The organism is Burkholderia sp. RF4-BP95, assembly GCF_001521985.1.
GTDB classification, from domain to species: Bacteria; Pseudomonadota; Gammaproteobacteria; order Burkholderiales; family Burkholderiaceae; genus Burkholderia; species Burkholderia diffusa.
This window is the reverse complement of record NZ_LOSX01000070.1, coordinates 57672-114391: the sequence shown is the minus strand read 5'-3', so window position 1 is coordinate 114391 and position 56720 is coordinate 57672. Positions and strand designations below refer to the sequence as shown.

The window sequence follows — 56720 nt, the reverse complement described above, 5'->3', positions numbered from 1 at the left end:
CTCGCCGAAGCCGGTCACTATCCGGCGATCGACATCGAGGCGTCGATCAGCCGCGCGATGACCGCGCTGATCGACGAAACGCATCTCGACCGCGTGCGGCAGTTCAAGCAGATGCTGTCGCGCTACCAGCGCAATCGCGACCTGATCGCGGTCGGCGCCTATGCGCCCGGCCGCGACGCGCAGCTCGACCGCGCGATCGCGCTCTACCCGCGCATCGAATCGTTCCTGCAACAGGGCTTTCGCGAATGCGCGCCGTTCGCGTCGAGCGTCGGCGCGCTCGATGCGCTGTTCGACGTACACGGAGGCTGACCCCGATGGCACACGGCTTTCCCCTTCAACTGCTGCTCGACCGCGCGCAGGAAGATCTCGACACGGCCGCGAAGCAGCTCGGCACCGCGCAGCGCGACCGCACCGCGGCCGCCGACCAGCTCGATGCGTTGCTGCGCTATCGCGACGAGTATCACGCGCGCTTCGCGCAGTCCGCGCAACACGGGATGCCGGCCGGCAACTGGCGCAACTTCCAGGCGTTCATCGATACGCTCGACGCGGCGATCATGCAGCAGCGCAACGTGCTGGCCGCGGCCGAAGTCCGTATCGACGAGGCGCGTCCCAACTGGCAACAGAAGAAACGCACCGTCGGTTCATACGAAATCCTGCAGGCGCGCGGCGTCGCGCAGGAAGCCCAGCGTACGGCGAAGCGCGAACAGCGCGACGCCGACGAACACGCCGCGAAGATCCTGCGCATGCGGGCCGATGCGGCCCGTTCGGCGTAACCGCTCACCGCTTTCGAACGAGAGAATCGTCATGCCTCCCCTGCCCCTGCTCGGCGTGCTGCTCGACACCGCCGGCACCGCACTCAAGGCGATCCGCGACGCGGGTTCGTCCGCTTCCGCCAAGTCCGCCGGCAACGATGCCGCAAGCGGCCCGGCCGCCATGCCGTTCGCGCAGACGCTGAAGCAAAGCGTCGTCACGCGGCACGACGCGGCAACCGCCGACCAGCCGGACGCCTCGACGAAACAGGCGTCGTCGACATCCGCCGCCGGCACGAAGTCCGCCGACCGCGACGACGACCCGTCGACCGAAGACGCCAGCGCGACACTCAATCCCGACGCAGCCGCGCTCGCCGCGGCAGCCGCCGTGCAGGCGCAACTGCAGGCGCGCGCGAACGACGCGGCGCCGGCCAATGCCGATACCGCCGCCACCTCCACCGCCACGACAGCGACGGCCGTGTCCGGCCAGCCCGACGCCACGGCCGCGCTGACGAATCACGCGAGCAAGGATGCGGCCGCCGAGCCTGCCGTGCCGGTGTCGGGTCGCGACACGCTGCAGGCGGCACTCCAGAAGCTGACCGGCGGCGCGGGCGCCATCGCGATGCCCGCGTCGGGCACGGCTGCGACGACAGCGGCAGCGCCCGCGGCGACGACGTCCGCATCGGCCACCGCCGCACCGCCGACGCCGAAAATCCCGACCTTCGACCGCACGCTCGCCGACGCGAAAGGCGCGCTCGCGACGCAACAGGCGCCCGCGCAGGCCACCGCGCAGGCGCTGCAGGCCGGCGCAACGGCCCAACCCGCCGCGCAGCATGCGTTCGCGACCGCCGAAGAAACCGCCGGCCCGGCCGTCGACGCGACGGTCGCCGCCGCCGCGACGGCTGCGGCAGCCGCACAGGCGAACCTCCAGGCATCGCCCGCCGCCAGCTCGATCGCCGCGGCCAACGCACACGTGCTGGCGCCGCACGTCGGCACCGCCGACTGGACCGATGCGCTGAGCCAGAAGGTCGTGTTCCTGTCGAACGCGCACCAGCAGAGCGCCGAGTTGACGCTGAACCCGCCGGACCTCGGCCCGCTGCAGGTCGTGCTGCGCGTCGCGGACAACCACGCGCACGCGCTGTTCGTGTCGCAGCACGCGCAGGTGCGCGACGCGGTGGAAGCCGCGCTGCCGAAACTGCGTGAAGCGATGGAAGCGGGCGGGCTCGGCCTGGGCAGCGCGAGCGTCAGCGATGGCGGCTTCGCATCGCAGCAGCAGAATCCGCAGCAAAGCTTCGCCGGCGGCCGGCCGTCGCCGCGCGCGCGCGCCGGATCGTCAGCCGTCGACGCACCGGTCGACGCCGCGCAATCCGCAGCGGCCGGCGCGACCGTGAGCCGCGCGGGCCTCGTCGATACGTTCGCCTGAGCATCGCGTCGGTCGTGTGCCGGTGCGCGCCGCTCAGCGGCCGTGCGCCGCCGCGGCCGCCTCGTTGCGCGGCACGCCGCCGCCCCGGCGCGTCGCGACGATGAAGTCCGCCGCGCGCTCGCCGATCATCACCGACGGCGCATTCGTGTTGCCGCCGATCAGCGTCGGCATCACCGACGCATCCACCACCCGCAGCCCTTCGACGCCCCGCACGCGCAGTTGCGGATCCACGACCGCGCGCGCATCCGAGCCCATCCGGCAGGTGCCGACCGGGTGATAGATCGTGTCGGCATGCGCGACGATCGTCGCGCGCAGCTCGGCTTCGCTCTGATCCGCCCGCGTGTACAGCTCGCGCCCGCCCTGCGACGCGAGCGGCGCCTGCGACAGGATCCGGCGCATCGCCTGCGCGCCGCGCACGAGCAGGTCGAGATCGCGCGAATCGCTGAAGAAGCGCGGATCGATCAGCGGCGCGTCGCGCGCATCGCCGCTCGCGAGCGCGACCGTGCCGCGGCTGAACGGGCGCAGCGCGCACACGTGCAGCGAATAGCCGAAGCCCCAGTGCATCTTGCGGTTGTGGTCGTCGACGAGCGCCGTGCAGAAATGCAGCTGCAGGTCCGGACGTTCGAGCGACGGGTCGCTCTTGATGAAGCCGCCGGCCTCCGCGACGTTGCTCGTCATCATCCCCGTGCGGCTCGAGAAGTAGCGCGCGAGCGCCGGCGTCATCTTCGCGATCCCGCGCAGGCAGACGCCGACCAGCTCCGACGAATTCACGCGCGTGTTGATGATGAAGTCGATATGGTCGATCAGGTTGGTGCCGACGTCCGGCGCGTCCTGCACGACGGCGATCCCGTGCCGGCGCAGCTGTTCCGCCGGACCGATCCCCGAGCACATCAGCAGTTGCGGCGAATTGAACGCGCCGGCCGACAGGATCACTTCCGCGCGTGCACCGAGCGTCTCGACGCGTCCGTCGCGCGACACCGCGACCCCGACCGCGCGCTTGCCGTCGAAGCCCACGCGCAGCACCGTCGCATCGGTGATCACGTGCAGGTTCGGCCGGTCGCGGTCGTAGATGTACGCGCGCGCGACGCTGCAGCGCGCGCCGTCGCGATGCGTGACCTGATAGAAGCCGACGCCTTCCTGCGTCGCGCCGTTGAAGTCGTTGTTGAGCGGATAGCCGGCCGCGTGCGCCGCCTGGATGAATCGTTCGGAGAACGGATTGCGAAAGCGCAGATCGGACACCGTCAGCGGGCCGTCCGCGCCGTGCCATGCATCGGCGCCGCGCGCGTTGCCTTCCGCGCGGCGGAAATACGGCAGCACGTCCCGCCAGCCCCAGCCCGTCGCGCCGAGTTGCGCCCATTCGTCGTAATCGCCCGGGTGGCCGCGCGTGTAGATCATCGCGTTGATCGCGCTCGAGCCGCCCATTCCGCGCCCGCGCGGCTGATAGCCGCGGCGGCCGCCGAGGCCCGGCTGCGGCACCGTCTCGTAACCGTAGTTCGTGCCGAGCTTGAACGGCACGAGCGCCGCGATTCCCACCGGCATGTTGACGAGCAGGTTGCGCTCCGTGTGCGAGCCGGCCTCGATCAACGCGATCGTCGCGTCGGGGCATGCATCGGCGAGGCGGCTGGCGAGGCTCGAGCCGCCCGACCCTCCGCCGACGATGATGTAGTCGTATTGCATGTCACGTCTCCTTCGTGTCATGAACGGCGCCCGGCGCGGCCGGCTCCCGCTTGTAATGTTCGGGCATTGTAGGAATGGCCGTCGCGCGCGCGGCACGCCGATTCAAGAGCGATTCCTCTAAACGCCCGCGTGAACTAAATTTAAGATGTATCGATTGATGCGACGCGATGCATCGGCCGCCAGAAGCCGCGCCGTCGCGAAACTGGGGAGACGACGATGCAGCGCGACGTTCTGCAGGCCGCGTGCCGACCGGGTTGTCCGGACGCACCGCGCGCGGCCCGCATTTCATTTCAAACGGATGCCCGGACGGTGACGTGCAACACCGTGCGCGCGGCCGGTCGAAATCGAACGACGCCACGTATCGCCGACCGTTTGGACGGCTCGTCGCATGCGCCGCACGACCTGCCGATGCGTGCGTCGCCGCGCGCATCGCACTGCCCTGCTTCGATGCGCCGGCAAGTGCCCGCCGCACGCGATCGCACACCGGTTGGACATCGCATCCGGCCGTACGCGCGGGCCGTGCAATCCCGTTTTCGGACACGACCACCGTCGCGCGGATGCGACGCTTGCCGCACGCTGCACCCTGTTTTCGCCCGTGCCTCGCATCCGGCCCCGTGCCGCGCGACGCGCGCCATCCCGACCCGCCCCGCCACGCTCGCCGAGCGGGCACGTGCGGCCTGACTGCTGGCCGACGTGCCACGCCCAACTGGAGGAGACGACATGAAGAACGATTTGCCCGAACTGGCCCCGCAAGCGCTGCCGTCGGTCGATGCCTTGACGTCGCTGCTGCGCGACCAGCGCGCGGCCTACCTGCGCGCGCCGTACCCGGAGTGGGACACCCGCGCGCAGCACCTGCGCGCGCTGCGCATGATGCTGATCGATCACGCGGATGCGCTCGCCGATGCGATCAGCGCCGACTTCGGGCATCGCGCGAAGCAGGAAGTGCTGCTGTCGGAAATCTGGATGGCGAAGGAAGAGATCGACGACGCGCTCAGGCACGGCAAGCGCTGGATGAAGCCGATCCGCAAGCCGATGAACAAGTGGCTGCGGCCGGCGCGCGCGAAGGTGCTGCCGCAGCCGCTCGGCGTGGTCGGCATCGTCGTGCCGTGGAACTATCCGATCCTGCTCGCGGCCGGCCCGCTGATCTGCGCGCTCGCGGCCGGCAACCGCGCGATCGTCAAGATGTCCGAACTGACGCCGCGCACGTCGGCGCTGTTCGAACAGCTGATCGCGAAGACTTTCTCGCGCGATCACGTCGCGGTCGTGAACGGCGATGCGGAGGTCGGCGCCGCGTTCAGCGCGCTGCCGTTCGATCATCTGCTGTTCACCGGCTCGACGCACGTCGGCCGCCACGTGATGCGCGCCGCGGCCGACAATCTCACCCCCGTCACGCTCGAGCTCGGCGGCAAGTCGCCGGCGATCGTCGGCCCGAATGCACGCTTCGACGCGGCCGTCGACGCGATCATCGGCGGCAAGACGCTGAACGCGGGCCAGACCTGCATCGCGCCCGACTACGTGCTGCTGCCGCGCGGAATGGAAGCCGCGTTCATCGAGCGCGCACGCGCGCGCTTCGCGAAGCTGTATCCGGACCTGTCGACCAACGGCGACTACACGACGATCGTGTCGCCGCGCCATTACGCCCGGCTGCAACAGCTCGCGACCGACGCGCAGGCCGCCGGCGCGCAACTGCATCCGCTGTCGGACACGCCGTCCGATCCCGCGTCGCGTCGCTTCGTGCCGTGCGCGGTCACGCACGTGCCGGCCGCGTCGCAGTTGATGCAGGAGGAAATCTTCGGGCCGCTGCTGCCGCTCGTGCCGTACGAGCGGCTCGACGAAGCGATCGCGTACGTGAACGCGCGCCCGCGACCGCTCGCGCTGTATCTGTTCGACGAGGATGGCGGCACGGTCGACCGCGTGATGCGCGAAACGATCTCCGGCGGCGTGACGGTCAACGATGCGTTGCTGCACATCGCGTGCGGCAGTTTGCCGTTCGGCGGCGTCGGCGCGAGCGGGATGGGCGCGTATCACGGCTACGACGGCTTCGTGACGTTCTCGAAGATGAAGCCCGTGCTCACGCAGGCGCGCCTGAATACCCGCGGGCTGATCGCGCCGCCTTACGGCAAGCGCTTCGCCGCGGTGATCAGGATGATGTTGAAGTTCTGAGCGGCGCGGGCCGCGCGCGTTGCGCGTCGGTCCGCCCGAACCTGCCGCGCGGCGACGTTGCCGCGCGCGCCGTCACACGGGCCAGAGCGGCCCTTCCTGCATCGCGCCGATCTGCTCGCGCAGCTCGAGCACGCGTGCTTCCCAATAGCGATGCGTGTTGAACCACGGGAACGCGGCCGGAAACGCCGGATCGTCCCAGCGGCGCGCGAGCCATGCCGCGTAGTGGATCAAGCGCAGCGTGCGCAGCGCTTCGACCAGATGCAGTTCGCGCGGCTCGAATTCGCAGAAGTCCTCATAACCGGCGAGCAGATCCGCGAGCGCGCGCGACGCGCCTTCGCGATCGCCGGGCAGCAGCAGCCACAGATCCTGGACCGCGGGCGCCATCCGGCTGTCGTCGAAGTCGACGAAATGCGGGCCCGCGTCGGTCCACAGCACGTTGCTCGGATGACAGTCGCCATGCGTGCGCAGCAGACGGATCTCGCCCGCCCGCTCGAACGCGGCCTCGACGCCTTCGAGCGCGAGCGTCACCGCCGTCTCGTAGGCGGGCCGTACGTCGTCGGGAAGAAAATCGTGAGCGAGCAGATAGTCGCGCGGCTCGTAGCCGAACGTGTGGATGTCGAGCACGGGACGCGCGACATAGCGCTGCGTCGCGCCGACCGCGTGAATCCGGCCGATGAAGCGGCCGAGCCATTCGAGCGTGTCGCTGCGGTCGAGGTCGGGCGCGCGACCGCCGCGCCGCTCGAAGATCGAGAAGCGGAAGCCGTCGAACGCGTGCAGCGTGCGGCCGTCGATGACGCGCGCGGGCACCGCCGGAATTTCGCGCGCGGCGAGTTCGGCGACGAACGCGTGCTCTTCCAGGATCGCTTCGTCCGACCAGCGCGCGGGCCGGTAGAACTTCGCGACGACGGGCGGACCGTCCTCGATGCCGACCTGGTAGACGCGGTTTTCGTAGCTGTTGAGGGCGAGCAGGCGCCCGTCGGTGCGCAGCCCGGTCGGCATCAGCACGCTGTCGAGCGCGTCGAGCACGCACTCGGGCGTGAGGCCGGCGAACGGCGGGCCGGCGGGAGCTGCGGGGGCGGAAGTGACGTCTTTCATGCCCCGCATTGTGCCGTCAGCCGCGCCGAAACACGAGCGTCCGGTGCGGCACGCGCGCTCAGTGGATCGCGGCGCCGGCCGGCAGCACGGATTCGCCGGTGTCGATCAGGTCCTCGAGAAAGAACGGCTCGGTGTTGAGTTCCTTCGACTCGCCCGGCACGCCCGCGTACCAGGTCACCATGGCCATGTCGCCCAGAACACGCTGAACGATGCCGCGCGCGCCCTTCGGCACCGCGATATGGGTAGTGCAGACAATCGACCCGACATGCATGATGGTTCCCCACTCTTGAAACTTGAAACCCGGCTCGCTGGCGAGCCGGCAAATGCACGATCCGCGCCGCCCTCGTCGGGGTGTTGCGCGTGATCCCATTGTTCACGGTTTATCGAAGCGCGAAAAGAAGAAGAAGCAGGCGAAGTGCCGCGAATTCGTCGAATGTCTCCAATCAACCACTGCGCCGCGCGTGCGCTTGCACGGGCGGATACCCCCATCATACCCTGTCGAATGTGACCGTCCGCCGAATCCGGCCACACGCACGGCACCGACCTCCCGCCGACCGTGGTTGCATCAGGCGGCCGCCCTGCGTTACCTTTGACGTTCATTCGCGTTCAAGCGCATTTCGACACGATGCAACCGCTCACGTCCGCTCTCGCAAATTCCCGGCCGCAGTTCGACTCGCGGCCGCAGGCGTGCGCGCATCCGTCGGTCCTCCCTCCTCCTGTCGCACCGCCGCTCGTCGGCGCCGCGCCGCCCCCGCCGGCGGCACGCGTCGGCTGACCAGCCGGTTTCCGGTTTCCGTTTTCCCTTCGCCCGTTTGCGGCCGTTCGTGCGCCATGGCGCACGGCGCGTGCCCGCGCGCGACGTGGAACGTTTCGATCCGTTCGACAGGTGGATTCACATGGTTTCGTTCAAACGCGCGCTCGCCGCGCATGGCGTGACGTCGCTCTTCGTCTTGCTGTGGAGCAGCGGCGCGATCTTCGCTGAACTCGGTCTGCGTCACGCCTCCGCGTTCGTCTTTCTCACCGCGCGCTTCGCGCTCGCGTCACTCGTGCTGCTCGTGCCGGCCGTCATGCGCGGACGCTGGCTGCCGCCGCGCGGCGAGCGGCGCATGGCCGCGCTGACCGGCCTGCTGATGATGGGCGGCTATTCGATCTTCTATCTGCTCGCGCTCGAGCGCGGGATCGCGCCGGGCGTGCTGGCGACGATCCTCGGCGTGCAGCCGATCCTCACGCTCGCGATCGTCGAGCGGCGCTGGCAACCGATGCGCGTCGCGGGGCTCGGGCTGTCGCTGGCCGGTCTCGCGCTCGTCGTGTGTCGCGGCGTGGGCGGTGCGGGCCTGCCGATCATGGGCGTCGCCTGCGCGCTCACGGCGCTCGTCGCGCTGACCGCCGGCTCGCTGCTGCAAAAGCGCGTGCGCGCGGCGCCCGCCGACGTGTTGCCGCTGCAGAACGCGATCGGCCTCGCGCTGTGCGTGGCGATCCTGCCGTTCCGGCCGATCTCGGTCGAGGTCGGCTGGGCGTTCATCGTCCCGCTGCTGTGGCTCGGCATCGTGATCTCGGTGATCGCGCAGTTGCTGTTCTACCGGTTGATGCAACGCGGCGATCTCGTCAACGTGACGAGCCTGTTCTATCTCGTGCCCGTCGTCACCACGCTGATGGACGCGGTCTGGCTCGGCAACCGGCCCGAACCGCTCGCGCTCGCCGGCATGGGCGCGATCGTCGCGGGGCTCGCGCTCGTGTTCCGCACGCCGGCCGTTCGCGCTCGACCCGATCGCGCGTAGGCGGACGGGCCGCCGCGCCTGCGGGTGCGGCGGCCCGTATCGAACATGTCCGACGATTCAGCGCGAACCGAAAGGAGCGGGAAAGAATGATGCAAGGCATTCGTCCGACTCGCCGGAAAAGTGCGGAATCCCCGGGGTTTTCCGCATACTTTTAATGGTTCGGATAGCGAAAAACGCAGCGCGGTTGCCTATACTCGAACTGCCGGCCCCGTTCGCAATGGGGCCGGCCCAATACGAGAAATGCCCGGCATGGGGGCTGGAAGACGCGCGTGCGCCTGTTCCGGCCGGCTATGGAGACACGCATGACGACCTACTTCACGATCGGCGACTTCATCCTGTTGATTCCGATGGCGCTGGCCGGCGCGCTATTTCTCGGCGCGGTGCCGTGCGCAACCGAATTCCGTCACAACCTCCTGCGCGTGCTCGGCGTCATCCTCGGCGTCGGCGTGGCGGTATTGCTCGTCGAAGGCCTGCCCGCGCTGCTCTAGCGACGCGTTGGCGCGTGCCGGTCACGCCGCCGCATCGCGGCGACGTAACCGCTTGTGTGCGTGCGCGGCGATACGGCATGCAATGATTCGCATCCCGTATCGACTTTCCTTGATGCCGATCAGATTGCCTGATCGGTGGACGGTTTTTCCCACAGATTGATGCCACCCTCGGTCGCGTAGCGATCGATCTCCGCGAGTTCGTCGGCCGAGAATTCGAGATTCTTCAGCGCGCCGACGTTTTCACGCACCTGCTCCGCACGGCTCGCGCCGATCAGCGCGGACGTCACGCGGCCATTGCGCAACACCCATGCGAGCGCCATCTGCGCGAGGCTCTGCCCGCGCCGCTCCGCGATGCCGTTGAGCTTGCGCACATGCTCGAGGTTGTCCGCACTCAGGTGATCCTGCTTCAGCGAGCCGCCGCCCGGCTTGTTCACGCGCGCATCGGCCGGCACGCCGTTCAGGTATTTCGACGTCAGCAGCCCCTGCGCGAGCGGCGTGAACGCGATGCTGCCCGTGCCGATGTCGTCGAGCGTGCCGAGCAGATCCTGCTCGACCCAGCGGTTCAGCAGGTTGTACGACGGCTGGTGGATCAGCAGCGGCACCTTGTATTGCGCGAGCAGTTCGGCCATCTCGCGCGTCTTCGCGGCCGAGTACGACGAAATGCCGATGTACAGCGCCTTGCCCTGCTGCACGGCCGATGCGAGTGCGCCGGCGGTTTCCTCGAGCGGCGTGTGCGCGTCGAAGCGGTGCGAATAGAAGATGTCGACGTAGTCGAGCCCCATCCGCTGCAGGCTCTGGTCGAGGCTCGCGAGCACGTACTTGCGCGACCCGCCGCCGCTGCCGTACGGCCCCGGCCACATGTCCCAGCCGGCCTTCGTCGAGATCAGCAGTTCGTCGCGATACGGCCGGAAATCTTCCTTCAGCAGCCGGCCGAAGTTGGTTTCGGCACTGCCGTACGGCGGCCCGTAGTTGTTCGCGAGGTCGAAGTGATTGATGCCGAGGTCGAACGCGGTGCGCAGGATGTCGCGCTGCGTCGCGATCGGCGTCGAGTCGCCGAAGTTGTGCCACAGGCCGAGCGACAGGGCGGGCAGTTTGAGCCCGGATTTGCCGCAGGTGCGGTATTGCATGTCGGCATAACGTTCGGAAGCTGCTTCGTAGGCCATGAGTCGGTTCCGTGAAGACGTCGGGGATGGGACGCGCGCCGCGCGCGAACATCGCGCGCCGGCGGCGAGGGAAACGTACGACGGTTATGGTATCGAACGTGGCCGAAGCGCGCACGGCCATGGACGCGACCGCGTGCGTCGCCTACACTGCGGCGTCTCGAATCACCGTTACAGCGAGGTTGGTATGTCCCGGGTCATCTCGGTTGCGCTGCTCGTCGGCGGCGTCGTGCTGCTGTATTTCGGCGGCCAGTCGTTCCATTCGATCAACGACAACGTGTCGCGCTTCTTCACCGGCTCGCCCGCCACGAAGACGATCCTGCTGATCGCCGGCGGCGCCGTCGCATCGCTGATCGGCCTGATCGGCCTCGCGATGCCGGGCAGCAAGCGCTGATCGCGCGGCCGCGCGACCCACGCCGGCGGCCGGCATCGCGCGAGCGGGCTGCACGAAACGCAACGGGCGGCCCAGGCCGCCCGTTTGTTCATCCACCCGCGCGGCCGCAGCGCCGCATCGGACAACCGGCGCGGCTGCGTCGCCGCCCGAACCGCCGTTAGAACTGCACTTCCGGCTTCGCCGCCGAACGCGTGCCCGGCATCGGCCGGTTGCTCACGCCGTGGTACGTATAGACGAGCGAGAACTTCACCTGGTCGGAGCGGTTCTGCCCCGCCGAATGCAGCGTGTTGCAATGGAAGAACACGACGTCGCCCGTCTGGAGCGACGGGCAGGTTGCCGCGTCGATCATCTTGCGGTTTTCCGGCAGATCGCTGCGGAAGAACTTCGCGTCGTCGAACGCTTCCGGCCCGAATTCGGCCGTATGCGAACCCGGCACCAGCCAGAGCGCACCGTTTTCATTCGTTTCCGGCCCGAGCGCGAGCCACACCGACACCATGTCCGCGCGTTCGAACGACCAATAGCGGAAGTCGCGATGCCAGCCCGTCAGGCTGCCGTACGCGGGGTGCTTCGTCATCATGCAGTTGTGATGCGCGCGCGACAGCACCGGCTGCTCGCCGAAGTACTCGCGCATCCACGCGCCGATTTCGGGCGCGATCGCGCGCGCGGCGAACGCCGGATCGCGCGTGTAGGCATCCAGCAGCCGACGCACCGTGTGCCCGCCCGGCGCATGCTTCGATTCGGGCGCGCCCGGGTAGCGCAAATCCGCCTCGAACTCGATCGGCTCCGCCGCTTCCTGCAACTGGCGCGCCGCGATTTGCTTGAGCGCCGCGCACTGCGCCTCGTCGACGAGGCCGCGCGCGACGACGAAGCCGCGTTCGCGCAATTCCGCGACTTGCGCGCGGATCGATTCCGACTGCAATGAAGACGACATGGGATGCCAGACGTTTATCGTGTGAATGTGACGATTGTAAATCGGCGCCGGATGCCGCGAACAGCGCCATTGTCGTACGCAGGGGCATGCCAATCGTCGATTTGATCTGGCGCAAGGGAACTGTGCGGCGCGGCGTGAGCCTCAGCGACAGGCGGTATGCAGCCACACGCTTGCGGCACAAGGGTTTATCGCGACTTTTGCACGTCATGAATCCCTTGTAGCCTGTCGCGGCCTGTCAATTCTGGCGGGCGCGGCGCGCAACGACTTTCGATAAGATCCGTTGCGCCTTCCGAGGCCGTTCATACCAGTGCGCTTTTCAAGGGCGCCATTCATACAAGCGAAGCATCGTTCACATGCCATTCCGTCTGACTTCCCGTCTCAACCGCACTGCGAAACGCGTCGCGCCGTCCGCTCCCGCCCGCCCGCTGCGCCATCACCGCGCACGCACGCAGGCGCTCGCCGAGCGCACGCACGCGCACAGCCGGCTGGACGGCATCCGTGCCTGGTTCCACGCGTTCTTCTCGATGATGAGCGCGCAGGCGTTCGCACGCCGCGCCGGCCTGCGCTCGCTGCTGCAGAAACCGTCGTCGCTGCGCGCGCTCGCGCTGCGCCGCACGCTGGGCCCGCAGCGCCGCATCAACCGCCCGCGCCGCCTCGCGGCCAGCAACGGCTGGTTCGGCTTCAGCGCGCGCTGAAGCCGCGCCGGCGGGCAGCGCCCGCCACGATCGCCGCGACGCTGTCATCCCAACGGCGATCGACGCGCATAAAAAAACCCCGGCATGCCGGGGTTTTTCGTTTCGGGCGGACGACGCTTACGCGACGCGTGCCGTCGGCTCGACGCCGGCCGCTTCGGCCAGTGCGAGCGCCTTGTCGGTCGCTTCCCACGAGAATTCCGGCTCTTCGCGGCCGAAGTGGCCGTAAGCTGCCGTCTTCTCGTAGATCGGGCGCAGCAGGTCGAGCATCTTGATGATGCCCTTCGGACGCAGGTCGAAATGCTCGCGCACGAGCTTCGTGATCACCGCATCCGACACGCGGCCCGTGCCGAACGTGTTGACCATCACCGAGGTCGGCTCGGCGACGCCGATCGCGTACGACACCTGGATCAGCGCGCGCGATGCGAGGCCTGCCGCGACGATGTTCTTCGCGACGTAACGGCCGGCATACGCTGCCGAACGGTCGACCTTCGACGGATCCTTGCCCGAGAACGCGCCGCCGCCGTGCGGTGCGGCACCGCCGTAGGTATCGACGATGATCTTGCGGCCCGTCAGGCCGCAATCGCCCTGCGGACCGCCGATCACGAACCGGCCGGTCGGGTTCACCAGGAACTTGATGTCGCCCTTGATCAGGTCGGCCGGCAGCGTCGGCTTGATGATTTCCTCGATCACGGCTTCGCGCAGCGCCGGCAGTTCGATGTCCGGTGCGTGCTGCGTCGACAGCACGACGGTGTCGATCGAATCGGGCTTGCCGTCGACGTAGCGGATCGTCACCTGCGACTTCGCGTCCGGGCGCAGCCACTGCAGGCGGCCGTCGCGGCGCAGGCTCGCCTGGCGCTCGACGAGACGGTGCGACAGGTGGATCGGCAGCGGCATCAGTTCCGGCGTTTCGTCGCACGCGTAACCGAACATCAGGCCCTGGTCGCCCGCGCCTTGATCGAGGTTGTCGTCATGCGCGCGGTCGACGCCCTGCGCGATGTCCGGCGACTGCTTGTCGTACGCGACGAGCACCGCGCAACCCTTGTAGTCGATGCCGTAGTCGGTGTTGTCGTAGCCGATGCGCTTGATGGTGTCGCGCGCGATCTGGATGTAGTCGATGTTGGCCGTCGTGGTGATTTCACCGGCCAGGACGACGAGACCCGTGTTGCACAGCGTTTCGGCTGCAACGCGCGAATATTTGTCCTGCTCGAGGATGGCGTCGAGAATCGCGTCCGAGATTTGGTCCGCGACCTTGTCCGGATGGCCTTCGGAGACGGATTCGGACGTGAAGAGATAATCGTTTGCCACTTTTTCAGGCTCCTGTGTGGTTACGGTTGGTTTCACGTAGCCAGCTTCGTTGGGCCTGAAGCGGCGACGCTTTAGCGGATTACCAGGACCGGGCAGCGCGCTTCGCGCCAGCCGGCTTCGCCCCGCAAGTTGTCAGTTAACTCGGCGAAGCCCGTATTATAGCGGCTTTCGTGAATTGTCACAGAGCGCCACCCGTGCTGCATCGTCCGCTGTCCTACCCCCCTGTTCGCAACGTGCCGGCCAGCCGGCCCCACGGAGATTCCGCATGCTAGGCCGCCTCGGCACGCACCTCGCCATCGGCTTGCTGAAGCTGCTCGCCCTGCTGCCGTACGGCTTGACCGCACGGTTCGGCGACGGCCTCGGCTGGCTGCTGTACCAGATTCCCAGCCGGCGAAAGCGCATCGTACATACCAATCTGAAACTCTGCTTCCCCGACTGGAGCGACGAACGGCGCGAGGAAGTGGCGGGCCAGCACTTCCGCCACGCGATCCGCAGCTACGTCGAGCGCAGCGTCCAGTGGTTCGGCTCCGAGCGCAAGCTCGCGAAGCTGATCCAGGTCGACAGCGCGGTCGATCTCACCGATCCGGATCTGCCCCCGACGCTGTTCCTGGGCCTGCATTTCGTCGGCATCGAAGCCGGCTCGATCTGGCTGAACCGTTCGCTGCAGCGCCGCTGCGGGTCGCTGTACCAGCCGTTCTCGAATGCCGTGCTCGAGGAAGAGGCGAAGCAGGCCCGCGGGCGTTTCGACGCCGAGATGGTCGGCCGCGCGGACAGCGCGCGCGTCGTGCTGCGCTGGCTGCGCGACCGCAAGCCGGTGATGCTCGGCGCCGACATGGACTATGGCCTGCGCAATTCGACGTTCGTACCCTTCTTCGGCGTGCCGGCGTGCACGTTGACGGCCGTCGGCCGGCTCGCGAAGACGGGCCGCGCGCAGGTCGTGCCGTTCATCGGCGAGGTGCTGCCGAACTACAAGGGATACCGGCTGAAGGTGTTCAAGCCGTGGGACAACTATCCGACCGGCGACGACGATCTCGACGCGCGGCGGATGAACGAATTCCTCGAGGAGCAGATTCCGCTGATGCCGGAGCAGTATTACTGGGTGCACAAGCGCTTCAAGACGCGCCCGCCCGGCGAGCCGAGCCTGTACTGAGCCGAACCCGCGGGCGCGCCGTCGGATGCGCGCCCGCACCCGTGCCGCCTTCGGCGCGCCTGCCAGAAAATCGCGGGCCGACTGCTGCGCGAGCCACGGATCCGCCCTCCCGCCGTTTTCCTCGCCCGGCCATCCGAATGACGCCCCGCCCGCGCAGGACGCCCCTGTCGGCTGCATGTATCATTTGCGGTTGAGATCAGCACGACGAACGACGCCGCCCGCCCTGGCGGCACGCCGCGTCCGCCGTGCCGACCGCCCTGTTCGCCATGGAATTCCGGACCCAGTGAAACTCTCGTTCACCAAGATGCACGGCGCGGGCAACGACTTCGTCGTGCTCGACAGCTATTCGCGCGCGCTGCCGCCGCTCACCGAGGCGCAGGTGCGCGCGCTCGCCAACCGACACTTCGGCATCGGCGCCGACCAGCTGCTGCTCGTCGAGAAACCGACCGTCGACGGCGCGGACTTCAAGTACCGGATCTTCAATTGCGACGGCGGCGAAGTCGAACACTGCGGCAACGGCGCGCGCTGCTTCGTGAAGTTCGTCAGCGACCGCGGCCTGACCGACAAGCGCAGCGTGCGCGTGCAGGTGATGAAGGGCCTGATCACGCTGACGATGCAGGACGACGGCGAAGTCGTCGTCGACATGGGCGCGCCCGTGTTCGCGCCGGCGCAGGTGCCGTTCGACGCCTCGGGGCTCGACGGCCGGACCGAAGGCAACGACACGCTGTGGCCGCTCGACGTCGGCGGCCACACGCGCTGGATCTCGACGGTGTCGATGGGCAACCCGCACGCGGTGCAGGTCGTCGACGACGCCGAAGCGTATCCGGTGCTCGACGAGGGCCCGTTGATCGAGCTTCACGCCCGCTTCCCGCAGCGCGTGAATGCCGGCTTCATGCAGATCGTGTCGCGCAACGAAGTGAAGCTGCGCGTGTACGAGCGCGGCGCGGGCGAGACGCTCGCGTGCGGCACCGGCGCGTGCGCGGCGGTGGCGGCCGGCATCCGGCGCGGCCTGCTCGATTCGCCGGTGACCGTGCACACGCACGGCGGCACGCTGACGATCAGCTGGGACGGCGCGCGCGACGAAACCGCCGCGCTGATGATGGCCGGGCCCGCCGCAACCGTGTTCGAAGGCGAGATCGACCTGAACGTCTGACCCTTCAACGTCCTGATAACTGAACGCTCCAGCCACATGAACGATCGCGAAGTCGCCGACTACCTGCTCGCCAATCCCGAATTCTTCGCGCAACACGCGGAACTGCTCGCGACGATCCGTCTCGCGAACCCGCACGGCAAGGCCGCGATCTCGCTGCAGGAGCGGCAGATGGAGATGCTGCGCGACAAGAACAAGCATCTCGAGCGCCGGCTCGCCGAGCTCGTGCGCTACGGCCACGAGAACGACAGCCTGTCCGCGAAGTTCAGCCGCTGGACCGCGCGCGTGATCGCGGAACGCGATCCGTACGCGCTGCCGCGCACGATCGCCGAAGGCATCGCCGACGTGTTCGACGTGCCGCAGACCGCGCTGCGCGTGTGGGACGTCGCCGACACTTACGCGCAAGCCGATTTCGCGCGCCAGGTCGGCGAGGAAGTGCGCCTGTTCACGAACGGGCTGTCGACGCCGTATTGCGGCGCGAACACCGGATTCGAAGCGGCCCAGTGGCTCGCGCCCGCGCTCGCTGCGCCGGCCGTGAATGCGGCGGAAGGCGCCGAAGCCGCGCCGGCCGGCGACGGCGCGGCCACCTCGGTCGCGCTGCTCGCGCTGCGCGCGCCGCTCGGCGGCACCGACGCCCCCGCGTTCGGCCTGCTGGTGCTCGGCTCGCCCGATCCGCGCCGCTTCCACGACGGGATGGCGACCGACTTCCTCGCGCAGATCGCGACGCTCGCGAGCGCCGCGCTCACGCGCCTGCTGCCGCACTGATCCCGCGCCCATGACCGACGATCCGATCGCCGCCTACCTGTCGAACCTGAAGCACGTCAGGCAGTTGTCGGAACACACGCTGCGCGCGTACACGCACGAACTCGACGAACTGAAGAAGCTCGCCGCCGGCCGCCCGCTCGACGCGCTGACGGCCGCCGACATGCGCGGCGCGGTCGCGCGCGCGCATGCGGGCGGGCTGTCCGCGCGCTCGATCGCGCACCGGCTGTCGGCATGGCGTGCGTTCTACCGCTGGCTCGCGCAGCGCATCGAGATGCCCGCGAACCCCGTCGCCGCGGTGCGTGCGCCGAAGCGACCGAAGACCCTGCCGAAGGCGCTGTCGGTCGACGACGCATCGGCATTGATGGACGCGCCGCTCGCCGGCACGACCGAAGGCATCCGCGATCACGCGATCCTCGAGCTGTTCTATTCGTCCGGGCTGCGCCTCGCCGAACTGGTCGGCCTCGACGTCATGTACACGCAGGCGGACGGCTACCGCTCGGCCGGCTGGCTCGATCTCGCCGAAGCCGAAGTCACCGTGCGCGGCAAGGGCAACAAGGAACGCAAGGTGCCGGTCGGCCGCAAGGCGATCGAGGCGCTGAACGCGTGGCTCGCGGTGCGCGGCGAATTCGTGAAACACGATCCGCATCCGCTGTTCGTGTCCGTGCGCGGCAACCGGATGGCGCCGGGCGTCGTGCGCGACCGCGTGAAGCGCGCGGCGCTGGCCGCGGGCATCCCCGCCAACGTCCACCCGCACGTGCTGCGCCATTCGTTCGCGACGCACGTGCTGCAGTCTAGCGGCGACCTGCGCGCGGTGCAGGAACTGCTGGGCCACGCGAGCGTCGCCGCGACGCAGGTCTACACGTCGCTCGACTTCCAGCATCTCGCGAAAATTTACGACAGCGCACATCCGCGCGCGAAGAAGCGCGACTGACGCGCGCCCCCGCCCTCCCCGCCGCGAACGGCGGCCGGCAACGGCCGGCGCCGTCCGCGGCTCCTTTCGATCCGATCATGCAAACCGTCACACTCAGACCGTCCAAGGAAAAATCGCTGCTGCGCCGGCATCCGTGGATCTATGCCAATGCGATCGACCGCGTCGACGGCACGCCCGCGCCCGGCGCGACCGTGATCGTGCGTGCGCACGACGGCCGCTTCCTCGCGCGCGGCGCGTACAGCCCGCAGTCGCAGATCCGCGTGCGCGTGTGGAGCTTCGACGAGAACGAGCCGATCGATCACGCGTTCTTCAAGCGCCGCGTGCAGCGCGCGGTCGCGCACCGCACGACGATGGTGTCGGGCACGGGCGCGGTGCGGCTCGTGTTCGGCGAAGCCGACGGGCTGCCGGGGCTGATCGTCGACTACTACGTCGCGGACACGGCCGAGCCGGGCACCGCGCCGCGCGGCCAGCTCGTGTGCCAGTTCATGGCCGCGGGCGTCGAGGCGTGGAAGGACGCGATCGTCGCGGCGCTCAGCGGCGCGACCGGCTGCCCGAACGTGTACGAACGCTCGGACGTGTCGATCCGCGACAAGGAAGGGCTCGCGCAGACGACCGGCGTGCTCGCCGGCGACGCGCCGCCCGCGACGCTGATCGCGAACGAAAACGGCGTGCGTTATCACGTCGACGTGCCGAACGGCCACAAGACAGGCTTCTACGTCGACCAGCGCGACAACCGCGCGCTCGTCGCGCAATACGCGGCCGGCCGCGACGTGCTCAACTGCTTCTGCTACACGGGCGGCTTCTCGCTCGCGGCGCTCAAGGGCGGCGCGAACCGTGTCGTGTCGATCGACTCGTCGGGCGACGCGCTCGCGCTCGCGCAGCAGAACGTCGTCGCGAACGGCTTCGATGCCGGGCGCGCGACCTGGCTCGACGCGGATGCGTTCAAGACGCTGCGCCGCCTCGTCGACGAAGGCGAGCGCTTCGACCTGATCGTGCTCGATCCGCCGAAGTTCGCGCCGACCCGCGACAGCGTCGACCGCGCCTCACGCGCCTACAAGGACATCAACCTGAGCGGCTTCAGGCTGCTGCGCCCGGGCGGCCTGCTGTTCACGTATTCGTGCTCGGGCGCGATCGACATGGACCTGTTCCAGAAGATCGTCGCGGGCGCGGCCGCCGACGCGAAGGTCGACGCGCGGATCCTGAAGCGGCTCGGCGCGGGCGTCGATCACCCGCTGCTCGCCGCGTTCCCGGAAGGCGAATATCTGAAGGGCCTGCTGTTGCAAATCGTGTGACCGCCCCGATCTACGCGCACACCCGCGTCCGCCGGCCCGCCCCGCTGGCGGCTCCGCGCTCGAGCCTGTCGTCCGGACGACGGGCGAGGGCTTGACAGGTATGTTTCAATGGATGGTTGTGCGCCCCGGCTCGCGAGTCGACGGCGCGACGCACACATCCTGGTTTTGACCCCGATTCACGAACCACAGGCGACCGACATGGCCACTCCCGTCACCATCCTCACCGGCTTCCTCGGCAGCGGCAAGACGACGCTGCTCAAGCGCATCCTGAACGAACAGCACGGCATGAAGATCGCCGTGATCGAGAACGAGTTCGGCGAAGAGAACATCGACAACGAGATCCTCGTCCAGGACACGAACGAGCAGATCATCCAGATGAGCAACGGCTGCATCTGCTGCACGATCCGCGGCGACCTCGCGCGCGCGCTCGGCGATCTGGCCGCGAAGAAGCGCGAAGGCAAGCTCGATTTCGACCGCATCGTGATCGAGACGACCGGCCTCGCGAACCCGGGCCCCGTCGCGCAGACCTTCTTCATCGACAGCGAGATCGCCGACGATTTCCTGCTCGACGCGGTCATCACGCTGGTCGACGCGAAGCATGCGGACGCGCAACTCGACGAACACGAAGTGGTGCAGCGCCAGGTCGGCTTCGCCGATCGCCTGTTCGTCACGAAGTCGGACCTGGTCGACGACCAGACCGTCGCGGCGCTCAAGCACCGCCTGATGCACATGAACCCGAAGGCGACGATCAAGATCGTGAACTTCGGCGATGCCGACATCAAGGAAATCTTCGACCTGCGCGGCTTCAACCTGAACGCGAAGCTCGAGATCGACCCGGACTTCCTCGCCGAGGACGACCACGCGCACCATCACCACGATCACGACCATGATCACGATCACGCGCATTGCGACCACGATCACGGTCAATGCGCGCACGATCACGACCACGGCCATCACCACCACGCGCATCACGACGACAAGATCAAGTCGTTCGTGTATCGCAACGACCGCCCGTTCGACCCGAACAAGCTGGAGGACTTCCTCGGCGGCATCCTGCAGATCTACGGCGAACGGATGCTGCGCTACAAGGGCGTGCTGTACATGAAGGGCGTCGACCGCAAGGTCGTGTTCCAGGGCGTGCACCAGATGATGGGCAGCGACCTCGCCGCGAAGTGGCTGCCGGTCGAGAAGAAGACCAACAAGATGGTGTTCATCGGCGTCGACCTGCCGCAGGACCTGATCACCGACGGCCTCGACGCCTGCCTCGCCTGAGCCTTCGGGCCGGCGTTGCGCGCCTTCCATGCGGCCGCCTTCCGGGGCGGCCGCGGCGCTTGCGCGGTGCCGTTTCCGGGCAGGGTTTCGCCGTCATCGCTTTTTCGCGATTTGCGCGTTATATTTTCTAGATATTGGCGCAGCCGACGGGGATCGACCCGATACGGCGCCCGCTTGCGATTCAGTTACAATACGTGCCCGCTGGAGTACGGCAACAAACAGGCCCGGTTCTTGCTGAACCAGTTTTCCGGGCATCGCAACCGCGCCGGATCGCCAATCCGCCTCTCGGCCGCGGCCGATGCAATGTGCCGCGCAGCACACCGGTTCGCAGCGCGCGCAACTCCGCGCCAGGCCTATCCTGGTATTTGAGAACCGGTTTTCCAGAGGCTTTCGGCCCCGCGGCGGCAAATCGCAAATGATTGCAAGCGCAGTTGCGGGTAATCCCAAAGTGCAGGCACTATCTCCTGATTTGCCGCACATTGAAGAAGCAAGCAGATGACGAAGAAACTCTTGACCGAAGCCGAAATCCTGAAGATGAGCGACAAGGATTACATGAATGAGGATCAGCTCGCCTTCTTCAAAAATCGGCTCGAACAGTTGCAGGCGGACATCCTCAAGAACGCAGGCCAGACGACCGAGAACCTGCGCGAGACGGTGATCGTCCCCGATCCCGCCGACCGCGCGACGATCGAGGAAGAGCACGCGCTCGAGCTGCGCACGCGCGATCGCGAACGCAAGCTCCTCAAGAAGGTTCAGCAGTCGCTCGCCCGCATCGATTCCGGCGATTACGGCTGGTGCGAGGAAACCGGCGAGCCGATCGGCATCCCGCGCCTGCTCGCGCGCCCGACGGCCACGCTGTCGCTCGAGGCGCAAGAGCGCCGCGAGCTCCGCCAGAAGCTGTTCGGCGACTGATCGAGCGGCGTTCCGCTCCGACACGCTGCTTCCCGAAAGCGCGCGGCCTGCCGCGCGCTTTTTGTTTTTCCGGCACCGGTTCCCGGCCCGCCGGCCGATTTGCCTCCCCCTCTTGATATCCCGGCGCCCGCCCTAAAATGAAACGGACGCGCGCCGGGCCGCTCCCCGGCGCACTGCGATTCAAGCGGCGGCGCCCCGCGCCGCCCGACTCTTCCCCGTTTTTCTCAAGGAACGCAGATGGAGCAATTTCACGGCACGACCATCGTTTCGGTCCGGCGCGGCGACAAGGTCGCGCTCGGCGGCGACGGCCAGGTAACCCTCGGCAACATCGTCATGAAGGGTGGCGCGCGGAAAGTGCGGCGGATCTACAACAACCAGGTACTGGTCGGATTCGCGGGCGGCACCGCCGATGCGTTCTCGCTGCTCGATCGCTTCGAGGCGAAGCTCGAGAAGCACCAGGGCAACCTGACCCGCGCGGCCGTCGAGCTCGCGAAGGACTGGCGCACCGACCGGATGCTGCGCCGCCTCGAGGCGATGCTGATCACGGCCGATGCGACCACCACGCTCGTGATCACCGGCAACGGCGACGTGCTCGACCCGGAAGGCGGCATCTGCGCGATCGGCTCGGGCGGCGCCTATGCGCAGGCCGCGGCCCGCGCGCTCGCGGAGAACACCGAGCTGTCCCCGCGCGAGATCGTCGAGAAATCGCTCGAGATCGCCGGCGACATGTGCATCTACACGAACCACAACCGCATCATCGAAACGATCGAGTAAGGACCGCACCATGAGCACCATGACCCCTGCCGAGATCGTCTCGGAACTCGACAAGCACATCATCGGCCAGGACAACGCGAAGAAGGCGGTGGCCGTCGCGCTGCGCAATCGCTGGCGCCGCCAGCAGGTCGCCGACCCGCTGCGCCAGGAAATCACGCCGAAGAACATTTTGATGATCGGGCCGACGGGCGTCGGCAAGACCGAAATCGCGCGCCGCCTCGCGAAGCTCGCCGACGCGCCGTTCATCAAGATCGAAGCGACCAAGTTCACCGAAGTCGGCTACGTCGGCCGCGACGTCGACAGCATCGTGCGCGACCTGATCGAGATCTCGGTCAAGCAGACGCGTGAATCCGAGATGCGCAAGGTGCGCAGCAAGGCGACCGACCAGGCGGAAGACCGCATCCTCGACATCCTGCTGCCGCAACCGCGCGCGGTGGGCTTCGGCGGCAACGCGGATAACGCGAACGACGACAACAACGCCACGCGCCAGACCTTCCGCAAGCGCCTGCGCGAAGGCCAGCTCGACGACAAGGAAGTCGAGCTCGACCTCGAGCAGCCGTCGGCCGGCATGGACATCATGGCGCCGCCGGGGATGGAAGAGATGACCGAGCAGATCCGCTCGATGTTCTCGAACCTCGGCAGCGGCAAGAAGCAGCGCCGCAAGGTGAAGATCAAGGAAGCGCTGAAGCTGCTGACCGACGAGGAAGCGGCGAAGATGCTCAACGACGAGGAAGTGAAGACGAAGGCCGTGCAGAACGTCGAGCAGAACGGCATCGTGTTCCTCGACGAGATCGACAAGATCACGTCGCGCAACAACGAAGGCAGCGGCGGCGAAGTGTCGCGCCAGGGCGTGCAGCGCGACCTGCTGCCGCTCGTCGAGGGCACGACGGTCAACACGAAGTACGGGATGGTGAAGACCGATCACATCCTGTTCATCGCGAGCGGCGCGTTCCATCTCGCGAAGCCGAGCGACCTGATTCCCGAACTGCAGGGCCGCTTTCCGATCCGCGTCGAGCTCGACTCGCTGTCGGTGAAGGATTTCGAGGCGATCCTCGTCGCGACCGACGCGAGCCTCGTCAAGCAGTACCAGGCGCTGCTCGCCACCGAAGACGTGCAGCTCGAGTTCGCCGAAGACGGCATCCGCCGCCTCGCCGAGATCGCGTACGCGGTCAACGAGAAGACCGAGAACATCGGTGCGCGCCGGCTGTACACGGTGATCGAAAAGTTGCTCGAGGAAGTGTCGTTCTCGGCCGGCAACCACGCCGGCGAGCGCGTGACGATCGACGCGAAGTACGTCGATCGCGCGCTCGGCGAAGTGTCGCAGGACGAAGACCTGTCGCGCTACGTGCTGTAACGCGCGCGGCGTCGAATGCGAAACGGGCGGCCCGGCGGGCCGCCCGTTTTCGTTGGTGCGTCCGGCCGATGCCGCCGCGCCCCTTTACTGCCGCACCGGCTTCTTCGCGAGCTTGCGCTGCAGCGTGCGGCGGTGCATGTTCAGCGCGCGCGCGGTCGCCGAGATGTTGTTGTTGTTCTCCGCCAGCACGCGCTGGATGTGCTCCCATTCGAGCCGGTCGACCGACAGCACGACCGGATTCTCGAGCGCCTCGTCGGCCTGCACTTCGCTCGCGTTGGTCTGCAGCGCGGCCAGGATCGACTCGATGTTCGCCGGCTTCGCCAGATAGTTGTCGGCGCCTTCCTTCACCGCCTGCACGGCGGTCGCGATGCTCGCGTAGCCGGTCAGCACGAGAATCCGCGCGTCGGGCTGCAGGTCGCACAGCGGCGCGATCAGGCTCAGGCCCGAATCGTCGCCGAGATGCAGGTCGACGGTGATGAACTGGAACTTGCCGCCGGCCGCCAGCCGCAGCGCCGCCTCCTTGTCGTGCGCCTGCTGGACCGCGTAGCCGCGGCGCTCGAGGCCGCGCGCGAGCGTGCCCGCGAACACCTCGTTGTCGTCGATCACCAGGAAATTGTTCTCGCTCATGTGGTTTCTCCGTCTACGTGTTGGTTGAAGCGGCCGGCACCGCGATACGCGCCACCGGCAGGCGCAGCACCGCGCGCGTGCCGCGGCCGGGGGTGCCGGCCGGGCGGCCGTCCAGCGGGGTCGCCGCTCGTTCGGTCGCGCGCTGGCCCGACGCAGCTGCCGCGTGCCCGTTCGCGCCGCCACCGGCGCGCCCGTTGCCGCCCGTCGCGCGCGGCGTGACATCGGACAGCTCGATCTCGCCGCCGAGACGCACGGCCGCGCTGAACGCAAGGTACAGGCCGACCCCGTGCCCGCCCTGCGTGCTGTCGACCGGCATCGAGCCGAGCGATTCGCGCAACGCGGCCGGAATGCCGGGGCCGTCGTCGCATACCTCGAATTCGATCTGGTCCGCAGCCCGCTCGTGGTGCGCGAGCTTCGCGGCCAGCGTCACGCGGTGCGGGCTCGCCCGCGCGGCGTTGTCGAGCAGGATCGTCAGGATCTGGCCGGCCGCGACGGTGTCGTCGAGCCCGACGCCCGACGGGCGTGCGCCGAGCAGTTCGAACTGCACGTGCGGATGCCGCAGGCGCCAGTGCTCGACGAACGTGTCGAGCCAGTCGTCCACCGGCTGGCGGCTCGCCGGCGCGCTCGCCCGGCTGCGCAGGCGCGCAAGCGCCGACGTGCAGAGCGTCATCTGTTCTTCCAGCACCTTCAGGTCGGCCTCGTAGCGCGCGAGCCCCGGATCGGCGCGGGCCGCGTCGCGCAGTTCCTCCGCGAGCATCGCGATCGTCGACAGCGGCGTACCCATCTCGTGCGCGACGGTGGCGGCCTGCACGCCGAGCGCGACCGCCCGCTCGTCGCGCAGCAGGTGCGCCTGCGCTTCGCCGAGCGCCGCATCGCGCTGGCGCAACGCGTTCGACATGCGCGCGACGAACCATGCGATCAGGCCGACGCTGACCATGAAGTTCGCCCACATCCCCGTGCGGTAGTAGTCGAACAGGTTCGCCGGGTTGTCCATGTTGAGCGGCACCGAATCGAAGCCGAGCGCCGCGTAACACGCGACCGCGAACGCCGCGAGCCAGATCATCAGGTGCCACGGCAGCACGGCCGCCGCGATCGCGAGCGACGGCAGGTACAGCGACACGAACGGGTTGGTCGTGCCGCCCGACAGGAACAGCAGCGCCGACAACGCGCCGAGGTCGACCCACAGCTGGCCGAGCAGTTCGAAATTGGTCTCGGGCCGCGCGCGCAGCACGCGCACCCAGGTCAGCGCGTTGAAAACGATTTCGAGCGCGATGACCATCAGCATCGCCGGCAACGGCAGATGCACGCCGAAATAGGTCTGCACGACGCCGATCGTCACGAGCTGGCCGATGATCGCGAGATTGCGCAGCCAGAACAGGTGACTGAGGTTGACGCGCCCGGTGGTGGTAATTCGTTGCATCCGAGCAGTTTACCCGTTTAGCGCCCGGCACCTCTACCGGGGGCCGGATCAGTGAGGACGGACGGAGCACCGGGCGAGCCGGCGTCGAGCCGGATTGCACGGGCCTGCGCCGTCAGCCGGCCGCGCGTGCCATGCGCTGGGCGATCTCGTCGGCGAGGCACTCCGGGCAGCGGCAGCGCGTACCGGGCGCCGGCGGCGCGCCGCCGGACAGGGTCGGCATCGACGCGCACCAGCAGTCGAACGGCTGCGTGCGGGCGCCGCAGTCGAAGCCGCGCCCGCAGTGCGGGCAGCGCGCACGGCGCGGAGTCGAACGGGCGTCGGCGGCGGTATCGGTCATGGCGGAAACGCGGAAGCGGGCATGAAGTCACCCTACGCGACAAGCATAGCGCGGCGGGCGGATTTTGCACGTCGGCCGATCGGCCGATGCGGGCCGCCAACGCGGGTCGAGTCGCGCTGTCCACGCCGCCGCCGCCGGGCCCCGCGCGGGGTCCGGCACCATGGCCGGCGGGCCGCCGCGCGTGGCGACCGGCCCGTGCGATCGGCCGTCCGGCCAGCCCAAAAACCCGATGCTGCGCTGCGCCACTCCTGTACAATTCGCCCTGTTTCAACCGTTCCCAGCCAGAGCCGCCGCCATGTCCGAGCCCATCGACCTCTCGCAGATCGCCCCCACGCTGAAGGCAGAAATCCTCGCCGAGGCGCTGCCGTACATCCGCCGTTACCACGGCAAGACCGTGGTGATCAAATACGGCGGCAACGCGATGACGGAAGAGCGGCTCAAGCAAGGCTTCGCGCGCGACGTGATCCTGCTGAAACTGGTCGGCATCAATCCGGTGATCGTCCACGGCGGCGGGCCGCAGATCGATCACGCGCTGAAGAAGATCGGCAAGGCCGGCACCTTCATCCAGGGCATGCGCGTGACCGACGAAGAGACGATGGAAGTCGTCGAATGGGTGCTGGGCGGCGAAGTCCAGCAGGACATCGTGATGCTGATCAATCACTTCGGCGGCCATGCGGTGGGCCTGACGGGCAAGGACGGCGGCCTGATCCACGCACGCAAGCTGCTGATGCCGGACCGCGACAACCCGGGCCAGTACATCGACATCGGCCAGGTCGGCGAAGTCGAGGCGATCAACCCGGCGGTCGTGAAGGCGCTGCAGGACGACGCGTTCATCCCGGTGATCTCGCCGATCGGTTTCGGCGAGGACGGCCTGTCGTACAACATCAACGCGGACCTCGTCGCGGGCAAGCTCGCGACGGTGCTGAACGCCGAGAAGCTGCTGATGATGACCAACATCCCCGGCGTGATGGACAAGGACGGCAACCTGCTGACCGATCTGTCGGCGCGCGAGATCGACGCGCTGTTCGCGGACGGCACGATCTCGGGCGGCATGCTGCCGAAGATCTCGTCGGCGCTCGACGCCGCGAAGAGCGGCGTGAAGTCGGTGCACATCGTCGACGGCCGCATCGAGCACTCGGTGCTGCTCGAAATCCTGACCGAGCAGCCGTTCGGCACGATGATCCGCTCGCATTGAGCGCGCGCCGCACAACCACCGGTCCCGACCTGCCGGCGTCGTTGCGACGCCGGCGCATCTCCCGCAGCCGGCCGCGCGCCGGCGCGCCCGTCTGGCTGTTCGATCTCGACAACACGCTCCATCACGCATCGCACGCGATCTTTCCGGAGATCAACCGCGCGATGACGCAGTACATCGTCGACACGCTCCACGTCGGGCGTGCCGAAGCCGACCGGCTGCGCACCGGCTACACGCAGCGCTACGGCGCCGCGCTCCTCGGCCTCGCGCGCCATCACCCGATCGATCCGCACGACTTCCTGCGCGTCGTCCACACGTTTTCCGACCTGCCCGCGATGCTGCGCGCCGAGCGCGGCCTCGCGCGCATCGTCGCCGCGCTGCCGGGCCGCAAGTTCGTGCTGACCAACGCGCCCGAGAACTACGCGCGCGCGGTGCTGCGCGAGTTGCGCATCGAGCGGCTGTTCGAGCGCGTGATCGCGATCGAGCACATGCGCGACCGTCGCACATGGCGCGCGAAGCCCGACCACACGATGCTGCGCCGGATTTTGCGCGCCGCGCACGCGCGGTTCGAAGACGCGATCCTCGTCGAAGATACCCGCAGCCACCTGAAGCGCTACAAGCGCCTCGGCATCGGCACGGTGTGGATCACCGGGCACCTGCCGGGCCATCTGCCGAACATCGGCCGCCCCCAATATGTCGACCAGCGCATTCGTTCGTTAAAATCGCTCCGACTGGGCACACGATCGGGGCGACAGAAATGCAGCCGACTTACCCGCAGGACCAAGCCGTAACGGAAGACCGGGCCACACCGTCCCGCGCGCGCCCGAAACCGGGCGAGCGCCGCGTGATGATCCTGCAGACGCTCGCCGCGATGCTCGAGGCGCCGAAGCCCGAAAAAATCACGACGGCTGCGCTCGCGGCCCGCCTCGACGTGTCGGAAGCCGCGCTGTACCGGCATTTCACCAGCAAGGCGAAGATGTACGAAGGCCTGATCGAGTTCATCGAGCAGGCGCTGTTCGGGCTCGTCAACCAGATCGTCGCAAAGGAGCCGAACGGCGTGCAGCAGGCGCGCACGATCGCGCTGACGATGCTCAATTTCGCCGCGAAGAATCCGGGCATGACGCGCGTGCTGACGGGCGAGGCGCTGGTCGGCGAGGACGAGCGGCTCACCGAGCGCGTGAACCAGCTGCTCGACCGGATCGAGGCGACCGTCAAGCAGTGCCTGCGGGTCGCGCGTACCGAGGCGCAGGCGCCCGATGGCGCCGCGCCGTTCGTGCTGCCGGCCGATTACGATCCCGCCGCGCGCGCGAGCCTGCTCGTCAGCTACGTGATCGGCAAGTGGCACCGGTTCGCGAAAGGCGGGTTCCAGAGGCCGCCCGGCGAACAGGCCGATGCGCATTTGCGGCTGATCCTGCAGTAGCCGGGGCAGCCGGCCCGCGAAATCCGCGCTCCGCGGAATTCCGCTATACTCCTCCGACCTGCCGCCTCCTTGGCGGCAGGTCGGAAGCGCGCCGATTTGCTGACTCGATTGCGGGCGCGCGAACCGACCAGGGCCTTGATGCGTCTTCGTCCCGGCGGTTCACTATAAATGCGGCTAAAGAGGTCGTCAGCCGCGCACCTTCGCCTCCGCGCATCGCCGACACCGTTTAGCCGCCCAGTCATAAGGCGGAACGAATGGAATCGATCGGCATCGTCGCTCCACAGACCATGCACTTCGCCGAACCGCTGCGCTTGCAAAGCGGCAGCGTGATCGGCAACTATCAGCTCGTCGTCGAGACGTACGGCGAGCTCAACGCCGCGCGCTCGAACGCGGTGCTCGTCTGCCACGCGCTCAACGCGTCGCACCACGTCGCCGGCATCTACGCGGACGACCCGCGCAGCACCGGCTGGTGGGACAACATGGTCGGCCCGGGCAAGCCGCTCGACACCAACCGCTTCTTCGTGATCGGCGTGAACAACCTCGGCTCGTGCTTCGGCTCGACCGGCCCGATGAGCATCGATCCGTCGTCCGGCAAGCCGTATGGCGCGCGCTTTCCGGTCGTCACCGTCGAGGACTGGGTGCATGCGCAGGCGCGCGTCGCCGACGCGTTCGGCATCGAGCGCTTCGCCGCCGTGATGGGCGGCAGCCTCGGCGGGATGCAGGCGCTCGCATGGAGCCTGATGTATCCGGACCGCGTCGCCCACTGTATCGACATCGCGTCGACGCCGAAGCTGTCCGCGCAGAACATCGCGTTCAACGAGGTCGCGCGCTCGGCGATCCTGTCCGATCCCGACTTCCACGGCGGCGACTACTACGCGCACGGCGTGAAGCCGAAGCGGGGCCTGCGCGTCGCGCGGATGATCGGCCACATCACGTATCTCTCCGACGACGACATGGCCGAGAAATTCGGCCGTGCGCTGCGCCGCGCGGACGGCGCGCTCGACGCGTACAACTTCAGCTTCGACGTGGAATTCGAGGTCGAGTCGTACCTGCGCTACCAGGGCGACAAGTTCGCCGACTACTTCGACGCGAACACCTACCTGCTGATCACGCGCGCGCTCGACTACTTCGACCCGGCGAAGGCGTTCGACGGCAACCTGACGGCCGCGCTCGCGCACACGCAGGCGAAGTACCTGATCGCGAGCTTCTCGACCGACTGGCGCTTCGCGCCCGCGCGGTCGCGCGAGATCGTGAAGGCGCTGCTCGACAACAAGCGCACGGTCAGCTACGCGGAGATCGACGCGCCGCACGGCCACGACGCGTTCCTGCTCGACGACGCGCGCTATCACAACCTGCTCCGCGCGTATTACGAACGAATCGCCAACGAGGTGGGTGCATGAACCAGCAAGCGCTGAACTCCCTGTCCGCACGCGCGGACTTCCGTGCGATCGCCCGCTGGGTCGAACCGCGCGCGACCGTGCTCGATCTCGGCTGCGGCGACGGCTCGCTGCTGTCGCTGCTGTCCGAGGAACTGGACGTGTCCGGCTACGGGATCGAACTGAACGACGCGGGCGTGCTCGCGAGCGCGAAGAACGGGATCAACGTGATCCAGCAGAACCTCGAGGACGGCCTGCGCCTGTTCGAGGATCACAGCTTCGACTTCGCGATCCTGTCGCAAACGCTGCAGACGATCCACCAGACGGCCGCGATCCTGCGCGAAACCGCGCGTGTCGGACGCGAATGCATCGTGTCGTTCCCGAACTTCGGCTACTGGGCGCACCGGCTGTCGGTGCTGCGCGGCCGGATGCCGGTGTCGAAGTCGCTGCCTTACCAGTGGCACAACACGCCGAACGTCCGGGTGCTGACGATCAAGGATTTCGAGGCGCTCGCGCCCGAAGTCGGCGTCACGATCCTCGACCGCATCGTGCTGCACGAAGGCCAGCCGATTCGATGGGGAGCGAACTGGCGTGGTAGTCTTGCTGTCTACCGCGTCAAGCGCAGCTGAGCCGGGGAGCCGTTGACGGATGATCCGGCCCGCACCCGCGTGCGGCCGCCCCTCCTGCGCCGCCCGCGCCGCCTGCGCTGCCGCCGCAATCAGTCAACGCTACCCGGTTTCCGTCCATGTCCAAAACGCCACACGAGGCGCCCGCACTCACCGCTCACGAGGATCATCCCGGCTGGCGCGCCTATCTGAACACGCACATGCTGATTTGCGTGTTCCTCGGCTTCACGTCGGGGCTGCCCCTGTTCACGCTCGTCTACCTCGTGCAGGCATGGCTGCGCTCCGAAGGCGTGAACCTGAAGGAAATCGGCCTGTTCGCGCTGATCCAGTTCCCGTATACGTGGAAGTTCCTGTGGGCGCCGCTGATGGACCGCTTCATCCCGCGCCTGCCCGGCTGGCGGCCCGGCCGCCGGCGCGGCTGGATGCTGCTCACGCAGGTGCTGGTCGCCGGCGCGATCGCCGCGCTCGGCTTCGTGTCGCCGCGCGACTCGATCTGGACGGTCGCCGCGCTCACGACGCTCGTCGCGTTCTTCGGCGCAAGCTCCGACATCGTGATCGACGCGTATCGCCGCGAACTGCTGCGCGACACCGAGCAGGGCCTCGGCAACGCGGTGCACGTGAACGCGTACAAGCTCGCCGCGCTGATCCCCGGCTCGCTGGCGCTGATCCTGTCCGACCACATGCCGTGGGACGTCGTGTTCGCGATCACCGGCGCATTCATGCTGCCGGGCATCCTGATGACGCTGCTCGTGCGCGAGCCCGAGGTGGTCGGCGCGCCGCCGCGCAACCTGCGCGACGCGATCGTGCTGCCGTTCCGCGAATTCATCCAGCGCGACGGCTGGAGCGGCGCGCTGCTCGTCATCGCGTTCATCTTCCTGTTCAAGATCGGCGACACGATGGCGACCACGCTGTCGACGTCGTTCTTCCTCGACATCGGCTTCTCGCGCACCGAAATCGGCATCGTCGCGAAAACCACCGCGCTCGTCGCGAGCGTCGCCGGCGGCATCATCGGCGGCATCTGGCTCGTGAAGATCGGCATCGGCCGCGGGCTGTGGATCTTCGGCGCGCTGCAGATGGTGTCGACGCTCGGCTTCGCGTGGCTCGCACAGGTCGGCCCCGCCTCGCCGGTGCTCGCGGTGATTTACGACTTCACGGTCGCGGCAAGTCACGCGCTCGCGTCGTTCCTGTCGATCTTCGGCTTCGAGGTCACGCCGCATCTGAGCCCGATGACGGTCGCGCTCGCGCTCGTCTACGCCGCCGAAACGTTCACCACCGGCCTGACGATGGCCGCGTTCGTCGCGTATATCGCGAGCACGACCGACCCGCGCTACACGGCCACGCAGTTCGCGCTGTTCACGAGCCTCGCGTCCGTGCCGCGCACGCTCGCATCGGCCGCGAGCGGCTTCATCGTCGCGAAGATCGGCTGGTTCGACTACTTCATCGTGTGCACCGCGCTCGCGATCCCCGGCATGCTGCTGCTGTTCAAGATCGCGCCGTGGAACGGCACCGCGCGCAACGGCGAGGCCAGCCGTGCGCAATGATCGACTGCATCGCGCGGCACGCGTCGCCGCCGCGCTGAGCGTCGGCATCGCGGCGCTCGGCGCGGCGGCAAGCGCGCAGGCAGCCGACACGAGTGCGGCCGCGCCCGCCACCGCGCCGGCTGCACCGTCCACACCCGCCACGCCCGCCGCTGCCGGTGCGCAATCCGCCGCCGAAGCCGCGCAGCCGACCGGCGCCGCCGTGCCCGCGAAGGCCTATGCCCCGACGTCGCAGCAGGTGCGCTACGGCAACGCGATCGCGTTCCGCACGCTGATCCCGTCGCCGCTGCTCGAACAACTCACTGCGAGCGAATACGCGCAGATCGTGCAGGCTGCCGCCGACAGCGACCGCCTGCTGCCCGCGAACCAGCCGCGCGTGAAGCGGCTGCGCGCGATCGTCACGAAGCTCGCGCCGTATTCGGTGAAGTGGAACGATCGCGTGAAGACCTGGGCATGGGACGTCAACGCGATCCGCTCGCGCGACATCCGCGTCACGTGCCTGCCGGGCGGCAAGGTGCTCGTGTACGGCGGACTGCTCGATCGCGTCCGCCTGAACGACGACGAGTTCGGCGTGCTGCTCGCGCACGGCATCGCGCATGCGCTGCGCGAACACGCACGCAGCAATTTCAGCACGACGTCGCAAACGTCGCTGCGCGCGGCCTCGCTGCCGCCGCTGTTCGGCGTCGGCGATCCGCTGCCGCAGGCGCTGAATCTCGGCGCGCGTCTGCAGACGCTGCGCTACGACCCGACCGACGAAACCGAAGCCGACGTGATCGGCGGCGACATTGCCGCCCGCGCGGGCTTCGATCCGCGCGCGGCGATCACGCTGTGGGACAAGCTCGCGGCGGCGACGCGCGCGAACAGGACGTCGGGCTTCATCTACACGCACCCGTACAGCGCCACGCGGCGGCAGGATCTGCTGAACCGCCTGCCGGACCTGATGCCGCTGTATGCGAAGGCCGTCGGCAAGCGGGTCGACACGCTGCCCGACTACGCGGGCATCAGCGCGCAGCGGCGCAAGATCGTGCGGCGCTGAGCGCGGCATCCGGCAGTTTCCCCGCCGCGCATCGCCGGCACATGAGGCCGGGCGCTACGCGCCGACTTCCGACTCGACGGGCCTGGTGCCGCTTTCGCGCATCCAGCGCACGTCGTCTCCGGGGCTGCGGCCGAACAGCCGCTTGAACTCGCGGCTGAACTGCGACGCGCTCGCATAGCCGACCCGCGCCGCGGCGGCACCGGCCCCGAGGCCGTCCTGCACCATCATCAACCGCGCCTGGTGCAGGCGCGCGGCCTTCACGTACTGCATCGGCGACGTCGCCGTCACGTGCTTGAACTGCGCGTGGAACACCGCGAGGCTCATCCCGGCCTCGCGCGCGAGCGTCTCGACGTCGAGATCGGCCTTCAGGTCCGCATGAATGCGCCGCAGCGCCTTCGCGATGCGGCCGAAATGATGTTGCTGGACGAGCGCCGCGCGAATCGCGTCGCCCTGCGCGCCCGTCAGCACGCGGTACGCGATCTCGCGCATGATCGCCGGCCCGAGCACGCACGTGTCGTGCGGCGACGCGAGCGCTTCGAGCAGCCGCACCACCGCGTCGGCGAGCGGCGCATCGAGCGGCGTCGAATAGACGCCGTGCGGCTCGCTGACCGCCGCACCGAGCGTCTCGTCGAGCAGGATCGCGAGCTCGGCGATCACCGCGAGATCGACGCGGATCGAGATCGCGAGAAACGGCTCGTCGATGCTCGCGAAGGTCTCGCATTCGAACGGCAGCGGCACCGACAGCACGAGATACTGCTGCGCGTCGTAGACGAACGAGCGGTCGCCGAGATAACCAAGCTTGCGGCCCTGGCACACGACGATGATGCTCGGCTCGTACAGCACCGGCATGCGCGGCACGGGGCGGCTCACGCGGAAGAAACGCACGCCGTCGAGCGCCGCCTGCGTATCGCCGTCGTTCGGCGCGAGGCGCGCATGCAGCTCAATCATGCGGCGCCGCACACGGTCGCCCGCGTCGTCGAAAAGGGGCTGGAAGCTCATCGGCGTCGTCCTGTCCGGCAAGAGAATCAGGCTTGCAATGTAGCACCTTGAAAGCATTTTGACGGCCGTTCGCGCGCAATTCGAGAGGAATAGGCAAATCTTCGAGACCTTCGTGTATTTCGCCGACGCGGCTCGCTCCTTACGATGGGCACCTGTCTCGCCGCGTCGCCACATGATGCGGCGGCAGTCTGATTCGCCGGACGTTTTCCCGGACAAGGAGCCTCTGCATGAGCACAACCTACGCTTACGCGGCGACCGACGCGCAGTCGCCGCTCGCCCCGTTCGAATTCCAGCGCCGCGCGCTGCGCGACCTCGACGTCCAGATCGAGGTGCTCTACTGCGGCGTCTGCCACTCGGACCTGCATCAGGCCCGCAACGAATGGCGCAACACGATCTACCCGGTCGTGCCGGGCCATGAAATCGTCGGCCGCGTGACCGCGACCGGCCCGCAGGTGTCGCGGTTCAAGGTCGGCGAGCTGGTCGGCGTCGGCTGTCTCGTCGATTCGTGCCGCACCTGCCCGAGCTGCGCGGAAGGCCTCGAGCAGTATTGCGAGAACGGCTTCGTCGGCACGTACAACGGCCAGGACCGCGTGACCGGCGACGTCACGTACGGCGGCTATTCGACGCAGCTCGTCGTCGACGAGGCATTCGTGCTGCGCGTGCCCGAGACGCTCGACCCGGCCGGCGCCGCGCCGCTGCTGTGCGCGGGGATCACGACCTATTCGCCGCTGCGCCAGTGGAACGTCGGCCCCGGCAAGAAGGTCGGGATCGTCGGCCTCGGCGGGCTTGGCCACATGGGCGTGAAGCTCGCGCGCGCGATGGGCGCGCACGTCGTGCTGTTCACGACGTCGCCGTCGAAGGTCGAGGACGGCAAGCGCGTCGGCGCGCATGAAGTGGTGATCTCGAAGGACGACGCGCAGATGAACGCGCACCTGAACAGCTTCGACTTCATCCTGAACACGGTCGCCGCGCAGCACGACCTGAACCCGTTCCTGCACCTGCTGAAGCGCGACGGCACGATGACGCTCGTCGGCGCGCCGGAGCACGACCATCCGTCGCCGCAGGTGTTCAACCTGATCTTCAAGCGCCGCCGCCTCGCGGGTTCGCTGATCGGCGGGATCGCGGAGACGCAGGAAATGCTCGACTTCTGCGCGGAGCACGGCATCACGTCGGATATCGAAACGATTCCGATGCAGCAGATCAACGCCGCTTACGAGCGGATGCTGAAGAGCGACGTGAAGTACCGGTTCGTGATCGACATGGCGTCGATCAAGCAGTAAGCGACGCGCCAGACGAAACGGGCCGCATGTTCGACATGCGGCCCGTTTTGCATCCGGCGACCGGACGGCTCGACGGCGACGCGCGCGGCGTCGCGTCGCGCCGACGCTCACTTCTTGTAATCGTAATCCACCGTCAGCGGCGCGTGATCGCTGAACTTGATGTCCTTGAAGATCGACGTGCGCTTCGCGGTGCCGGCCACGCCCGGCGTCGCGATCTGGTAATCGATCCGCCACCCGACGTTCTTCGCGTACGCCTGGCCGCGGTTGCTCCACCACGTGTACTGCTCGGGGCGCGGGTCGAGCGTGCGGAACACGTCGACGTAGCCGACATCGTCGAACAGCTGCGTGAGCCACGCCCGCTCTTCCGGCAGGCAGCCCGAGTTCTTCTGGTTGCTCTTCCAGTTCTTGATGTCGATTTCCTTGTGCACGATGTTCACGTCGCCGCACAGGATCACCTCGCGCTTCTTCTTCAGCTCGGCGAGGTGCGGCATGAACTCGTCCATGAAGCGGTACTTCGCCTGCTGCCGCTCTTCGCCGCTCGAGCCGGACGGCACGTACACCGACACGACCGACAGCTTGCCGTAGCGCGCCTCGACGTAGCGCCCCTCGGCGTCGAATTCGCTGCTGCCGAAGCCGATGATCACGTCATCGGGCTCGTGGCGGCTGTACACGCCCGCGCCGCTGTAGCCCTTTTTCTCGGCGTGGTGGAAGTAGCTCCTGAAGCCGTGCGGCTCGACGAATTCGGCCGGCAGGTCGTCGGCCGATACCTTGATTTCCTGCACGCACACGCAATCGGCGTTCTGTTCGCCGAGCCATTCGAAGAAGCCCTTCTTCGCGGCGGAGCGGATGCCGTTCAGGTTGGCGGTAATCACTCGCATCATGTCGGGTTCCGTTGTTCAGTTCAGTTCGATGTTGTTACAGGATCGCAGCCTAGCGGATCTTCACGCCCTCGAGTTCCGGCTTCGGCGGCGGGAATTCGAGCTTCATGTCGGTCATCGTACGCAGCAGCAGCTCGGCGATCATCACGTTGCGATGCGTCTTCGAGTTCGCCGGGATCACGTACCACGGCGCATGCTCGGCCGACGTCGCGGCGAGCGCGTCGCGGTATGCCGACTGGTACGCGTCCCAGTGCTTGCGCGCGTCGAGATCGGCGATGTCGAACTTCCAGTGCTTGGTCGGATCGTCGATGCGCGCCTGCAGCCGCTCGCGCTGCTCGTCCTTCGAGATGTGCAGGAAGCACTTGATGATCGTCGTGCCGTTCTCGAACAGCATCGTCTCGAAATCGCGAATCTGCCGGTAGCGGCGCTCGCATTCCTTGCTGTCGATCGCGTCGAGCACGCGCGGCACGAGCACGTCTTCGTAGTGGCTGCGGTTGAAGATCGCGAGTTCGCCCGCGGCCGGCGCCTGCAGATGCACGCGCCACAGGAAGTCGTGCACGGCCTCGATCGGCGTCGGCGCCTTGAACGACACGACGCGCAGGCCGAGCGGGTCGACCTCGCGGAACACCGCGCGCACGGTGCCGTCCTTGCCGCTGGTATCCATCCCCTGCAGCACGAGCAGCACACGCTTCTTTTGCTGCGTGTGCAGGCGCTCCTGCTGTACGTCGAGCTCGGTCGACACGGCCGACAGCCGTTCGCGGTCGGCATCCTTCGACCCCGACGAGAACGGCTTCGCGGCCGGATCGAACGCATCGAGCGTGAATGCGGCGGCTTCCTTCTCGCGCGTGCTGTACGGCACGCGGAAATCGTCGAGCGACGGTTGTTTCGCCATTCGTTCCTCCGTTGGACGGTGCGACGCACACGCGCACACGATACCGCATGCACCAAAACGACGGGCCGCCCCGAACAGGTTCGGCGGCGGCCCGTCGTCAGGCGCGGTTCAGGCGCGCGGCCATGCTCAGCCGAGCTTCTTCTTCAGCAACTCGTTGACCTGCTGCGGATTGGCCTTGCCCTTGGTCGCCTTCATCGCCTGGCCGATCAGCGCGTTGAACGCCTTTTCCTTGCCGGCGCGGAACTCCTCGACCGACTTCGCGTTCGCCGCCAGCACCTCGTCGATGATCGCTTCCAGCGCGCCGGTGTCGGAGATCTGCTTCAGGCCCTTCGCGTCGATGATGCGGTCGGCCGCGCCTTCGTCGGTCGCCTTCTCGTCCCAGATCGTCGCGAAGATTTCCTTCGCGATCTTGTTCGAGATCGTGCCGTCGGCGATGCGCTGCAGCACCAGCGCGAGTTGCGCGGCCGAGACGGGAATCGCGTCGATCTCGATGCCGTCGCGGTTCAGCTGCGACGACACGTCGCCCATCAGCCAGTTCGCGGCGATCTTCGCGTTCGCCGCGCCGGCCTTCGCGACCACGGCCTCGAAGTACGCGGCCATCGCCTTGCTCGACGTCAGCACGCCCGCGTCGTACGCGGACACGCCGTACTGCTCGACGAAACGCTGCTGCATCGCGGCCGGCAGCTCGGGCATCCCGGCCTGCACGCGCTCGACCCAGTCGCGGCCGATCACGAGCGGCATCAGGTCGGGGTCGGGGAAGTAGCGGTAGTCGTGCGCGTCTTCCTTGCTGCGCATCGAACGCGTCTCGCGCTTGTCCGGATCGTAGAGGCGCGTTTCCTGCACGACCTCGCCGCCGTCCTCGATCAGCTCGATCTGGCGGCGCACTTCGTAGTTGATCGCTTCCTCGAGGAACCGGAACGAGTTCAGGTTCTTGATCTCGGCGCGCGTGCCGAACTTCTCCTGGCCGAGCGGCCGCACCGACACGTTCGCGTCGCAGCGGAACGAGCCTTCCTGCATGTTGCCGTCGCAGATGCCGAGCCACACGACGAGCGCGTGCAGCGCCTTCGCGTAGGCCACGGCCTCGGCTGCGCTGCGCATTTCCGGCTCGGTGACGATCTCGAGCAGCGGCGTGCCCGCGCGGTTCAGGTCGATCCCCGTCATCCCGGCGAAGTCTTCATGCAGCGACTTGCCCGCGTCTTCCTCGAGGTGCGCGCGGGTCAGGTTGACCGTCTTCTCGTACGCTTCCTTGCCGGCCTTTTCGTTGGCGGGCACCTGGATCGTGATCTGGCCGCCCTGCACGACCGGAATCTCGTACTGGCTGATCTGATAGCCCTTCGGCAGATCGGGGTAGAAATAATTCTTGCGCGCGAAGATGCTGCGCGGCGCGATGGTCGAACCGATCGCGAGGCCGAAGCGGATCGCGCGTTCGACCGCGCCGCGGTTCAGCACCGGCAGCACGCCCGGCAGCGCCAGGTCGACCGGGCAGGCCTGCGTGTTCGGCTCGGCGCCGAACTGCGTCGACGCGCCGGAGAAAATCTTCGAGACGGTCGACAGTTGCGCGTGCGTCTCGAGACCGATGACGACTTCCCATTGAGTCATATGCTTACACCCCCGCCGGAACTTGCTTGTGCCAGTCGGTCGCGCGCTGGAACGCGTCGGCGACCTGCAGCATCCGGGCTTCGTTGAAATAGTTGCCGATGATCTGCAGACCGACCGGGCGCTTCGCGTTCGCGCCGGCGCCGAAGCCGCACGGCACGCTCATGCCGGGGAGGCCTGCGAGGCTCACCGACAGCGTATAGATATCCGCGAGATACATCTGCACCGGATCGTCGCCCTTCGCGCCGAGATCCCATGCGACCGTCGGCGACGCCGGGCCCATGATCACGTCGCAGGACTTGAACGCTTCCTGGAAATCGTTCGCGATGATGCGGCGGATCTTCTGCGCCTGCAGGTAGTACGCGTCGTAGTAGCCGTGCGACAGCACGTAGGTGCCGACGAGAATACGGCGCTTCACCTCGGGGCCGAAGCCTTCGGCGCGCGACTTCTTGTACATGTCGAGCAGATCGCCGTACTGCGCGGCGCGGTGGCCGAAGCGCACGCCGTCGAAACGCGACAGGTTCGACGACGCCTCGGCCGGCGCGATCACGTAATACACGGGGATCGACAGTTCCGTCTTCGGCAGCGACACCGGCACGAGCGTCGCGCCAAGCGCCTCGTATTGCTTGAGCGCCGCGTCGATCGACGCGCGCACGTCGTCGGCGAGGCCGTCGCCGAAATATTCGTTCGGCAGGCCGATGCGCAGGCCCGCGAGCGGCTTGCCCGCATCGTTGCCCGGCGCCCACGGCTGGCCGATGTGGCGCGTGAAGTCTTCGTCGTCGCGCTCGAGGCTCGTCGAGTCGCGCTCGTCGAAGCCGGCCATCGCGTTCAGCAGCAGCGCGCAGTCGGACGCGCTTTGCGCCATCGGGCCGCCCTGGTCGAGCGACGACGCGAACGCGATCATCCCGTAGCGCGACACGCGGCCGTAGGTCGGCTTGATGCCCGTCACGCCCGCGAACGACGCGGGCTGGCGGATCGAGCCGCCGGTGTCGGTGCCGGTCGCGGCCGGCGCGAGACGCGCGGCAACGGCCGCCGAGCTGCCGCCCGAGCTGCCGCCCGGCACGGCGTTCGTGTCCCACGGGTTCTTCACGGCGCCGAACGCCGAATTCTCGTTGGACGAGCCCATCGCGAACTCGTCCATGTTGGTCTTGCCGAGCGTGACCATGCCGGCGGCCTGCAGGCGGGCGACGACGGTCGCGTCGAACGGGCTCTCGTAGTTCGCGAGCATCTTCGAGCCGGCGGTCGAGCGCCAGCCGCGCGTGACGAACACGTCCTTGTGCGCGATCGGCAGGCCGGTCAGCGCGCCGCCCGCGCCGCGGGCGAGTTCGGCGTCGGCGGCCTTCGCCTGCGCGAGGGTGAGGTCGGCGTCGACATGGACGAACGCGTTCAGGTCGCGTGCCGCGTCGATCCGTTTCAGGTAGAGCTGCGCGAGCTCGACGGCCGAGCATTCCTTGGCGGCGAGCGCGGCGCGCAGTTCGGTCAGGCTTTTTGCGTGCATTGAGTGGTTTTCCTGGGAATTCTGGGTGGCGCGCGGCGCGAAGGCGGCGCGCTTGTCATCGAATGCTTACTCGATCACCTTCGGCACGAGATAGAGGCCGTCCTGGACGGCCGGCGCCGGACGCTGGTTGTCGTCGCGATTGACGACTTCCGTCACGGCGTCGTCGCGCAGGCGCTGCGCGACTTCCTGGATCTGTTCGATCGGGTGGGCGAGCGGCGCGATGCCGGCGGTGTCGACCGCCTGCATCTGCTCGACGAGGCCGAAGAATTCATTGAGCTGGCCGAGCGTATGCTCGGCGTCGGCGTCGGCCATTTCGAGTCGCGCCAGGTGCGCGATGCGTTTCACATCGGTCAGGGTCAGGGCCATGCGATCACCGGAAAAACAAGGCTGCGCAGCGCATCGAGAATCGCGCTGCGGCGGGGGGTTGGAGGGTGCGATCCCACCCTCAAAAATCGGGGCCGAAGCGGCAAAAATACCGTCCGTTTCGATTCAAATACCGTGAAATTATAAGGTATCATTACGCGTTCGACCCAAACCCGGCAGCCTTTTCCCGCACCGTTTCGCCCCGCTTCGGCAAGCCGTGCGTGCTTCGTGCGATCCCCGGTAGACATCACTCGCAGCTTCGTGCGCCGCGGCGGCCGCTTCCGCCACGCTTCCCGAGGCTGTTATTTTTTCCGCTGCCGCCCTCAGCGTTCGCTATGCAGGGCCGGCCCAGAGCGAAACAGGATTCTGAATGTTCGGTTTTTTGCGCAGCTACTTCTCCAACGATCTGGCGATCGACCTCGGCACCGCAAACACCCTGATCTACATGCGCGGCAAGGGCATCGTGCTCGATGAGCCGTCCGTCGTGTCGATTCGTCAGGAAGGCGGCCCCAACGGCAAGAAGACGATCCAGGCGGTCGGCAAGGAAGCCAAGCAGATGCTCGGCAAGGTGCCGGGCAACATCGAGGCGATCCGCCCGATGAAGGACGGCGTGATCGCCGACTTCACCGTCACCGAGCAGATGATCAAGCAGTTCATCAAGACGGCGCACGAGTCGCGCATGTTCTCGCCGTCGCCGCGCATCATCATCTGCGTGCCGTGCGGCTCGACCCAGGTCGAGCGTCGCGCGATCAAGGAAGCGGCGCATGGCGCCGGCGCGTCGCAGGTCTACCTGATCGAGGAGCCGATGGCGGCCGCGATCGGCGCAGGCCTGCCGGTGTCGGAAGCCACGGGCTCGATGGTCGTCGACATCGGCGGCGGCACGACGGAAGTCGGCGTGATCTCGCTCGGCGGCATCGTCTATAAAGGCTCGGTGCGCGTCGGCGGCGACAAGTTCGACGAGGCGATCGTCAACTACATCCGCCGCAACTACGGGATGCTGATCGGCGAACAGACCGCCGAGGCGATCAAGAAGGAAATCGGCTCCGCGTTCCCGGGCTCCGAAGTCAAGGAAATGGAAGTGAAGGGCCGCAACCTGTCGGAAGGCATTCCGCGCAGCTTCACGATCTCCAGCAACGAAATCCTCGAAGCGCTGACCGATCCGCTGAACCAGATCGTGTCGTCGGTGAAGATCGCCCTCGAGCAGACGCCGCCGGAACTCGGCGCCGACATCGCCGAGCGCGGGATGATGCTGACGGGCGGCGGCGCGCTGCTGCGCGACCTCGATCGCCTGCTCGCGGAAGAAACCGGCCTGCCGGTGCTCGTCGCCGAAGATCCGCTCACCTGCGTCGTACGCGGTTCGGGCATGGCGCTCGAGCGCATGGACAAGCTGGGCAGCATCTTCTCGTACGAGTGATCGCCTAAGCAGTCCCGCTTGATATGACGCACCCGCGGCGTGGCCGGATCGCTCGTTCAGAACGAACCGCCGCGCCGTTTGCGCGTCTGAGCATTATTTAACCGATCACACGCGCCCGGCGCCGACCATGGAATACAGTCCGCCGCCCCTCTTCAAGCAAGGTCCGCCCGCGCTCGCGCGGCTCATCTTCTTCGTCGCCCTCGCCATCGCGCTCCTCGTGTCGGACGCGCGCTTCAGCACGCTCGAAATCGTCCGCGGCGTGCTCGGCACCGTGCTGTACCCGCTGCAGCGCGCGGCGCTCGTGCCGCGTGACCTGTTCATGGGCGCGGCCGACATCGCCGTCACGGGTTCATCGCTGCGCCACGAGAACGACGCGCTGCGCAAGCGCAACCTGCAATTGTCCACGCAGGCCAACCAGGCCGCGGTGCTCACGCAGGAAAACATGCACCTGCGCGCGGTGCTCGAGCTGCGGCAGCACATCGCGACGCAATCGACGCCCGTCGAAATCCAGTACGACACCAGCGACCCGTTCACGCAGAAGATCGTGATCGGACAAGGTTCGCAGCAGGGCATCCAGAACGGCGCGCCGGTCGTCAGCGAGGACGGCGTGATCGGCCAGATCACGCGCGTGTTCCCGCTGCAGGCCGAAGTCACGCTGATCACCGACCGCGATCTCGCGATTCCCGTGCAGGTGCTGCGCACCGGCCTGCGCAGCGTGATCTACGGCACGCCGAAGGGCGACTCGCTCGACCTGCGCTTCGTGCCGACGAGCTCGGACCTCGTCGCCGGCGACGAACTCGTCACGAGCGGCCTCGACGGCGTGTACCCGCCGGGCCTGCCGGTCGCGAAGGTCGTGCGCGTCGACAAGCTCGCCGATACCGCGTTCGCGCGCGTGACCTGCGCGCCGGTCGCCGCCGTGCGCGGCGCGCGCCAGATGCTGGTGCTGCACTACCAGAACGACGTCCCGCCGCGCCCGGCCGAGCCCGATCCGGCCACCGAGAAGAACGCGAAGGGCAAGAAGGGCGCCAAGGCCGCCGCGAAGGGCGACAAGGCCGAAAAGGCCGACGCGAACGCGAAGGCGGCCGCCGCGGCCGCGCCCGGCGCGAAACCCGCGCCGTCGGCACCCGTCGCTCCGGCCAAGCCCGCCGTTGCGCCCGCGAAGCCCGCGGCCGGGCAATCAGGAGCCCAGCGATGAACCGCCCGCAATACATCCTGCAGCCGGTCAACCCGTACTTCATCGTCTTCAGCCTCGCCGCCGCGTTCCTGCTGAACCTGATGCCGTGGGGCCGCCTGCCCGGCGTGCCCGATTTCGTCGCGCTCGTGCTGCTGTTCTGGAACATCCACCAGCCGCGCAAGGTCGGGATGGGCGTCGCGTTCGCGCTCGGCATCCTGATGGACGTGCATGACGCGGGGCTGCTCGGCGAGCACGCGCTTGCCTATACGCTGCTGTCGTACGGCGCGATCACGATCCACCGCCGCGTGCTGTGGATGCCGATCGGCGTACAGGTGCTGTACGTCACGCCGCTGCTCGTCGTCGCGCAGCTGGTGCCGTTCGTGATCCGCCTCGTGATGGGCGCCGCGTTTCCCGGCTGGCGCTATCTGGTGGACGGCTTCGTCGAGGCCGCGCTGTGGCCGATCGCGAGCCACCTGCTGCTGATGCCGCAACGCCGCCCGGTCGACCCGGACGATACGCGCCCCATCTGAGCCGGACCGACCTTGAATACCCGCCGCCCCCACGCCCGCGCGCCGCGCTCCGGGGCGGCGCCTCGCCCGCGCGCGCTCGCCGTGCACGGGCCAGACCGATCGTAACCGCATGACCGAATTCAACGACACCCAACAGCAGCTCTCGAAGTTCCGCCTGCGCGTCGCGGCGGCGGGCGTGTTCGTGTTCGTCTGCTTCGGGCTGCTCGCGAGCCGCTTCTTCTACCTGCAGTTGATGCAGCACGGCAAATACGCGCTGCAGGCCGAGGAAAACCGCATTTCGGTCGCGCCGATCGTGCCGAACCGCGGGATCATCACCGATCGCAACGGCGTGGTCCTCGCGAAGAACTATTCGGCGTACACGCTCGAGATCACGCCGTCGAAGCTCGACGACACGCTCGACAACACGATCGACAAGCTGTCCGCGATCATCCCGATCGACGCGCGCGACCGCCGCCGCTTCAAGAAGCTGCAGGAAGACTCGAAGAACTTCGAGAGCCTGCCGATCCGCACGCGCCTCACCGACGCGGAAGTCGCGCGCTTCACCGCGCAGCGCTTCCGCTTCCCCGGCGTCGACGTGCGCGCGCGCCTGTTCCGCCAATACCCGCTCGGCACGACGGCCGCGCACGTGATCGGCTACATCGGCCGAATCTCGAAGCGCGACCAGGATCGCATCGACGCGATCAGCGACGACAACGACAGCGACCAGGAACACTACGATCCGCGTCGCGACGCGAACAACTACAAGGGCACCGACTACATCGGCAAGATCGGCGTCGAGCAGAGCTACGAAACCGAGCTGCATGGCCTCACCGGCTTCGAGGAAGTCGAGGTGACGGCCGGTGGCCGGCCCGTGCGCACGCTGTCGCGCACGCAGGCGACGCCCGGCAACAACCTCGTGCTGTCGCTCGACATCGGGCTGCAGCAGGTCGCCGAGCAGGCGTTTGCCGGCAAGCGCGGCGCGCTCGTCGCGATCGAGCCGAAGTCGGGCGACGTGCTCGCGTTCGTGTCGTCGCCGAGCTTCGACCCGAACTCGTTCGTCGACGGCATCGACCAGCAGACCTGGGACGAGCTGAACAACTCCACCGACAAGCCGCTCCTGAACCGCCCGCTGCACGGCACCTACCCGCCCGGCTCGACGTACAAGCCGTTCATGGCGCTGGCCGGCCTGACGCTCGGCAAGCGCTCGCCGGGCTGGGGCTTCCAGGATCCCGGCTACTTCACGTTCGGCGGCCACACGTTCCGCAACGACGTGCGCTCGGGCCAGGGCTGGGTCGACATGAACAAGGCGATCATGGTGTCGAACGACACCTACTTCTACATGCTCGCGCGCGACCTCGGCGTGAACGCGATCGCGAACTTCATGAAGCCGTTCGGTTTCGGCCAGATCACCGGCATCGACATCCAGGGCGAAGCGCGCGGGATCCTGCCGTCGACCGACTGGAAGAAGAAAGCGTTCAAGAAGGCCGCGCAGCAGAAGTGGTTCGACGGCGAGACGATCAGCCTCGGGATCGGCCAGGGCTACAACTCGTTCACGATCCTGCAGCTCGCGCACGCCACCGCGACGCTCGCGAACAACGGCGTCGTGATGAAGCCCCACCTCGTGAAGGAAGTCGAGGATCCCATCACGCGCGGGCGCCATCTGACCGTGCCGAAGGAAAGCGAAACGATTCCGCTCAAGCAGGCCGACATCGACGTCGTGAAGCGCGGGATGGAGAACGTGATCGAAAACCCGTCCGGCACCGCGTACAAGGTGTTCCGCGGCGCGCCGTACCTCGCGGCCGGCAAGACCGGCACCGCGCAGGTGTTCTCGCTGCAGGGCTCGAACTACAAGGGCCACCTGCTCGCCGAGCACTTGCGCGACCACGCGCTGTTCATCGCGTACGCGCCGGTCGACCATCCGCAGATCGCTATCGCGCTGGTCGTCGAGAACGGCGGTTGGGGCGCGCAGGCCGCGGGCCCGATCGCACGCCGCGTGCTCGATTTCTACCTCGTCGATCGCCAGAAACCGGAGAACGAGGCGGCCGCCGTCGCCGCCGCTGCGTCGGCGACCGAGCCGATCAACGCACCGGTGATCGGCGATGCCTCGAAGACCGTGTCCGTCGCGGCCGGCTTCAAGGCGCTTGCGCAGCCCGTCGTGCCGACCGCGGCCAGCGCGGCGGATGCGGCATCGGCCGCGTCGGCGCCCGCTGCATCGGGTGCGGCCGGGGCAAGCGCGGCGCAACCGGCCGTCGCGAGTGCGGCAGCGCCGATGGCCGCGAGCCTGCCGCCGATCCGGCACCCGCACCGGCCGCGCCGGCCCGCCAGCGACGCGCAGCCGCTCGCCACCGCGCCGCGCGACGACAACTCCCGTGCCCTGGCCGCCGCGAAAGCGGCGAACGCCGGCACCGCTCATTAACGGAGAAAGGCATGCAATTCGACAAGCGCGCCTGGCTCGACAAGATCAAGCAGATGTTCGCGGGCTTCGACCGCCCGCTCGCCCTCATCGTGTTCCTGCTGCTGTGCGTCGGCATCGTCACGCTGTACAGCGCGTCGATCGACATGCCGGGCCGCGTCGAGGACCAATTGCGCAACATCCTGCTGACGTTCGTGCTGATGTGGGTGATCGCCAACATTCCGCCGACGACGCTGATGCGCTTCGCGGTCCCGCTGTATTCGTTCGGGGTCGCGCTGCTGATTGCGGTCGCGCTGTTCGGGATGACCAAGAAGGGCGCGAAGCGCTGGCTGAATGTCGGCGTCGTGATCCAGCCGTCGGAAATCCTCAAGATCGCGACACCGCTGATGCTCGCGTGGTATTACCAGCGCCGCGAAGGCGGGCTGCGCTGGTACGACTTCGTCGCCGCGTTCGGGATCCTGATGGTGCCGGTCGGGTTGATCGCCAAGCAGCCCGACCTCGGCACGGGCCTGCTCGTGTTCGCGGCCGGCTTCTTCGTGATCTACCTCGCCGGCCTGTCGTTCAAGCTGATCGTGCCGGTGCTCGTCGCGGGCGTGATCGCGGTCGGCTCGATCGCCGTGTTCGAAGAGCGCATCTGCCAGCCCGACGTGCAGTGGCCGCTGATGCACGACTACCAGAAGCACCGCGTATGCACGCTGCTCGACCCGACTTCCGACCCGCTCGGCAAGGGCTTCCACACGATCCAGGCCGTGATCGCGATCGGCTCGGGCGGCGTGCTCGGCAAGGGCTATCTGAAGGGCACGCAAGCCCACCTCGAGTTCATTCCGGAGAAACATACCGACTTCATCTTCGCGGTGTTCTCGGAGGAATGGGGGCTCGCAGGCGGCCTCGTGCTGCTGACGCTCTACATGGCGCTGATCGCGCGCGGGCTCTACATCGCCGCGCAGGGCGCCACGCTGTTCGGCCGGCTGCTCGCGGGCTCGCTCACGCTCGCGTTCTTCGTCTATGCGTTCGTCAACATCGGGATGGTGAGCGGCGTGCTGCCCGTCGTCGGCGTGCCGTTGCCGTTCATGAGCTACGGCGGCACCGCGCTCACGACGCTCGGCATCGCGATCGGGATGATCATGAGCGTCGGGCGACAGCGGCGGCTGATGAAGAGCTGACGCCGCGGCACGGCACGCGGTCGCCGCCAGAGCAGTCTGCGGCAAAGAAAACGGCGCCTCGTGCGCCGTTTTTCCTTGGGCAGGTCGAATGCGGTGCGTGCCGCCCGCTCACTGCGGCGTCGCGCGCGGGCTCCCGTGGTCCGCGCCGGCGCCCGATGCCGGCTCCGGCGTCTTCAGGCGCGCGCTCAGCTCCTTGAATTTCAGCCCGGCCGTCTCGTCGCCCTGCGCGGCCGCGGCCGCGTAATACGCGCGCGCGATGTTCAGGTTCTGCGTGACGCCGTCGCCGCCGCGCTCGTAGAACGATGCGGTCACGTACTGCGCGGTCGGCTCGCCCGCGTCGGCTGCCTGCTTGTACCACGCGAACGCCTGCCGGTTGTCGCGCGGCGTGCCGCGCCCGTCGAGAAACTGGTTCGCGAGCGACAGCTCGGCCTGCACGTGCCCCTGCTTCGCCGCACGCAGGAACCAGCGGTGCGCTTCGGCCGGATTGCGCGCGACGAACTCGCCGTCGTCGAACATCCGCCCGTACACGTACTGCGCATGCGACATGTTCGCGTCGGCCGCCCGCTTCAGCCAGCGCAGCCCCTCGTCGACGTTCGCGGTCACGCCGACGCCGGTGAGCAGCATCATCGCGTAGTTGAACTGCGCGAGCCGGTCGCCGCGTTCGGCCGCGTCGTGGAACTGCACCAGCGCCGCGCGGTAGTCGCCGGCGTTGTAGTCGGCCACCGCGGATTGCGTCTCGCGCGCCGGGTCCGGCTTCGCGTGCGGCGCATTCTGTGCGACCGCCGCGACGCACACGGCCCACAGCCCGAGCATCGTGCCGATCCGCGTGCGTACGCCGGCCGTACGCCGCGCGCTGCCGGGCCTCGCGCCGTCGCCGCCGTTCATGACCGCACCTCCTGCAGCGCCTGGCGCGTCGCGCGCAGCAGCCAGCTCACGTCGGCCGACAGCGTGATCATCCGGTAGCCGGCCTCGCGATACTGACGCGCGGTCGCGGTATCGTTCGCGAAGATGCCGACCGCGACGCCGGCCTGCTTGCCGGCCGCGAGCACACGCGCCATCGCGGTTTCGACGTCCGGGTGGCGGCTGTCGCCGAGATGCCCGAGGCTCGCCGCCAGATCGGCCGGGCCGACGAACAGGCAGTCGACGCCCGGCGTCGCGGCGATCCGCTCGACTTCATCGATACCGCGCGCCGATTCGATCTGCACGATCACCGCGACCTGCGCGTTCGCCGTCTGCAGGTAATCGCGGCGCATGCCGAACGCCGCCGCACGCACCATGCCGGCCACGCCGCGCAGCCCGTCGGGGGAATCCGGCGACGGGAAGCGCGTGAGCCGCACTGCGTGCGCGGCCTCGTCGGGCGTCTCGATGCACGGGAACATCAGCGTGCGCGCGCCGGCGTCGAGCGCGCGCTTCACGAGCCACGGCTCGCGCCCCGGCACGCGCACGACGGGCTCGCTCGGCAGGTGCGCGGCGGCCAGCGCGCGCAGTTGCGACGCGACGTCGCGGCTGTCGTTCGGCGCGTGCTCCATGTCGATGCAGAGCCAGTCGTAGCCGGCGTGCGCGAGCGCTTCCGCGGCCGTTTCGCAGCCGAGCGACAGCCACAGGCCGTACAACGGCTCGTCGCCGTCGTGCAGACGTTGTTTGAGGGAATTGGTGAGCGTGCTCATCGATACGGCCTCCGGGACGGAACGGCAATCGAACGGGACAAGCAACAAGCGAAGCGGGCGCAACACGGGGCCCTGGAACGTCAGTCGGCCGTGGGCGGCCGATCTGACAACGCGGGCCGCGCGCTGGCGCACGGATGCGTTTTTCCGGTGCCACGCAGCGATCATAGCGCGGCGTTACGCGGAATGTGGGAACAGGCGGGGAGCGGCGCCGGACGAGGCCGCACGGCGCGGTGGCAGGCAGCCCGCGCCGGTTGGCGAGGCTGCCGAAACGGCAGGATCAGCGGCCGGGCTGGCGTTCGACGTCGGCCCAGCAGTTCGGCGTTTCGTACAAGCGCACGCGTTCCAGGCGCAGGTTCACGCCGTAGTGCGCGTCGTACACGTTCGCGAGGATGTCGAATGCGATCGCCGCGAGGTTCTCGACGGTCGGGATCCGGTCGAGCACGACGGTCTTGTGGTCGGCCATCTGCTCGAGGAACGAGCGCACGACTTCGTCGCGCGCGTAGACCAGGAACGCGTGATCCCACTTGTTGACGAGGTGCTCGACCGCGAGCGCCTTCACGTCGGCGAAATCCATCACCATGCCGCGGTCGGGCGCCCCCTCGGTATCGACGAGATCGCCGCGCAGCGTGACTTCGAGCACGTAGCGGTGGCCGTGCAGGTTCCGGCACTGGCTGCGGTGATCGGGAATGCGGTGGCCCGCGTCGAATTCGAGTTTTCGGGTAATCAGCACGATGTCAAAAGCCGTGGCTCAGGGAATGTTCAGATATTTGTGGGTCTGCATCGACAGCCGCCACTGCGGATGCCGCTTGCACCAGTCGATCGCGAGCTTCGTATTGAGATCGCGCGACGGGCCGTCCATCGGCTGCACGAGAAAATACTCGAAATCGAGCTTCGCGTAGTCGGCAAGCCGCTGGTTGTCCTGCGGGATCACGACCTTCAATTCGTTGCCTTTCGTGACGACGAGCGGCGCGTCGGCCTTCGGGCTCACGCAGATCCAGTCGATCGTCTCGAGCACGGGCAGCGAGCCGTTGGTCTCGATCGCGATCTCGAAGCCCGCCGCATGCAGCGCGTCGACGAGCGGCTGGTCGAGCTGCAGCATCGGCTCGCCGCCCGTGCAGACGACGAAGCGATGCGCTTCGCCGTCCGGCCACAGGCCGGCGATCGTCGCGACGAGCGCTTCGGCGTCCTTGAACTTGCCGCCGTTCTCGCCGTCGGTGCCGACGAAGTCCGTATCGCAGAAACGGCACACGGCGTCCGCACGATCCTCTTCGCGGCCCGACCACAGATTGCAGCCGGCGAACCGGCAGAACACCGCCGGACGGCCCGCGTTCGCGCCCTCGCCCTGCAAGGTGTAGAAAATTTCCTTGACCGCGTAAGTCATCGTGCTTCGTCCGGCTCGCGCCGCTCGTTGTCGATCAGAATCCGTTATTCATCCGGCGCTGCCGCCGCACCCGCGTCACAGCGGTGCTTCGGTCACCCGCTCGCCCTTCAGGTAGGCCTCGTAGCCGCGCTTGCGCAGCTTGCAGGCCGGGCATTCGCCGCAGCCGAAACCCCAGTCGTGCAGCTCCGCGCGCTCGCCCACGTAGCACGTGTGCGTCTCGACGCGGATCAGCTCGACGAGTGCCTCGCCGCCGAGTTGCTCGGCGAGTTGCCACGTCTGCGCCTTGTCCAGCCACATCAGCGGGGTTTCGAGCACGACGCGCGTATCCATCCCGAGGTTCAGCGCAACCTGCAGCGCCTTCATCGTGTCGTCGCGGCAGTCCGGGTAGCCCGAGAAATCGGTCTCGCACATCCCGCCGACCAGCACGCGCAGACCGCGGCGATAGGCGATCGCAGCCGCGATCGTCATGAACAGCAGGTTGCGGCCCGGCACGAACGTGTTCGGCAATCCGTTCGCCGCGGTCTCGATCTCGATCGTGCGCGTCATCGCCGTATCGCTGATCGCGCCGAGCACCGACAGATCGATCATGTGATCGTCGCCGAGGCGGCCCGCCCATGCGGGAAACCGGTGCTTCAGCGCATCGCGCACGCCTTCGCGACATTCGAGTTCGACGCGATGGCGCTGGCCGTAATCGAAGCCGAGCGTCTCGACCGTCTGATAGCGTTCCAGGGCCCAGGCCACGCACGTGGCCGAGTCCTGCCCGCCGGAAAACAACACGAGCGCGCCGTCTTTAGCGTCTGTCCGAATCACCGTGATACTCCGTGAATGTGTAGGCTCGCGTCGCGCTGCGCCCCGGGGCCGGCTGCCGCCGGACGGCCCGACGCGTGCCGGCCTGCGCCGGCTCGACCAGTATAGGCAGCGCGGTCGGCCGCGAACGCGGCGGCGCGCTTATACCGCCCATCGCGCGGCATCGTTGCCGCGCGTCACGGCGGCGCCTGCGGGCTGCCCTGCCGTGCGCATGAAGCGATGCGCTAAGTCATTGAGCGGGCACGGATTTTATCACGCCCCGGCGAATGCTGCCGGGCGCGCCGCCGATGCCGCGCAAACCCACCACAAACGAAAAACCCCAAGAACCTTCCGATTCTTGGGGTTGGAACTGCTGGTGGCCTGGGACGGAATCGAACCATCGACACGCGGATTTTCAATCCGCTGCTCTACCAACTGAGCTACCGGGCCAACGAAGAAGAGAAAGTATATCCAGCCCTCATCACTTGCGCAAGTGTTTTCGCGAAATATTTTATGCGGCGCCTTCGGACGGCTTCTTGCCGAGCTCGACGCCGAGCTGCTTGAGCTTGCGATAGAGGTGCGTGCGCTCGAGGCCCGTCTTCTCCGCGACGCGCGTCATGCTGCCGTTCTCGCGCGCGAGGTGATATTCGAAGTACGCGCGCTCGAATGCGTCGCGCGCTTCGCGCAACGGGATGTCGAACGGAATCGCGGCCGTCTGGCCCGCGAGGCCGAGCGCCGTGACCATGTCGTCGCCGAGCGTCGGCAGCGCGGCCGCGGACGCGACGGCCGCCGGCCCCGATGCTTGCCCGATACCGGCTTTCGCCGCCGCGTTGACGGACACCGGTGCCGCGCCGCGCGCGAGACCGTGCTCGACGGACTTCAGCAGCTTCTGCAGCGCGATCGGCTTCTCGAGGAAATCGAGCGCGCCGATCTTCGTCGCCTCGACGGCCGTGTCGATCGTCGCGTGCCCGGACATCATGATCACGGGCATCGTCAACAGGCCCTGCGCCGCCCATTCCTTGAGCAGCGTGACGCCGTCGGTATCGGGCATCCAGATATCGAGCAGCACGAGATCGGGCGCCTGATTCAGGCGGTATTCCCGCGCGGCCTGCGCGTTCTCCGCCGCCTCGACGACATGTCCTTCATCGCTGAGGATCTCCGAGAGCAATTCCCGGATGCCCATTTCATCATCTACCACCAGGATGGTTGCCATTTACGCTGCCTTTGTCTGCACACTTGCTTTTGTCTTGGCGGGAGCCGTCCCGCCCTGCGCGCCGGATTCGGCGCCTGGCGTATCGCTCGCCATCTGCAGGAACAGGATCGACACCTGCGCACCCTCGACGGTCTCGCCGTGCATGCGATTGCGCAGATCGATCCGCGCACCGTGCTCGTCGACGATTTTCTTGACCGTGGCCAGCCCGAGCCCCGTGCCCTTCGCCTTCGTCGTCACGTACGGCTCGAACGCACGGGTCAGGATGCGTGCCGGAAAACCGGGCCCGTTGTCGGACACGGTAAGACGTACCGCGACGCGCGTTTTGCCCTCGGCGTCGGGATCGCCATATTCTACTGTCTTGGTTTCGATCAACACACGCGGATGCGCGACTTCCGCGACCGAATCCTGCGCGTTCTGCAGCAGGTTGTGAATCACCTGGCGCAGTTGCGTCGCGTCGCCGCGAATCACCGGCAGCGATGGCGCGAGTTCGGCGACGATCGCGCTCTTGCCTTCGCCGACACCATACAGCCCGAGCACCTCGCTCGCCAGTTCGTTCAGTTGCAGGTTCGCGAGCACCGCCGGCGGCGTGCGCGCATATTCGCGGAAGTCGTCGACCATCCGCTTCATCGCGGCCACCTGGTTGACGATCATCGTCGCGCCGCGCTTGAGCACGTCCGCATCGGGCGGTGCGAGCTTGTCGGACAGCTTCATCTGCAGCCGCTCGGCCGACAGCTGGATCGGCGTCAGCGGGTTCTTGATCTCGTGCGCGAGGCGTCGCGCGACCTCGCCCCATGCGACCGAACGCTGCGCGGAAATCACGTCGGAGATGTCGTCGAACACGACGACGTAGCCGGACGTCTGCGGATCGTCGGCCTCGCCCTCGACCGTCGACACGAGTCGCGTGCCGCGCACGAGCAAGGTCAGCGGATCGGCTTCGCCCGGCACCTCGATCGCGAACTGCTGCTGCCAGTGACCGCGATCGCCGCTGCCGCCGTCCGAAGCGGCTTCGCGATCGGCGAACGCCTTGCGCACCATCGCACCGAATTCCGCGACGACGCCGATCCGGTCGAGCGCCGTGCCGATCATCGAGCTGAACGGCTGCCGGAAGATCCGCTCGGCGCCGCGGTTGGCCGTCGTCAGCCGGAACTGGCGATCGAGCACGAACACGCCGGCCGTCAGGTTCGCGAGGATGCTTTCGAGATACGTCTTCGAATGCTCGAGCGCGATGCGGTTCTTCTCGACCGCCTGCCGAGCCTCGGACAACTGGCGCGTCATCGCATTGAACGACTGAGTGAGGAAGCCGAGTTCGTCGCGCGACTTGATCTCGCGCTTCGGCGTGTAGTCGCCTTCCGTCACCTCCTTCGTGCCCTGCGCGAGCAGGAACAGCGGCCGCGCGAGCTGCTGGCCGAGCGCGAGCGCGAGCATCATCGCGATGAAGGTCGCGAGGAACAGCGCGAGCGTCAGCGTGCCGATGTACATCTTGCGCAGCCCGGTGCGGCCGAGCGATTTTTCCTGATATTCGCGATACGCGCGCTGCACCGCGTCGGCGTTGTGCGCAAGCGTGGGCGGCACCGGCTGCGTGAGCTGCAGGAATCGCTCCGCCGGTTGCAGCAGCGACGTCGTCGCATCGGGAATCGGCCGCACGACGCGCAGCCGCAGCGCGCCCTTCGCGCCGTGCGCGCGCGGGTCGCCGTCGACCTCGCCCTCGATCGCCGCATACGCGCCGTGTTCGCGCGCCTGACTCAGCATCAGCGGCGTCGGCAGGTCGTCCGGAATCAGCGCGGCGAAATTGCCCGACGCCTGCGCGACGATGTGCAGCTCGGGCGCCGCGCCGGAGCCGCCGCGGCTCGGCTCGACGATCGTCGCATCCTGCACGCCGAACTGGTCGCGCAGGCGCAGGAGCGTGAGCGTCGTGCCGTTCGTGTTCGCATCGACGCTCGCGAGCTGGTCCGACATCAGCCGCGCCTTCGTCTGCAGGTCGGACAGCGACGCGTCGAGCATCCCGCGGCCGAGGTTCAGGCCGGCCGTCAGCGCGGTCTCGACGTTCACGTCGAACCACGACTCGATACTGCGCGACACGAACTGATACGACACGATGTAGATGATCCCGCCCGGCACCACGCCGACGAGCGCGAAGAACACCGCGAGCTTCGCGAGCAGCCGCGTGCCGAACTTGCCCTTCCTCAGGCGCACGACGATCATCCCGATCAGACCGAGCACCACCAGCAGGAACACGAGCGCGACGATGATGTTCATCGCGTACAGCCACGAGTAGTAGCGGTCGAAGAATTCGGTGTTCGCGCTCGCGGCCGCGAGCAGCACGAGCAGCAGCAGCGCCGTGAGCGCGACGGTCGAGACGATCACGCGAACGAGGAGGCTCTTCCCGCTGGCCGCGCGGCGCACTTTATTTAGCACGTTCGGTCACCGTGAAAGTGAAGCGCTTCCAGTCCGACCCGAGCGTCCAGTCGCGGTTGTTCACCGCGTCGACCTGGAACGGCTTCGGCATCAGCGCCGTATCGAGCTGCATCCGCACCGAGGCGGTGTAGGTTTCGCCGGCGCGCACCTGGTTGCGGTCGATCACGTGCCACGACGTGATGTGCCGGACGACCGCGAGCGCGTCCTTCAGCGACGGGAAGCCGAGTTGCAGCCCGCCCGTCGACACGCGGTACTCGCGCGTGAGCGGCTGGAACGACAGGCGGATCGTCTGCGACACCGACACCGGCTGCTCGTCGAACCAGTACCAGCGCGCGCGGCCCAGTTCGAAGTCGGTCGTGAAGTAAAGCGGGATGCCCTTGTTGACCGCATCCTCGAGGTTCGGATTCAGCTCGAAATCGAAGCGGGCATCGAGGCTCCAGCCGCTTCCGTCAGCCTGCAGCGATGCGCGCTGCACGGCGATCGACTCGGCGCGCGCCTGCCGAACGACAGTCAGGCACAGCGTCAACGCGACCAGCAGGACGGCCGCGAGCCGAAGTGGAAAAAGGTGTTTGATCGTCACCGTTTCTGAAACCGCGCGTAGAAAAATCCGTCGTGATCGGTGTTCTGGTCGAGTGTGCCGGCCGCCCCGCCGTGCACGCCGCCCGGCAGCAGTTGGCCGGGCGCGTCCAATCGTACCGCATCTTCACAGGCCGCTTCAAACCAGCGAGCCTGCAACTCACCTTCCTCGGGGAAGATCGAACAGGTCACGTAGAGCAGTTCGCCGCCCGGCTTCACGAGCGGCCACAACGCCGTCAGGATGCGGCGCTGCTCCGCGACGAGCGCGGCGATGTCGGCTTCGCGACGCAGCCAGCGAATATCGGGATGACGGCGCACGATGCCGGACGCCGAGCACGGCACGTCGGCCAGGATGCGGTCGAACGGCCGGCCGTCGTACCACGCGTCCGGCGCGCCCGCATCGCCGACGCGCACGTCCGCCGTGAGCGACAGGCGCGCGAGGTTCTCGCCGATGCGCGCCGCGCGGGTCGCGTCGCTTTCGAGCGCAACGACTTCGGCGTCGGCCAGTTCGAGGATATGCCCGGTCTTGCCGCCCGGTGCCGCGCACGCGTCGAGCACGCGCATGCCGTCGCGCGCACCGAGCCATTCGGCCGCGAGCTGCGCACCGGCATCCTGCACCGACACGACGCCGTCGGCGAAGCCCGGAATGCGGTCGACCGGTAGCGCCGACGCGAGCCGCACCGCATGGCGGCCGATCGCGGTCGCGTCGATTCCGCTCGCGCGCAGCGTGTCGAGATACGCATCGACGGTCGCGCGGCGCGCGTTCACGCGCAGCGTCAGAGGCCCCTGGCGCTCGCCGGCCGCAAGAATCGCCTGCCAGGCGTCCGGCCACGCACGCTTCACCGCATCGACCCACCAGGTGCGGTAATTCCAGCGTGCGACGGGATCATCCTGCATCGCCGCGACGAGCGCGTCGCGCTCACGCTGGAAACGCCGCAGCACAGCGTTGACCAGCCCCTTCGCGAACGCAAATTCGCGCCGTGAGCCGATCACGGTCACGGCCTGGTCGACGATCGTGAATGCCGGATATGCGGCCGCTTCCTCCGGATCGAGCAGCAGCGCGAGCGCACCGGCGAGCACCGCATGCACATGCGCGGGCGGCGCCTTGCTGACGAGCCGGCCGATCAGCCAGTCCGCACTGCCGAGACGACGCATCGTCCGGTACGCGACGTCCTGCGTCGCGCCGCGCGCCAGCGCCTGCGCGCCGGCCGGCATCTGCGCGAACACCGCGGCCAGTGCCGCCGGCAGCGCGGTGCCGCGCCGGACCGCATCGACGGCCTGCGCGGCCGCGTCGAGTGCGAAGCCCAGCGAATCGGGCGCGAGATGCAGCGCGGACAGGCGCGCGGCGCGGCCGGAGGAAGACTGAGCAGAGAAGCGGGTTCGTGTCATCGGAGCAAAATCGGCAAACGGGCGCCGCGAGCGGCGGGAACCCTGCGGCCGCGTGGCCGCCGCGATTCCAAACCGCGCATTGTA

At 67.9% G+C, this 56720-nt stretch carries 54 protein-coding genes and 1 tRNA gene (1 of these 55 only partly in view); 30 read left to right on the top strand and 25 right to left on the bottom strand.

From position 1 onward, the window contains the following. The 3 genes in view from fliI to WS46_RS23660 are tightly spaced (at most 31 nt apart) and all read left to right on the top strand, a layout consistent with a single transcriptional unit that may run on beyond the window. Window positions 1–309, top strand: partial view of a flagellar protein export ATPase FliI gene (gene fliI, locus WS46_RS23670; RefSeq protein ID WP_059691941.1) — the final stretch only. 1233 nt of this gene lie to the left of the window's left edge; 309 of the gene's 1542 nt are visible here — the last part of the coding sequence; its start codon lies beyond the left edge, outside the window; its stop codon occupies window positions 307–309. Window positions 310–314: 5 nt separating this feature from the next. After that, window positions 315–773, top strand: a complete 459-nt coding sequence (fliJ, locus tag WS46_RS23665) for a flagellar export protein FliJ (protein ID WP_059535003.1) — start codon at window positions 315–317, stop codon at window positions 771–773. Between the two features lie 31 nt (window positions 774–804). Continuing rightward, window positions 805–2172: a flagellar hook-length control protein FliK gene (locus WS46_RS23660; protein WP_059691940.1), complete on the top strand. Its 1368-nt coding sequence runs from the start codon at window positions 805–807 to the stop codon at window positions 2170–2172. A 33-nt stretch (window positions 2173–2205) separates the two neighbouring features. On the opposite strand, the gene WS46_RS23655 is transcribed toward WS46_RS23660, so the two are convergent. After that, entirely contained in the window at window positions 2206–3849 is a 1644-nt protein-coding gene (locus WS46_RS23655; protein WP_059691939.1) for a GMC family oxidoreductase, read from the bottom strand. 720 nt (window positions 3850–4569) lie between these two features. Here WS46_RS23655 and WS46_RS23650 point away from each other — a divergent pair. Continuing rightward, on the top strand, window positions 4570–6012 hold the full coding sequence (locus WS46_RS23650; RefSeq protein WP_059691938.1) for a coniferyl aldehyde dehydrogenase: 1443 nt from the start codon (window positions 4570–4572) through the stop codon (window positions 6010–6012). Window positions 6013–6084: 72 nt separating this feature from the next. Here the strand turns inward: WS46_RS23650 and WS46_RS23645 are convergent, their stop codons facing one another. Beyond that, entirely contained in the window at window positions 6085–7107 is a 1023-nt protein-coding gene (locus WS46_RS23645; protein WP_373558369.1) for a serine/threonine protein kinase, read from the bottom strand. Between the two features lie 58 nt (window positions 7108–7165). Next, on the bottom strand, window positions 7166–7378 hold the full coding sequence (locus tag WS46_RS23640) for a hypothetical protein (RefSeq protein WP_011886311.1): 213 nt from the start codon (window positions 7376–7378) through the stop codon (window positions 7166–7168). Between the two features lie 625 nt (window positions 7379–8003). On the opposite strand from WS46_RS23640, the gene WS46_RS23630 reads away from it, so the two are divergent. Next, window positions 8004–8885 (top strand): DMT family transporter, encoded by an 882-nt coding sequence (locus WS46_RS23630; protein WP_059691978.1) that lies wholly within the window; start codon window positions 8004–8006, stop codon window positions 8883–8885. 302 nt (window positions 8886–9187) lie between these two features. Beyond that, window positions 9188–9373, top strand: coding sequence for a hypothetical protein (locus WS46_RS23625; RefSeq protein WP_014895742.1), 186 nt, complete (start codon window positions 9188–9190; stop codon window positions 9371–9373). Between the two features lie 119 nt (window positions 9374–9492). Here WS46_RS23625 and mgrA read toward each other — a convergent pair whose 3' ends face one another. Continuing rightward, window positions 9493–10536: an L-glyceraldehyde 3-phosphate reductase gene (gene mgrA / locus WS46_RS23620; protein ID WP_059691935.1), complete on the bottom strand. Its 1044-nt coding sequence runs from the start codon at window positions 10534–10536 to the stop codon at window positions 9493–9495. Window positions 10537–10720: 184 nt separating this feature from the next. Between mgrA and WS46_RS23615 the strand changes: the two genes are divergently transcribed. Then, window positions 10721–10927 (top strand): DUF3185 family protein, encoded by a 207-nt coding sequence (locus tag WS46_RS23615; RefSeq protein WP_059691934.1) that lies wholly within the window; start codon window positions 10721–10723, stop codon window positions 10925–10927. Window positions 10928–11084: 157 nt separating this feature from the next. Here WS46_RS23615 and WS46_RS23610 read toward each other — a convergent pair whose 3' ends face one another. Next, window positions 11085–11858, bottom strand: a complete 774-nt coding sequence (locus WS46_RS23610; RefSeq protein ID WP_059534986.1) for a phytanoyl-CoA dioxygenase family protein — start codon at window positions 11856–11858, stop codon at window positions 11085–11087. 353 nt (window positions 11859–12211) lie between these two features. Between WS46_RS23610 and WS46_RS23605 the strand changes: the two genes are divergently transcribed. Beyond that, on the top strand, window positions 12212–12553 hold the full coding sequence (locus tag WS46_RS23605; protein WP_059534984.1) for a hypothetical protein: 342 nt from the start codon (window positions 12212–12214) through the stop codon (window positions 12551–12553). A gap of 117 nt (window positions 12554–12670) precedes the next feature. Here the strand turns inward: WS46_RS23605 and metK are convergent, their stop codons facing one another. Then, the gene (gene metK, locus WS46_RS23600; RefSeq protein ID WP_043184698.1) at window positions 12671–13858 is read right to left on the bottom strand and encodes a methionine adenosyltransferase; all 1188 of its coding nucleotides are present in this window, start codon (window positions 13856–13858) and stop codon (window positions 12671–12673) included. A 265-nt stretch (window positions 13859–14123) separates the two neighbouring features. Between metK and lpxL the strand changes: the two genes are divergently transcribed. The 9 genes from lpxL (at window position 14124) to hslU (ending at window position 23458) form a co-directional block, all read left to right on the top strand. After that, window positions 14124–15008, top strand: a complete 885-nt coding sequence (gene lpxL, locus WS46_RS23595; protein WP_059534982.1) for a lauroyl acyltransferase LpxL — start codon at window positions 14124–14126, stop codon at window positions 15006–15008. A gap of 283 nt (window positions 15009–15291) precedes the next feature. Further along, window positions 15292–16161: a diaminopimelate epimerase gene (gene dapF, locus WS46_RS23590; protein ID WP_059691933.1), complete on the top strand. Its 870-nt coding sequence runs from the start codon at window positions 15292–15294 to the stop codon at window positions 16159–16161. A gap of 36 nt (window positions 16162–16197) precedes the next feature. Next, window positions 16198–16923, top strand: coding sequence for a DUF484 family protein (locus WS46_RS23585; RefSeq protein ID WP_059534978.1), 726 nt, complete (start codon window positions 16198–16200; stop codon window positions 16921–16923). Between the two features lie 10 nt (window positions 16924–16933). Then, a complete protein-coding gene (gene xerC, locus WS46_RS23580) occupies window positions 16934–17854 on the top strand; it encodes a tyrosine recombinase XerC (protein WP_059534976.1) in 921 nt (306 codons plus the stop codon). Window positions 17855–17931: 77 nt separating this feature from the next. Further along, a complete protein-coding gene (locus WS46_RS23575; protein ID WP_059691932.1) occupies window positions 17932–19146 on the top strand; it encodes a class I SAM-dependent rRNA methyltransferase in 1215 nt (404 codons plus the stop codon). Window positions 19147–19344: 198 nt separating this feature from the next. Continuing rightward, on the top strand, window positions 19345–20418 hold the full coding sequence (locus tag WS46_RS23570) for a GTP-binding protein (RefSeq protein ID WP_059691931.1): 1074 nt from the start codon (window positions 19345–19347) through the stop codon (window positions 20416–20418). A gap of 495 nt (window positions 20419–20913) precedes the next feature. Further along, window positions 20914–21330, top strand: coding sequence for an RNA polymerase-binding protein DksA (gene dksA / locus WS46_RS23565; RefSeq protein ID WP_006477498.1), 417 nt, complete (start codon window positions 20914–20916; stop codon window positions 21328–21330). Window positions 21331–21567: 237 nt separating this feature from the next. After that, window positions 21568–22104, top strand: a complete 537-nt coding sequence (hslV, locus tag WS46_RS23560; protein ID WP_006760749.1) for an ATP-dependent protease subunit HslV — start codon at window positions 21568–21570, stop codon at window positions 22102–22104. Between the two features lie 10 nt (window positions 22105–22114). Continuing rightward, entirely contained in the window at window positions 22115–23458 is a 1344-nt protein-coding gene (hslU, locus tag WS46_RS23555) for an ATP-dependent protease ATPase subunit HslU (protein ID WP_059534970.1), read from the top strand. A gap of 84 nt (window positions 23459–23542) precedes the next feature. On the opposite strand, the gene WS46_RS23550 is transcribed toward hslU, so the two are convergent. The 3 genes from WS46_RS23550 to WS46_RS23540 all read right to left on the bottom strand — a co-directional run bounded on the left by WS46_RS23550 (window position 23543) and on the right by WS46_RS23540 (window position 25842). Then, the gene (locus WS46_RS23550; RefSeq protein WP_044847841.1) at window positions 23543–24085 is read right to left on the bottom strand and encodes a response regulator transcription factor; all 543 of its coding nucleotides are present in this window, start codon (window positions 24083–24085) and stop codon (window positions 23543–23545) included. 13 nt (window positions 24086–24098) lie between these two features. Further along, window positions 24099–25505: an ATP-binding protein gene (locus tag WS46_RS23545; RefSeq protein ID WP_059691930.1), complete on the bottom strand. Its 1407-nt coding sequence runs from the start codon at window positions 25503–25505 to the stop codon at window positions 24099–24101. 112 nt (window positions 25506–25617) lie between these two features. Beyond that, on the bottom strand, window positions 25618–25842 hold the full coding sequence (locus WS46_RS23540) for a cysteine-rich CWC family protein (RefSeq protein WP_059691929.1): 225 nt from the start codon (window positions 25840–25842) through the stop codon (window positions 25618–25620). A gap of 295 nt (window positions 25843–26137) precedes the next feature. On the opposite strand from WS46_RS23540, the gene argB reads away from it, so the two are divergent. From argB to WS46_RS23505, 7 genes are all read left to right on the top strand, one after another. After that, window positions 26138–27037 (top strand): acetylglutamate kinase, encoded by a 900-nt coding sequence (gene argB, locus WS46_RS23535; protein ID WP_059534964.1) that lies wholly within the window; start codon window positions 26138–26140, stop codon window positions 27035–27037. Further along, the gene (locus tag WS46_RS23530; RefSeq protein ID WP_059534963.1) at window positions 27034–27825 is read left to right on the top strand and encodes a pyrimidine 5'-nucleotidase; all 792 of its coding nucleotides are present in this window, start codon (window positions 27034–27036) and stop codon (window positions 27823–27825) included. Before argB ends, WS46_RS23530 begins: the two co-directional genes overlap by 4 nt. Next, entirely contained in the window at window positions 27792–28454 is a 663-nt protein-coding gene (slmA, locus tag WS46_RS23525; protein ID WP_059534962.1) for a nucleoid occlusion factor SlmA, read from the top strand. Before WS46_RS23530 ends, slmA begins: the two co-directional genes overlap by 34 nt. A 254-nt stretch (window positions 28455–28708) precedes the next feature. Then, window positions 28709–29854, top strand: a complete 1146-nt coding sequence (locus WS46_RS23520; RefSeq protein ID WP_059534960.1) for a homoserine O-acetyltransferase — start codon at window positions 28709–28711, stop codon at window positions 29852–29854. Further along, complete coding sequence (gene metW, locus WS46_RS23515) at window positions 29851–30459, top strand: methionine biosynthesis protein MetW (RefSeq protein ID WP_044847830.1); 609 nt, start codon at window positions 29851–29853, stop codon at window positions 30457–30459. The genes WS46_RS23520 and metW overlap by 4 nt, the downstream gene beginning before the upstream one ends. A gap of 116 nt (window positions 30460–30575) precedes the next feature. Continuing rightward, complete coding sequence (locus WS46_RS23510) at window positions 30576–31997, top strand: AmpG family muropeptide MFS transporter (RefSeq protein WP_059691928.1); 1422 nt, start codon at window positions 30576–30578, stop codon at window positions 31995–31997. After that, window positions 31987–33030 carry a M48 family metallopeptidase gene (locus WS46_RS23505; protein ID WP_059691927.1) on the top strand — a complete coding sequence of 348 codons (1044 nt, stop codon included), beginning with the start codon at window positions 31987–31989 and terminating at the stop codon, window positions 33028–33030. The genes WS46_RS23510 and WS46_RS23505 overlap by 11 nt, the downstream gene beginning before the upstream one ends. 54 nt (window positions 33031–33084) lie before the next feature. On the opposite strand, the gene WS46_RS23500 is transcribed toward WS46_RS23505, so the two are convergent. Then, window positions 33085–34029 carry an AraC family transcriptional regulator gene (locus WS46_RS23500; RefSeq protein WP_059691977.1) on the bottom strand — a complete coding sequence of 315 codons (945 nt, stop codon included), beginning with the start codon at window positions 34027–34029 and terminating at the stop codon, window positions 33085–33087. A gap of 227 nt (window positions 34030–34256) precedes the next feature. On the opposite strand from WS46_RS23500, the gene WS46_RS23495 reads away from it, so the two are divergent. After that, window positions 34257–35309 (top strand): NAD(P)-dependent alcohol dehydrogenase, encoded by a 1053-nt coding sequence (locus WS46_RS23495; protein WP_059691926.1) that lies wholly within the window; start codon window positions 34257–34259, stop codon window positions 35307–35309. 107 nt (window positions 35310–35416) lie between these two features. Here WS46_RS23495 and WS46_RS23490 read toward each other — a convergent pair whose 3' ends face one another. From WS46_RS23490 to gatC, 5 genes are all read right to left on the bottom strand, one after another. Further along, window positions 35417–36190, bottom strand: coding sequence for an exodeoxyribonuclease III (locus tag WS46_RS23490; protein WP_059534945.1), 774 nt, complete (start codon window positions 36188–36190; stop codon window positions 35417–35419). Window positions 36191–36239: 49 nt separating this feature from the next. Further along, on the bottom strand, window positions 36240–37079 hold the full coding sequence (locus WS46_RS23485) for a polyphosphate kinase 2 family protein (RefSeq protein WP_059534943.1): 840 nt from the start codon (window positions 37077–37079) through the stop codon (window positions 36240–36242). 126 nt (window positions 37080–37205) lie between these two features. Next, entirely contained in the window at window positions 37206–38678 is a 1473-nt protein-coding gene (gene gatB, locus WS46_RS23480; protein ID WP_059691925.1) for an Asp-tRNA(Asn)/Glu-tRNA(Gln) amidotransferase subunit GatB, read from the bottom strand. A 4-nt stretch (window positions 38679–38682) separates the two neighbouring features. Further along, the gene (gene gatA / locus WS46_RS23475) at window positions 38683–40173 is read right to left on the bottom strand and encodes an Asp-tRNA(Asn)/Glu-tRNA(Gln) amidotransferase subunit GatA (RefSeq protein WP_059691924.1); all 1491 of its coding nucleotides are present in this window, start codon (window positions 40171–40173) and stop codon (window positions 38683–38685) included. A 66-nt stretch (window positions 40174–40239) separates the two neighbouring features. Continuing rightward, complete coding sequence (gatC, locus tag WS46_RS23470; RefSeq protein ID WP_006407213.1) at window positions 40240–40539, bottom strand: Asp-tRNA(Asn)/Glu-tRNA(Gln) amidotransferase subunit GatC; 300 nt, start codon at window positions 40537–40539, stop codon at window positions 40240–40242. 367 nt (window positions 40540–40906) lie between these two features. Between gatC and WS46_RS23465 the strand changes: the two genes are divergently transcribed. The 5 genes from WS46_RS23465 to rodA all read left to right on the top strand — a co-directional run bounded on the left by WS46_RS23465 (window position 40907) and on the right by rodA (window position 47209). Continuing rightward, on the top strand, window positions 40907–41950 hold the full coding sequence (locus WS46_RS23465; RefSeq protein WP_004189550.1) for a rod shape-determining protein: 1044 nt from the start codon (window positions 40907–40909) through the stop codon (window positions 41948–41950). 127 nt (window positions 41951–42077) lie between these two features. Further along, complete coding sequence (gene mreC, locus WS46_RS23460; protein WP_059691923.1) at window positions 42078–43145, top strand: rod shape-determining protein MreC; 1068 nt, start codon at window positions 42078–42080, stop codon at window positions 43143–43145. Continuing rightward, window positions 43142–43654 carry a rod shape-determining protein MreD gene (gene mreD, locus WS46_RS23455; protein WP_009687274.1) on the top strand — a complete coding sequence of 171 codons (513 nt, stop codon included), beginning with the start codon at window positions 43142–43144 and terminating at the stop codon, window positions 43652–43654. Before mreC ends, mreD begins: the two co-directional genes overlap by 4 nt. A 109-nt stretch (window positions 43655–43763) precedes the next feature. Beyond that, on the top strand, window positions 43764–46049 hold the full coding sequence (gene mrdA / locus WS46_RS23450) for a penicillin-binding protein 2 (protein ID WP_059691922.1): 2286 nt from the start codon (window positions 43764–43766) through the stop codon (window positions 46047–46049). 11 nt (window positions 46050–46060) lie between these two features. Beyond that, window positions 46061–47209, top strand: coding sequence for a rod shape-determining protein RodA (rodA, locus tag WS46_RS23445; protein WP_059534933.1), 1149 nt, complete (start codon window positions 46061–46063; stop codon window positions 47207–47209). Window positions 47210–47317: 108 nt separating this feature from the next. Here rodA and WS46_RS23440 read toward each other — a convergent pair whose 3' ends face one another. The 10 genes from WS46_RS23440 to rsmB all read right to left on the bottom strand — a co-directional run bounded on the left by WS46_RS23440 (window position 47318) and on the right by rsmB (window position 56636). After that, on the bottom strand, window positions 47318–48094 hold the full coding sequence (locus WS46_RS23440) for a tetratricopeptide repeat protein (RefSeq protein WP_059691921.1): 777 nt from the start codon (window positions 48092–48094) through the stop codon (window positions 47318–47320). Then, window positions 48091–48876, bottom strand: coding sequence for an HpcH/HpaI aldolase/citrate lyase family protein (locus WS46_RS23435; RefSeq protein ID WP_059534929.1), 786 nt, complete (start codon window positions 48874–48876; stop codon window positions 48091–48093). Before WS46_RS23435 ends, WS46_RS23440 begins: the two co-directional genes overlap by 4 nt. Window positions 48877–49153: 277 nt before the next feature. Then, window positions 49154–49606, bottom strand: a complete 453-nt coding sequence (queD, locus tag WS46_RS23430) for a 6-carboxytetrahydropterin synthase QueD (RefSeq protein ID WP_044847357.1) — start codon at window positions 49604–49606, stop codon at window positions 49154–49156. An 18-nt stretch (window positions 49607–49624) separates the two neighbouring features. Then, the gene (queE, locus tag WS46_RS23425) at window positions 49625–50257 is read right to left on the bottom strand and encodes a 7-carboxy-7-deazaguanine synthase (protein WP_059468636.1); all 633 of its coding nucleotides are present in this window, start codon (window positions 50255–50257) and stop codon (window positions 49625–49627) included. A 75-nt stretch (window positions 50258–50332) separates the two neighbouring features. Then, on the bottom strand, window positions 50333–51067 hold the full coding sequence (gene queC / locus WS46_RS23420; protein WP_059534927.1) for a 7-cyano-7-deazaguanine synthase QueC: 735 nt from the start codon (window positions 51065–51067) through the stop codon (window positions 50333–50335). Between the two features lie 350 nt (window positions 51068–51417). Further along, window positions 51418–51493, bottom strand: a tRNA-Phe gene (locus WS46_RS23415). Between the two features lie 61 nt (window positions 51494–51554). Further along, window positions 51555–52256 (bottom strand): response regulator transcription factor EsaR, encoded by a 702-nt coding sequence (esaR, locus tag WS46_RS23410; protein WP_059534925.1) that lies wholly within the window; start codon window positions 52254–52256, stop codon window positions 51555–51557. Further along, window positions 52257–54671 carry a sensor histidine kinase EsaS gene (esaS, locus tag WS46_RS23405; protein ID WP_059534923.1) on the bottom strand — a complete coding sequence of 805 codons (2415 nt, stop codon included), beginning with the start codon at window positions 54669–54671 and terminating at the stop codon, window positions 52257–52259. It abuts the gene before it with no gap. Continuing rightward, entirely contained in the window at window positions 54661–55251 is a 591-nt protein-coding gene (locus WS46_RS23400) for a DUF4390 domain-containing protein (protein ID WP_059535132.1), read from the bottom strand. The genes esaS and WS46_RS23400 overlap by 11 nt, the downstream gene beginning before the upstream one ends. Further along, window positions 55248–56636, bottom strand: a complete 1389-nt coding sequence (gene rsmB / locus WS46_RS23395) for a 16S rRNA (cytosine(967)-C(5))-methyltransferase RsmB (RefSeq protein WP_059691920.1) — start codon at window positions 56634–56636, stop codon at window positions 55248–55250. The genes WS46_RS23400 and rsmB overlap by 4 nt, the downstream gene beginning before the upstream one ends. Window positions 56637–56720 lie beyond the last annotated feature (84 nt).

Bases quoted from the DNA above. Each gene is read 5' to 3' on its own strand.
- fliJ (WP_059535003.1), top strand. From the start codon at position 315: ATGGCACACGGCTTTCCCCTTCAACTGCTGCTCGACCGCGCGCAGGAA.
- WS46_RS23660 (WP_059691940.1), top strand. From the start codon at position 805: ATGCCTCCCCTGCCCCTGCTCGGCGTGCTGCTCGACACCGCCGGCACC.
- WS46_RS23655 (WP_059691939.1), bottom strand. From the start codon at position 3,849: ATGCAATACGACTACATCATCGTCGGCGGAGGGTCGGGCGGCTCGAGC.
- WS46_RS23650 (WP_059691938.1), top strand. From the start codon at position 4,570: ATGAAGAACGATTTGCCCGAACTGGCCCCGCAAGCGCTGCCGTCGGTC.
- WS46_RS23645 (WP_373558369.1), bottom strand. From the start codon at position 7,107: ATGAAAGACGTCACTTCCGCCCCCGCAGCTCCCGCCGGCCCGCCGTTC.
- WS46_RS23640 (WP_011886311.1), bottom strand. From the start codon at position 7,378: ATGCATGTCGGGTCGATTGTCTGCACTACCCATATCGCGGTGCCGAAG.
- WS46_RS23630 (WP_059691978.1), top strand. From the start codon at position 8,004: ATGGTTTCGTTCAAACGCGCGCTCGCCGCGCATGGCGTGACGTCGCTC.
- WS46_RS23625 (WP_014895742.1), top strand. From the start codon at position 9,188: ATGACGACCTACTTCACGATCGGCGACTTCATCCTGTTGATTCCGATG.
- mgrA (WP_059691935.1), bottom strand. From the start codon at position 10,536: ATGGCCTACGAAGCAGCTTCCGAACGTTATGCCGACATGCAATACCGC.
- WS46_RS23615 (WP_059691934.1), top strand. From the start codon at position 10,721: ATGTCCCGGGTCATCTCGGTTGCGCTGCTCGTCGGCGGCGTCGTGCTG.
- WS46_RS23610 (WP_059534986.1), bottom strand. From the start codon at position 11,858: ATGTCGTCTTCATTGCAGTCGGAATCGATCCGCGCGCAAGTCGCGGAA.
- WS46_RS23605 (WP_059534984.1), top strand. From the start codon at position 12,212: ATGCCATTCCGTCTGACTTCCCGTCTCAACCGCACTGCGAAACGCGTC.
- lpxL (WP_059534982.1), top strand. From the start codon at position 14,124: ATGCTAGGCCGCCTCGGCACGCACCTCGCCATCGGCTTGCTGAAGCTG.
- WS46_RS23585 (WP_059534978.1), top strand. From the start codon at position 16,198: ATGAACGATCGCGAAGTCGCCGACTACCTGCTCGCCAATCCCGAATTC.
- xerC (WP_059534976.1), top strand. From the start codon at position 16,934: ATGACCGACGATCCGATCGCCGCCTACCTGTCGAACCTGAAGCACGTC.
- WS46_RS23575 (WP_059691932.1), top strand. From the start codon at position 17,932: ATGCAAACCGTCACACTCAGACCGTCCAAGGAAAAATCGCTGCTGCGC.
- WS46_RS23570 (WP_059691931.1), top strand. From the start codon at position 19,345: ATGGCCACTCCCGTCACCATCCTCACCGGCTTCCTCGGCAGCGGCAAG.
- dksA (WP_006477498.1), top strand. From the start codon at position 20,914: ATGACGAAGAAACTCTTGACCGAAGCCGAAATCCTGAAGATGAGCGAC.
- hslV (WP_006760749.1), top strand. From the start codon at position 21,568: ATGGAGCAATTTCACGGCACGACCATCGTTTCGGTCCGGCGCGGCGAC.
- hslU (WP_059534970.1), top strand. From the start codon at position 22,115: ATGAGCACCATGACCCCTGCCGAGATCGTCTCGGAACTCGACAAGCAC.
- WS46_RS23550 (WP_044847841.1), bottom strand. From the start codon at position 24,085: ATGAGCGAGAACAATTTCCTGGTGATCGACGACAACGAGGTGTTCGCG.
- WS46_RS23545 (WP_059691930.1), bottom strand. From the start codon at position 25,505: ATGCAACGAATTACCACCACCGGGCGCGTCAACCTCAGTCACCTGTTC.
- WS46_RS23540 (WP_059691929.1), bottom strand. From the start codon at position 25,842: ATGACCGATACCGCCGCCGACGCCCGTTCGACTCCGCGCCGTGCGCGC.
- argB (WP_059534964.1), top strand. From the start codon at position 26,138: ATGTCCGAGCCCATCGACCTCTCGCAGATCGCCCCCACGCTGAAGGCA.
- slmA (WP_059534962.1), top strand. From the start codon at position 27,792: ATGCAGCCGACTTACCCGCAGGACCAAGCCGTAACGGAAGACCGGGCC.
- WS46_RS23520 (WP_059534960.1), top strand. From the start codon at position 28,709: ATGGAATCGATCGGCATCGTCGCTCCACAGACCATGCACTTCGCCGAA.
- metW (WP_044847830.1), top strand. From the start codon at position 29,851: ATGAACCAGCAAGCGCTGAACTCCCTGTCCGCACGCGCGGACTTCCGT.
- WS46_RS23510 (WP_059691928.1), top strand. From the start codon at position 30,576: ATGTCCAAAACGCCACACGAGGCGCCCGCACTCACCGCTCACGAGGAT.
- WS46_RS23500 (WP_059691977.1), bottom strand. From the start codon at position 34,029: ATGAGCTTCCAGCCCCTTTTCGACGACGCGGGCGACCGTGTGCGGCGC.
- WS46_RS23495 (WP_059691926.1), top strand. From the start codon at position 34,257: ATGAGCACAACCTACGCTTACGCGGCGACCGACGCGCAGTCGCCGCTC.
- WS46_RS23490 (WP_059534945.1), bottom strand. From the start codon at position 36,190: ATGATGCGAGTGATTACCGCCAACCTGAACGGCATCCGCTCCGCCGCG.
- WS46_RS23485 (WP_059534943.1), bottom strand. From the start codon at position 37,079: ATGGCGAAACAACCGTCGCTCGACGATTTCCGCGTGCCGTACAGCACG.
- gatB (WP_059691925.1), bottom strand. From the start codon at position 38,678: ATGACTCAATGGGAAGTCGTCATCGGTCTCGAGACGCACGCGCAACTG.
- gatA (WP_059691924.1), bottom strand. From the start codon at position 40,173: ATGCACGCAAAAAGCCTGACCGAACTGCGCGCCGCGCTCGCCGCCAAG.
- gatC (WP_006407213.1), bottom strand. From the start codon at position 40,539: ATGGCCCTGACCCTGACCGATGTGAAACGCATCGCGCACCTGGCGCGA.
- WS46_RS23465 (WP_004189550.1), top strand. From the start codon at position 40,907: ATGTTCGGTTTTTTGCGCAGCTACTTCTCCAACGATCTGGCGATCGAC.
- mreC (WP_059691923.1), top strand. From the start codon at position 42,078: ATGGAATACAGTCCGCCGCCCCTCTTCAAGCAAGGTCCGCCCGCGCTC.
- mreD (WP_009687274.1), top strand. From the start codon at position 43,142: ATGAACCGCCCGCAATACATCCTGCAGCCGGTCAACCCGTACTTCATC.
- mrdA (WP_059691922.1), top strand. From the start codon at position 43,764: ATGACCGAATTCAACGACACCCAACAGCAGCTCTCGAAGTTCCGCCTG.
- rodA (WP_059534933.1), top strand. From the start codon at position 46,061: ATGCAATTCGACAAGCGCGCCTGGCTCGACAAGATCAAGCAGATGTTC.
- WS46_RS23440 (WP_059691921.1), bottom strand. From the start codon at position 48,094: ATGAACGGCGGCGACGGCGCGAGGCCCGGCAGCGCGCGGCGTACGGCC.
- WS46_RS23435 (WP_059534929.1), bottom strand. From the start codon at position 48,876: ATGAGCACGCTCACCAATTCCCTCAAACAACGTCTGCACGACGGCGAC.
- queE (WP_059468636.1), bottom strand. From the start codon at position 50,257: ATGACTTACGCGGTCAAGGAAATTTTCTACACCTTGCAGGGCGAGGGC.
- esaR (WP_059534925.1), bottom strand. From the start codon at position 52,256: ATGGCAACCATCCTGGTGGTAGATGATGAAATGGGCATCCGGGAATTG.
- rsmB (WP_059691920.1), bottom strand. From the start codon at position 56,636: ATGACACGAACCCGCTTCTCTGCTCAGTCTTCCTCCGGCCGCGCCGCG.